The organism is Caenispirillum salinarum AK4 (assembly GCF_000315795.1).
In the GTDB taxonomy this organism is placed as follows: domain Bacteria; phylum Pseudomonadota; class Alphaproteobacteria; order Rhodospirillales; family Rhodospirillaceae; genus Caenispirillum; species Caenispirillum salinarum.
The window spans coordinates 111,594-156,249 of record NZ_ANHY01000021.1 but is presented as its reverse complement, the minus strand read 5'-3'; the positions used below and the strand labels follow the sequence as shown (position 1 = coordinate 156,249).

49 protein-coding genes, 1 pseudogene and 1 riboswitch (1 of these 51 running past the window's edge) are annotated in these 44,656 nt (G+C 68.4%); of the genes and pseudogenes, 21 read left to right on the top strand and 29 right to left on the bottom strand.

The window, feature by feature from the left end; translation table 11 throughout:
• Window positions 1-338: 338 nt before the first annotated feature.
• A complete protein-coding gene (locus tag C882_RS19770) occupies window positions 339-1,994 on the bottom strand; it encodes an acyl-CoA dehydrogenase family protein (protein WP_052000230.1) in 1,656 nt (551 codons plus the stop codon).
• Window positions 1,995-2,093: 99 nt separating this feature from the next.
• The gene (gene ccrA / locus C882_RS19765; RefSeq protein ID WP_009542457.1) at window positions 2,094-3,374 is read right to left on the bottom strand and encodes a crotonyl-CoA carboxylase/reductase; all 1,281 of its coding nucleotides are present in this window, start codon (window positions 3,372-3,374) and stop codon (window positions 2,094-2,096) included.
• 286 nt (window positions 3,375-3,660) lie between these two features.
• Between ccrA and C882_RS19760 the strand changes: the two genes are divergently transcribed.
• The 3 genes from C882_RS19760 to C882_RS19750 all read left to right on the top strand — a co-directional run bounded on the left by C882_RS19760 (window position 3,661) and on the right by C882_RS19750 (window position 6,546).
• Window positions 3,661-5,673 (top strand): protein meaA, encoded by a 2,013-nt coding sequence (locus C882_RS19760; RefSeq protein WP_009542456.1) that lies wholly within the window; start codon window positions 3,661-3,663, stop codon window positions 5,671-5,673.
• A 133-nt stretch (window positions 5,674-5,806) separates the two neighbouring features.
• Window positions 5,807-6,205: a HEPN domain-containing protein gene (locus tag C882_RS23570; protein ID WP_052000229.1), complete on the top strand. Its 399-nt coding sequence runs from the start codon at window positions 5,807-5,809 to the stop codon at window positions 6,203-6,205.
• Window positions 6,202-6,546, top strand: a complete 345-nt coding sequence (locus C882_RS19750; RefSeq protein WP_009542454.1) for a nucleotidyltransferase family protein — start codon at window positions 6,202-6,204, stop codon at window positions 6,544-6,546. Before C882_RS23570 ends, C882_RS19750 begins: the two co-directional genes overlap by 4 nt.
• Window positions 6,547-6,612: 66 nt before the next feature.
• Here the strand turns inward: C882_RS19750 and C882_RS24775 are convergent, their stop codons facing one another.
• The 7 genes from C882_RS24775 to C882_RS19715 form a co-directional block, all read right to left on the bottom strand.
• On the bottom strand, window positions 6,613-7,467 hold the full coding sequence (locus C882_RS24775; RefSeq protein WP_009542453.1) for a universal stress protein: 855 nt from the start codon (window positions 7,465-7,467) through the stop codon (window positions 6,613-6,615).
• Entirely contained in the window at window positions 7,457-9,229 is a 1,773-nt protein-coding gene (locus C882_RS19740) for a cation:proton antiporter (RefSeq protein ID WP_009542452.1), read from the bottom strand. Before C882_RS19740 ends, C882_RS24775 begins: the two co-directional genes overlap by 11 nt.
• A gap of 118 nt (window positions 9,230-9,347) precedes the next feature.
• On the bottom strand, window positions 9,348-9,776 hold the full coding sequence (locus C882_RS19735) for a PaaI family thioesterase (protein ID WP_009542451.1): 429 nt from the start codon (window positions 9,774-9,776) through the stop codon (window positions 9,348-9,350).
• A gap of 46 nt (window positions 9,777-9,822) precedes the next feature.
• Window positions 9,823-10,116 carry a Dabb family protein gene (locus C882_RS19730; protein WP_009542450.1) on the bottom strand — a complete coding sequence of 98 codons (294 nt, stop codon included), beginning with the start codon at window positions 10,114-10,116 and terminating at the stop codon, window positions 9,823-9,825.
• Between the two features lie 68 nt (window positions 10,117-10,184).
• Window positions 10,185-10,802 (bottom strand): carboxypeptidase-like regulatory domain-containing protein, encoded by a 618-nt coding sequence (locus C882_RS19725; RefSeq protein ID WP_009542449.1) that lies wholly within the window; start codon window positions 10,800-10,802, stop codon window positions 10,185-10,187.
• Entirely contained in the window at window positions 10,802-11,440 is a 639-nt protein-coding gene (gene cbiM / locus C882_RS19720) for a cobalt transporter CbiM (protein ID WP_009542448.1), read from the bottom strand. Before cbiM ends, C882_RS19725 begins: the two co-directional genes overlap by 1 nt.
• A 7-nt stretch (window positions 11,441-11,447) precedes the next feature.
• The gene (locus C882_RS19715) at window positions 11,448-12,239 is read right to left on the bottom strand and encodes a DUF4198 domain-containing protein (protein WP_009542447.1); all 792 of its coding nucleotides are present in this window, start codon (window positions 12,237-12,239) and stop codon (window positions 11,448-11,450) included.
• Window positions 12,240-12,348: 109 nt separating this feature from the next.
• Window positions 12,349-12,573: riboswitch (cobalamin riboswitch) on the bottom strand.
• Between the two features lie 140 nt (window positions 12,574-12,713).
• Between C882_RS19715 and C882_RS19710 the strand changes: the two genes are divergently transcribed.
• Both C882_RS19710 and C882_RS19705 read left to right on the top strand, forming a co-directional pair.
• Window positions 12,714-13,106, top strand: a complete 393-nt coding sequence (locus C882_RS19710; protein WP_009542446.1) for a hypothetical protein — start codon at window positions 12,714-12,716, stop codon at window positions 13,104-13,106.
• 25 nt (window positions 13,107-13,131) lie between these two features.
• The gene (locus C882_RS19705; protein WP_009542445.1) at window positions 13,132-13,539 is read left to right on the top strand and encodes a hypothetical protein; all 408 of its coding nucleotides are present in this window, start codon (window positions 13,132-13,134) and stop codon (window positions 13,537-13,539) included.
• Here C882_RS19705 and C882_RS19700 read toward each other — a convergent pair.
• Together C882_RS19700 and C882_RS19695 are read right to left on the bottom strand one after the other, a co-directional pair.
• On the bottom strand, window positions 13,526-13,996 hold the full coding sequence (locus C882_RS19700) for an Rrf2 family transcriptional regulator (RefSeq protein ID WP_009542444.1): 471 nt from the start codon (window positions 13,994-13,996) through the stop codon (window positions 13,526-13,528). The two genes, C882_RS19705 and C882_RS19700, sit on opposite strands and share 14 nt — an antisense overlap.
• Window positions 13,997-14,065: 69 nt before the next feature.
• Window positions 14,066-14,347, bottom strand: a complete 282-nt coding sequence (locus C882_RS19695) for a thioredoxin domain-containing protein (RefSeq protein WP_009542443.1) — start codon at window positions 14,345-14,347, stop codon at window positions 14,066-14,068.
• A gap of 405 nt (window positions 14,348-14,752) precedes the next feature.
• Between C882_RS19695 and soxX the strand changes: the two genes are divergently transcribed.
• The 5 genes from soxX (at window position 14,753) to soxB (ending at window position 19,054) form a co-directional block, all read left to right on the top strand.
• On the top strand, window positions 14,753-15,241 hold the full coding sequence (gene soxX / locus C882_RS19690) for a sulfur oxidation c-type cytochrome SoxX (protein ID WP_009542442.1): 489 nt from the start codon (window positions 14,753-14,755) through the stop codon (window positions 15,239-15,241).
• Between the two features lie 112 nt (window positions 15,242-15,353).
• Entirely contained in the window at window positions 15,354-15,821 is a 468-nt protein-coding gene (soxY, locus tag C882_RS19685) for a thiosulfate oxidation carrier protein SoxY (RefSeq protein WP_009542441.1), read from the top strand.
• A gap of 118 nt (window positions 15,822-15,939) precedes the next feature.
• Entirely contained in the window at window positions 15,940-16,266 is a 327-nt protein-coding gene (gene soxZ / locus C882_RS19680) for a thiosulfate oxidation carrier complex protein SoxZ (RefSeq protein WP_009542440.1), read from the top strand.
• 108 nt (window positions 16,267-16,374) lie between these two features.
• Window positions 16,375-17,199: a sulfur oxidation c-type cytochrome SoxA gene (gene soxA, locus C882_RS19675; RefSeq protein ID WP_009542439.1), complete on the top strand. Its 825-nt coding sequence runs from the start codon at window positions 16,375-16,377 to the stop codon at window positions 17,197-17,199.
• 157 nt (window positions 17,200-17,356) lie between these two features.
• Window positions 17,357-19,054, top strand: coding sequence for a thiosulfohydrolase SoxB (gene soxB / locus C882_RS19670; protein WP_009542438.1), 1,698 nt, complete (start codon window positions 17,357-17,359; stop codon window positions 19,052-19,054).
• A 170-nt stretch (window positions 19,055-19,224) separates the two neighbouring features.
• Here the strand turns inward: soxB and C882_RS19665 are convergent, their stop codons facing one another.
• Window positions 19,225-19,707, bottom strand: coding sequence for a DsrE family protein (locus C882_RS19665; RefSeq protein WP_160166799.1), 483 nt, complete (start codon window positions 19,705-19,707; stop codon window positions 19,225-19,227).
• Between the two features lie 221 nt (window positions 19,708-19,928).
• Between C882_RS19665 and soxC the strand changes: the two genes are divergently transcribed.
• The 5 genes from soxC (at window position 19,929) to ade (ending at window position 25,180) form a co-directional block, all read left to right on the top strand.
• Window positions 19,929-21,278 (top strand): sulfite dehydrogenase, encoded by a 1,350-nt coding sequence (soxC, locus tag C882_RS19660; RefSeq protein ID WP_236262719.1) that lies wholly within the window; start codon window positions 19,929-19,931, stop codon window positions 21,276-21,278.
• Window positions 21,262-21,927, top strand: a complete 666-nt coding sequence (locus C882_RS19655; RefSeq protein ID WP_009542435.1) for a c-type cytochrome — start codon at window positions 21,262-21,264, stop codon at window positions 21,925-21,927. The genes soxC and C882_RS19655 overlap by 17 nt, the downstream gene beginning before the upstream one ends.
• 172 nt (window positions 21,928-22,099) lie before the next feature.
• Window positions 22,100-22,906: a phytanoyl-CoA dioxygenase family protein gene (locus C882_RS19650; RefSeq protein ID WP_009542434.1), complete on the top strand. Its 807-nt coding sequence runs from the start codon at window positions 22,100-22,102 to the stop codon at window positions 22,904-22,906.
• Window positions 22,907-23,010: 104 nt separating this feature from the next.
• Window positions 23,011-23,253 carry a hypothetical protein gene (locus C882_RS19645; RefSeq protein ID WP_009542433.1) on the top strand — a complete coding sequence of 81 codons (243 nt, stop codon included), beginning with the start codon at window positions 23,011-23,013 and terminating at the stop codon, window positions 23,251-23,253.
• Window positions 23,254-23,449: 196 nt separating this feature from the next.
• Window positions 23,450-25,180 (top strand): adenine deaminase, encoded by a 1,731-nt coding sequence (ade, locus tag C882_RS19640; protein WP_009542432.1) that lies wholly within the window; start codon window positions 23,450-23,452, stop codon window positions 25,178-25,180.
• A gap of 238 nt (window positions 25,181-25,418) precedes the next feature.
• On the opposite strand, the gene C882_RS19635 is transcribed toward ade, so the two are convergent.
• The 16 genes and pseudogenes from C882_RS19635 to rfaD all read right to left on the bottom strand — a co-directional run bounded on the left by C882_RS19635 (window position 25,419) and on the right by rfaD (window position 38,537).
• Window positions 25,419-26,024, bottom strand: a complete 606-nt coding sequence (locus tag C882_RS19635) for an EF-hand domain-containing protein (RefSeq protein WP_009542431.1) — start codon at window positions 26,022-26,024, stop codon at window positions 25,419-25,421.
• Window positions 26,025-26,119: 95 nt separating this feature from the next.
• Complete coding sequence (locus C882_RS19630) at window positions 26,120-26,728, bottom strand: hypothetical protein (protein ID WP_009542430.1); 609 nt, start codon at window positions 26,726-26,728, stop codon at window positions 26,120-26,122.
• A 98-nt stretch (window positions 26,729-26,826) separates the two neighbouring features.
• Window positions 26,827-27,492 (bottom strand): hypothetical protein, encoded by a 666-nt coding sequence (locus tag C882_RS19625; protein WP_009542429.1) that lies wholly within the window; start codon window positions 27,490-27,492, stop codon window positions 26,827-26,829.
• Between the two features lie 212 nt (window positions 27,493-27,704).
• On the bottom strand, window positions 27,705-28,451 hold the full coding sequence (locus C882_RS19620; RefSeq protein WP_009542428.1) for a phosphatase PAP2 family protein: 747 nt from the start codon (window positions 28,449-28,451) through the stop codon (window positions 27,705-27,707).
• 72 nt (window positions 28,452-28,523) lie between these two features.
• Window positions 28,524-29,633 carry a redox-regulated ATPase YchF gene (ychF, locus tag C882_RS19615; protein WP_009542427.1) on the bottom strand — a complete coding sequence of 370 codons (1,110 nt, stop codon included), beginning with the start codon at window positions 29,631-29,633 and terminating at the stop codon, window positions 28,524-28,526.
• 5 nt (window positions 29,634-29,638) lie between these two features.
• On the bottom strand, window positions 29,639-30,406 hold the full coding sequence (gene pth, locus C882_RS19610; protein WP_009542426.1) for an aminoacyl-tRNA hydrolase: 768 nt from the start codon (window positions 30,404-30,406) through the stop codon (window positions 29,639-29,641).
• 23 nt (window positions 30,407-30,429) lie between these two features.
• The gene (locus C882_RS19605) at window positions 30,430-31,056 is read right to left on the bottom strand and encodes a 50S ribosomal protein L25/general stress protein Ctc (protein WP_043646615.1); all 627 of its coding nucleotides are present in this window, start codon (window positions 31,054-31,056) and stop codon (window positions 30,430-30,432) included.
• A gap of 145 nt (window positions 31,057-31,201) precedes the next feature.
• A pseudogene (locus C882_RS25845) lies at window positions 31,202-31,603 on the bottom strand (type II toxin-antitoxin system VapC family toxin).
• A complete protein-coding gene (locus tag C882_RS19600; protein WP_009542423.1) occupies window positions 31,585-31,785 on the bottom strand; it encodes a hypothetical protein in 201 nt (66 codons plus the stop codon). Before C882_RS19600 ends, C882_RS25845 begins: the two are co-directional and overlap by 19 nt.
• Before the next feature lie 118 nt (window positions 31,786-31,903).
• Window positions 31,904-32,524 (bottom strand): hypothetical protein, encoded by a 621-nt coding sequence (locus tag C882_RS19595; RefSeq protein WP_152415422.1) that lies wholly within the window; start codon window positions 32,522-32,524, stop codon window positions 31,904-31,906.
• 76 nt (window positions 32,525-32,600) lie between these two features.
• A complete protein-coding gene (locus C882_RS19590) occupies window positions 32,601-33,533 on the bottom strand; it encodes a ribose-phosphate pyrophosphokinase (RefSeq protein WP_009542421.1) in 933 nt (310 codons plus the stop codon).
• Window positions 33,534-33,710: 177 nt separating this feature from the next.
• Entirely contained in the window at window positions 33,711-34,697 is a 987-nt protein-coding gene (locus tag C882_RS19585; protein ID WP_009542420.1) for a hypothetical protein, read from the bottom strand.
• A gap of 64 nt (window positions 34,698-34,761) precedes the next feature.
• Window positions 34,762-35,532 carry a peptidoglycan editing factor PgeF gene (gene pgeF / locus C882_RS19580; RefSeq protein ID WP_009542419.1) on the bottom strand — a complete coding sequence of 257 codons (771 nt, stop codon included), beginning with the start codon at window positions 35,530-35,532 and terminating at the stop codon, window positions 34,762-34,764.
• Window positions 35,529-36,638 (bottom strand): class I SAM-dependent methyltransferase, encoded by a 1,110-nt coding sequence (locus tag C882_RS19575; protein ID WP_009542418.1) that lies wholly within the window; start codon window positions 36,636-36,638, stop codon window positions 35,529-35,531. The genes pgeF and C882_RS19575 overlap by 4 nt, the downstream gene beginning before the upstream one ends.
• On the bottom strand, window positions 36,635-37,480 hold the full coding sequence (gene lgt / locus C882_RS19570) for a prolipoprotein diacylglyceryl transferase (RefSeq protein ID WP_009542417.1): 846 nt from the start codon (window positions 37,478-37,480) through the stop codon (window positions 36,635-36,637). Before lgt ends, C882_RS19575 begins: the two co-directional genes overlap by 4 nt.
• 70 nt (window positions 37,481-37,550) lie before the next feature.
• Complete coding sequence (rfaD, locus tag C882_RS19565) at window positions 37,551-38,537, bottom strand: ADP-glyceromanno-heptose 6-epimerase (RefSeq protein WP_009542416.1); 987 nt, start codon at window positions 38,535-38,537, stop codon at window positions 37,551-37,553.
• A 190-nt stretch (window positions 38,538-38,727) separates the two neighbouring features.
• Between rfaD and C882_RS24435 the strand changes: the two genes are divergently transcribed.
• Window positions 38,728-39,153 (top strand): accessory factor UbiK family protein, encoded by a 426-nt coding sequence (locus C882_RS24435; protein ID WP_009542414.1) that lies wholly within the window; start codon window positions 38,728-38,730, stop codon window positions 39,151-39,153.
• Between the two features lie 112 nt (window positions 39,154-39,265).
• Here C882_RS24435 and C882_RS23560 read toward each other — a convergent pair whose 3' ends face one another.
• Complete coding sequence (locus tag C882_RS23560) at window positions 39,266-40,429, bottom strand: sensor histidine kinase (RefSeq protein WP_009542413.1); 1,164 nt, start codon at window positions 40,427-40,429, stop codon at window positions 39,266-39,268.
• A 389-nt stretch (window positions 40,430-40,818) separates the two neighbouring features.
• On the opposite strand from C882_RS23560, the gene C882_RS19550 reads away from it, so the two are divergent.
• The 5 genes from C882_RS19550 to C882_RS19530 form a co-directional block, all read left to right on the top strand.
• Complete coding sequence (locus C882_RS19550; protein WP_009542412.1) at window positions 40,819-41,316, top strand: type III secretion system chaperone family protein; 498 nt, start codon at window positions 40,819-40,821, stop codon at window positions 41,314-41,316.
• 187 nt (window positions 41,317-41,503) lie between these two features.
• Window positions 41,504-42,304: a pyrroline-5-carboxylate reductase gene (gene proC / locus C882_RS19545; RefSeq protein WP_009542411.1), complete on the top strand. Its 801-nt coding sequence runs from the start codon at window positions 41,504-41,506 to the stop codon at window positions 42,302-42,304.
• A 90-nt stretch (window positions 42,305-42,394) separates the two neighbouring features.
• Window positions 42,395-43,168, top strand: a complete 774-nt coding sequence (locus C882_RS19540; protein ID WP_009542410.1) for a hypothetical protein — start codon at window positions 42,395-42,397, stop codon at window positions 43,166-43,168.
• A 169-nt stretch (window positions 43,169-43,337) separates the two neighbouring features.
• Complete coding sequence (locus C882_RS19535; protein WP_009542409.1) at window positions 43,338-43,793, top strand: phasin family protein; 456 nt, start codon at window positions 43,338-43,340, stop codon at window positions 43,791-43,793.
• A 576-nt stretch (window positions 43,794-44,369) separates the two neighbouring features.
• Window positions 44,370-44,656 carry the 5' portion of a tRNA-binding protein gene (locus C882_RS19530; RefSeq protein WP_009542408.1) on the top strand. The gene runs 64 nt beyond the window's last position, so the window shows 287 of its 351 coding nt (coding positions 1-287); its start codon is at window positions 44,370-44,372; the stop codon falls past the right edge of the window.

The following is a 44,656-nucleotide window of genomic DNA, read 5'->3' as shown; positions in this document are numbered from 1 at the left end:
GCGGATCAGCCTCAGCTCCTACACCACTCGCTGGGACGGGACCCTTTACAGCCTGCGAACGCAGGGACCCGGGCGCGCCCCGTCAGCCGCCTTTGCGAAGCCGCCAGACGCGTTCAGGCGATATCGTCACGTCCTTGAAACCGGGGCCCGTCGGGTGCGGCTCATCCGGTCCCGCTCATGCCCCGGCAGCGCCTCCTCAGCGAGAGCGCGAGAGGCCGCGCCTCTCGCATACGCGGGGGGCGGCCGCCCAAGCGCGTCAGCGCCCGAACGAACGAAAACGGCGGCCGCCTTCACAGCGACCGCCGGTTTCTCTTGCTCTTGGACGTTGACCCGAACCCTTACCGCGTCAGCAGGCCGCGCGCCACGACGTGGGCCTGGATCTCGGCCGCGCCCTCGAAGATGTTCAGGATGCGGGCGTCGCAGAGGATGCGGCTGATCTGGTATTCCTCGGCGTAGCCGTTGCCGCCGTGGACCTGCAGGGCGTTGTCGGCGTTGGACCACGCCACGCGGGCGGCCAGCAGCTTGGCCATGCCGGCTTCGATGTCGCAGCGGCGATCCGAGTCCTTTTCCTCGCCGGCGAAGTAGGTGAGCTGGCGCGCCACCATGGTTTCCACCGCCATCCACGCCAGCTTGGTGAAGACGCGGGGGAATTCGTAGATGGGCTTGCCGAACTGGATGCGTTCGTTGGCGTAGCGCAGGCCGGTTTCCAGCGCGTTCTGGGCGACGCCGACGGCGCGGGCGGCGGTCTGGATGCGGGCGCTTTCGAAGGTCTCCATGAGCTGCTTGAAGCCCTGGCCTTCCTGGCCGCCCAGCAGGTTCTCGGCCGGCACCTTGAATCCATCGAAGGAGAGTTCGTATTCCTTCATGCCGCGGTAGCCGAGCACCTTGATCTCGCCGCCGTCCATGCCTTCGGCCGGGAACGGCTGGTCGTCGGTGCCGCGCGGCTTCTCGGCCAGCAGCATGGAGAGGCCGCGATAGCCCTTCTCGTCCGGGTTGGTGCGGGCGAGCAGGGTCATCAGGTCCGACCGGCTGGCGTGGGTGATCCAGGTCTTGTTGCCGGTCACCACGTATTCGTCACCCTGCTTCACCGCGCGGGTGCGAAGGCTGGCGAGGTCGGAGCCGGTGTTGGGCTCGGTGAAGACAGCCGTCGGCAGGATGTCGCCGGCGGCGATCTTGGGCAGGTACTTCTGTTTCTGCTCTTCCGTGCCGCCCAGGCGGATCAGCTCGGCGGCGATTTCCGAGCGGGTGCCGAGCGAGCCGACGCCGATGTAGGCGCGCGACAGTTCCTCGGTCACCACGCACATGGCGGTCTTGCCCATGCCGTGCCCGCCGTATTCCTCGGGGATGGTCAGGCCGAAGACGCCCAGTTCCGCCATCTGCGCGATGATCTCGATGGGGATCAGTTCGTCCTTCAGGTGCCAGTCGTGGGCGTGGGGGACGACCTGCTCCTCGCAGAACTTGCGGAAGGTGTCGCGCACCATGTCCAGGGTTTCGTCCTGGAGGCCCAGGTGGCCGAAGTGCTCGCCGTCCTGGATCAGCTCGGCGATGCGCTTCTTGCAGGCATTGGTGTAGCCGTGTTCGCGCAGCAGCGTGGTCTGCGGGCTTTGCAGCAGCTGGCGCTGGCGCACCTCGATGTCGAAGTCGGCCAGGCGGACCATTTCGCCCTGGCTCATGGGCAGGCCGCCGAAGATCTGGTGCAGGTATTCGGAGTAGGCGGCCTGGACCAGCAGCTGCTCAAGCTCGGTGAAGGAGCCCTGTTCCTCAAGGCGCTTGCCCCAGGCGAGCATCTGGGTCAGGGCGGCCTCGTAGGTGCAGTACCAGGCGTAGCCGTGGGCGGCGAACTGGTGCTGTTCCAGGGCGGCCGAGTCCACCTTGCCGTCGACCATCACCTTGGCGCTCAGGCGCTCCTTGATGACGTCCAGCAGGCCGCGAACGGTGTAGAGGGCCTTTTCGCAGGTGTGCAGCAGGTCGGGGATGATGAGCTTGGCGGGCATCTGCACGGATCTTCTCGCATGGCAGGGGAAGGGACGGTCGGCGCGCCCGCCCGGATGAGCGGCCGGGCGCGCCTTCTGCGGTGATGATGCGGCGGGCGATCAGCCCTCCAGCACGTCCTCGATGGTGCGGCGGCCGGGCACCTTGGCCTGGACCATCACGGCCATGTTACCGGGCTTGTGCTGGTTGTTCATCATCTTGGTGTGCGCCTTGGCGATGTCCTCCCACGAGAACACTTCCGACATGCAGGGGTCGATGCGGCGCTCGATCACTAGGCGGTTGGCCTGGCTGGCCTGCTTCAGGTGGGCGAAGTGGCTGCCCTGGATACGCTTCTGGCGCATCCACACGAAGCGGGCGTCGAAGGTTAGGTTGAAGCCCGTGGTGCCGGCGCAGAACACCACCATGCCGCCGCGCTTGACCACGTTGCAGCTGACGGGGAAGGTCATCTCGCCGGGGTGCTCGAACACGATGTCGACATCGTTGCCCTTGCCGGTGATCTCCCAGATCGCCTTGCCGAACTTGCGGGTCTCCTTCATGTACTCCTTGAAGCCCTCGCCGTTCACGGTCGGCAGCTGGCCCCAGCAGTTGAAGTCCTTGCGGTTCAGCACGGCCTTGGCACCCAGGCTCATGACGAAGTCGCGCTTGGATTCATCGGAAATCACGCCGATGGCGTTGGCGCCGGCGGTGGCGCACAGCTGGATCGCCATGGACCCCAGGCCGCCCGAGGCGCCCCAGATCAGCACGTTGTGGCCGGGACGCAGCACGTGCGGGCGGTGGCCGAACAGCATGCGGTAGGCGGTCGCCAGCGTCAGGGTGTAGCAGGCGCTCTCTTCCCAGGTCAGGTGCCTGGGGCGCGGCATCAGCTGCTGCGCCTGGACCGTGGTGAACTGGGCGAAGGAGCCGTCCGGCGTCTCGTAGCCCCAGATGCGCTGGGTGGGGGAGAGCAGCGGGTCGCCGCCATTGCATTCCTCGTCGTCGCCATCGTCCTGGTTGCAGTGGATGACGACCTCGTCGCCCACCTTCCAGTTCTTCACCTTCGACCCCACGGCCCACACGATGCCCGAGGCGTCGGAGCCCGCGATGTGGTAGTCGGCGCCATGCACGTCGAACGGGCTGATGGGCTTGCCGAGGCCGGCCCACACGCCGTTGTAATTGACGCCGGCGGCCATGACCATGACCAGCACCTCGTGGCTGTCGGGCTCGACGACATCCACGGTTTCAACCTGGAAAGACTCTTCCGGCTCGCCATGACGCTCGCGGCGGATGGCCCAGGCATACATCTTCTTGGGCACGTGGCCGAGCGGCGGGATTTCGCCGATCTCGTAGAGGTCCTTCTTTTCCTGACCGGCTTTAAGCTCGATCACTTCGGCCGTGCTGGTCATCTATACGCACTCCCCTTTGTCGTGTCCGGGCCGTCCAAGGGACATCGGCAGCGGCGCGGGCGTTGCGTCCCCATGTTGCGCTGCACCAGGAAGCCAATGGCCGCGGTGGGACGTTGGTTGCGGCGGACGGCGTTGACCCATCCTTAGCGTTTTGTCGCTTTCTTCGCAATGCACAAAATGATACTTTCTTGCACAACAGGCCATGACGGGCGAAACAAAATGACGCCACGGCCAAACCCAGGGTTGAAACTTTGGTGCGCTGTCACCGCTTTCGGAGGAGATCCGCATGACCGAGAAGCCCGCTTCCACCACCGCCGAGTCGGCGCCCAAGCGTGACAAGCCCTGGCTTTTCCGGACCTATTCGGGTCATTCGTCGGCCGTGGAGAGCAACAAGCTCTACCGAAAGAATCTTTCCCGCGGCCAGACGGGCCTCTCGGTGGCCTTCGACCTGCCGACCCAGACGGGCTACGACTCCGACCACCCGCTGGCGCGCGGCGAAGTGGGCAAGGTGGGCGTGCCGGTCTGCCACCTGGGCGACATGGAAACCCTGTTCGACGGCATTCCGCTCGGGCAGATGAACACCTCCATGACCATCAATGCCCCGGCGCCGTGGCTGCTGTCGCTCTACATCGCCGCCGCCGAGCGCCAGGGGGCGGAGCGCAAGAGCCTCCAGGGCACCACGCAGAACGACATCGTCAAGGAATACCTGTCGCGCGGCACCTACATCTTCCCGCCGCAGCCGAGCCTCAAGCTGACCAACGACGTAGTGGCCTTCACCTATAAGGAGGTTCCCAAGTGGAACCCCATGAACGTGTGCAGCTACCACCTGCAGGAAGCCGGCGCGACGCCCGAGCAGGAACTGGCCTTCGCGCTCGCCACCGCCCAGGCGGTGCTGGACACGGTGCGCGATTCCGGCCAGGTGCCGGCGGAGGACTTCCCCAAGGTGGTCGGCCGCATCAGCTTCTTCGTCAACGCCGGCATCCGCTTCATCACCGAGATGTGCAAGATGCGCGCCTTCGTGGACCTGTGGGATGAAATCTGCGTCAACCGCTATGGCGTGGAAGATCCGAAGTACCGCCGCTTCCGCTACGGCGTGCAGGTCAACAGCCTGGGCCTGACCGAGCAGCAGCCGGAAAACAACGTCTACCGCATCCTGGTGGAGATGCTGGCTGTCACGTTGTCGAAGAAGGCCCGCGCCCGCGCCGTGCAGCTTCCCGCCTGGAACGAGGCGCTGGGCCTGCCGCGCCCGTGGGATCAGCAGTGGTCGCTGCGCCTCCAGCAGATCGTCGCCTACGAGACCGACCTGCTGGAATACGGCGACCTGTTCGACGGCTCCGCCGTGGTCGACGCCAAGGTCGAGGCCCTGAAGGAACAGGCGCGCGAGGAACTGGCCCGCATCGACGCCATGGGCGGCGCCATCTCGGCCGTCGAGTCCAGCTACATGAAGCAGCGGCTGGTGGAATCCAACACGAGGCGCCTGAAGGCGATCGAGTCCGGCGACATGACGGTGGTGGGCGTCAACGCCTTCCAGGAAGCGGAGCCCAGCCCGCTCACCACCGGCGAAGGCTCCATCATGACCGTGGATGAAAGCTTCGAGAAGGCGCAGATCGATGCCCTGAACGGCTGGCGCTCCAACCGCGATCAGGCCGCCGCCGACAAGGCCCTGGCCGACCTCGCCGCCGCCGCGAAGGAAGACCGCAACATCATGGAGCCCTCCATCGCCTGCGCCCACGCCGGCGTCACCACCGGCGAATGGTCGCAGACGCTGCGCGAAATCTTCGGCGAATACCGGGCGCCGACCGGCGTCGGCCGGGCGGCGGGCGCGGCCAAGGAAGGCGGCATGGTCAAGGTGCGCGAACGCGTCGACCAGGTCTCCGACCGCCTGGGCCGCCGCGTGAAGATCCTCGTCGGCAAGCCGGGGCTGGACGGCCACTCCAACGGCGCCGAGCAGGTGGCCGTCCGCGCCCGCGACGCCGGCATGGAAGTGGTTTACGAAGGCATCCGCCTCACCCCGGCGCAGATCGTCAACGCCGCGCTGGAAGAAGGCGTGCACGTGGTCGGCCTGTCCATCCTGTCGGGCAGCCATGTGACGCTGGTCACCGACGTCATGGACCGCATGCGCGCGGCAGGGCTGGGGGATACTCCGGTCATCGTCGGCGGCATCATCCCGCACGAGGACGAACAGACCCTCAAGGCCGCCGGCGTGGCGCGCGTCTACACGCCCAAGGACTACGACCTGACCCAGATCGTCGGCGACATCATCGAACTGGTCGACAGCGAGACGCAGGAAGCCGCTTGATGTGGGAGGCGCTGCCGCGCCGGTGAGGGGCGCCGCCCCTCACACTCCCCGCCAGGACCCGGCGGGTCCTGGACCGGCTTGTGTGTTGGGCGGTGTTGGCCGACAATAGCCCCATGACGACGAAAGGCCGCATATGACGCCCGTGGCCGATGCTTGGCGCCGGCAGGCGGGGCGCGATCTGGCGCACTCTCGAAAGTCCTTCGAGATGGAGGACTTCGAGTGGGCGTGCAATGCTGCCCAGCAGTCGGTCGAGAAGCTGTTCAAGGCCGTGTTGATCGAGGCCGGGCAGACGCCGCCTCGCACCCATGACCTTGTGGGACTGGCTCGTGTCCTGGAGCAGGTTGGGCTTCTGACGCCGGAGGAGCGGCGCGATCTGGGCGCTTTGAATGAACTCAGCGACTTCGCGGTGACCGCACGCTACCCCATGGGCGATGCCCTGACGGCGCCGGGCGAGATGTTTGATGCGGACCGCGCAACGCGCGCTCTAACAGTGGCGGAAGCGGCGTGGAGCAAGTTCGGAGAGGGGGCATGACACTCCCCCTGGACATCGCCGCCCGCGCCAAGGCGTCCCGCGAACGCATCCGCGGTGAAATCCTGTCCTGCCTGCGCGAAATTCTCTCCGGCGCCGAGAAGGCGCCTCGTGTTGAGCGGATTGCCACCTTCGGCTCGGTCGCGCGCGGCGATTTTCACGGCCTGTCCGACGTGGACCTCGCGGTGATCGGCGAGGGCGTACGCCCAGGCGACTTGGACACCGCCGCACTTCTGCCGCTGGAGCGTCCGGTGGACGTCATCTACCTGGACCCGGCCCGGGACCCGCACATGATGGCGGAGATCGACCGCGACGGCGTCACCGTCTGGCACCGCTCCCCCTAACCGCAGGGGGTCCGGGGGAGGCGCGTCGCCTCCCCCGCCTTCCATCGGCGCAGCGCGCCGAAGCCCTCAAGCCACCGGCGGTACCACCAGCACGTCGCAGGGGGCTTCGTGGATGAGGTGGTCGGCGGTGCCTCCGAAGGCGGCGCGGAAGGGGGAGGTGTCGCCGATGGAGCCGATGGCGGCCAGGTCGGTGGCGAACCGTTTCAGCCGTGCCACCAGGGCGGGGCCGGCCTGGCCTTCCACGATTTCCAGGGGCAGGCGGTGGCCGGTGTCGTGGCGCAGGCGGTGGACCAGCGGATAGAGCGCGTTGACGGCGGTGTCGTGGGTGTCGGCGCTGTATTCGTCGCTGGCGGGCAGCAGGGCGGGAAGCGCCGGGTCGGTGACGTGCACTGCTTCGGTCGTCGCCTCGGGCCACCAGGCAAGCGCGTGCTCCAGGGCGCGGGCCGCGGCGGGGGAGGTGTCGACGGCCGCCATCACCTGCCGGTAGGCGCCCCGGAAGCCGGCCTTGACCACCAGCACGGGCACGCGGCTCAGGCGCATGACGCGGTTGGCGGTGGCGCCGAAGACGATGGAGCGGAAGCGCCCGGGCCGCGAGGCCCCCAGGACGATGACCCCGGCACCGGCGGCCTCTGCGTGGCGGATGATCTCTTCGATATCGATGCCTGCGGCGATGCGCACGTCCCATTGCACGGAGGTGTTCTCGGCCAGGGCGGCGACCTGTTCGCGAACGAGGCGTTCGGCCTGCAGGTGGTGGGCATCGCGCAGGGCCGGCGGCAGGTCCTGGTCGACCACGTGCAGCACCTCCAGCGCCGCGCCGGTCTCGCGCGCCATGTGGACGGCGCGGGTCAATGCGCGGTCGGCGCGGGCCGAGAGGTCGGTGGCCATGAGGATGGTGGCAGGCGGGGCGATATCAGGAGGCATCGGCGGCGGCTCCTCGGCGATAAGGTGTGACGGTGCTGGACGCCGTTTCGGCGGAGGAATCGGCGTCGGCGTCAGAGTCGGCGTCGGCATCGGCGATCACCTCCACCGCGCGGCGGGCGGCGTCGGCGTAGGGCAGCAGCACCACGTCGGCGCCGGCGCGCTTCAGCCGGGCGGCGTCGGCGGCGGAGTGCGCGGTGGCGGCGATGCGTCCAGTATAGCCGCCGGTGCGCAGGGCGCGCACGTTCGTCTCGCTGGGGTCGGAGGCGCCGGGCACGGGGCGCACGGCGGGGACGGCCAGGACCACCCAGCTGGCGGTGGACAGCGGCAGGGTCTCGGCGAAATCGGGGTCGCTGGCGTCGCCGTAGACCACCGACCATCCGGCCTCGCGCCGTTCGCGCACCACCTCGGGGTCGAAGTCGACGCCCAGGACCGCGACGTCCCGCCGCGCCAGGCCGCGCACGATGTTGCTGCCATAGCGCCCGAGGCCGAACAGGATGACGTCGGGGCGCGCTTCCACGACCTCCTCCTCGGCCCCCGCCTCGCGGTGGGCCACCTTGCGCTCGAACGGCCCGAGCACGGGCTCCAGCCAGCGGTAGAGGCGGTGGGAATAAAGGATCATGTAGGTGGACAGGCCGATGGTCACGATGCCCACCAGCGTCACCAGCCCCACGTCGGCGCCGGAGACGTGGCCCAGCGCCAGGCCCATGGCCATGAAGATGAGCGAGAATTCGCTGATCTGGGCCACCGTCAGCCCGGCCAGGAAGCCGGTGCGCTTGCGGTAGCCCATCACGCCCATGATGACCAGCACGATGAGCGGGTTGCCGATCAGCACGAAGGCCGACAGCACCAGGGCGGGCAGGATCTGGTCGCCGACCGTGGACACGTCCATGTGGCTGCCGAGCGAGATGAAGAAGAACAGCAGCATGAAGTCGCGCAAGGGGTTCAGGCGCGCCCCGATGACGTCGCGGTAGGGGGTGGAGGCCAGCGCCACGCCCGCCAGGAAGGCGCCCAGTTCCATGCTGAAGCCCAGCAGGTCGGCGCCCGAGGCAAACGCGACGGCCAGGCCCACGGCCAGCAGCACCATCAGTTCCTGCGAGCGGGCGATGCGGTCGAACATGGGCCGGGCGAGGTAGCGGATGAACAGTGCGACCGCGCCCACCATCAGCACGCCCTTGCCGACCACCTCGCCCACGCGCAGCGCGATGCCGGCGGCGCCGAGTTCCTCGCCGTTGGTCGTGCCGGTGCCGGCGGCCAGCGCCGAGACGACCACCATCACCAGCACCACCACGATGTCCTGCACGATCAGGAAGCCCAGCGCGACGCGGCCGTGCAGGGCGTCGATCTCGCCTTTATCCGACAGCAGCTTGACGATGATGATGGTCGACGAAAAGGTGATGGCGACGGCGATATACAGGCTCGCCAGCGGGTCGATGCCCAGCCACAGGCATATGAAAAAGCCGATGACGGAGGTGAACAACACCTGCCCCAGGCCCGTCGTCAGCGCCACGGCGCCCATGGTGCGGATCAAATGGAGGTCGAGCTTCAGGCCGACGACGAACAGCAGGATGGCGATGCCGAACTTCGCCAGCACGTCCAGGTGCTCCGACGCCGTGGCGATGTCCAGCACCGACGGTCCGGCCAGGATGCCGGCGGCGATGAACGACACCACAAGCGGCTGCTTCAGCACCAGGCCGATCGCGCCCACGGCCGCCGCGAACAGCAGCACGATCGAAAGTTCGTGAAAAACGTTATCCAGACCCATAACCGAGCCGTCCCCTCCTCCTCATAGCCCTTACCCACATTATGGGCGCCGGCCGGTCCGTTTCAATCGTCCGGCCGGTTAAAGGTAAGGGGCGTTCGGACCTAATGGAACCAATGGGTTACAATCGTGCCGGGGGGATGGAGTAGGTGCCGGTGCAGTTGGCGATGGGGCGGCCGTCGTCCTCGGCGGTGATGCGCACGCCGGCGACGACCAGGCGCTTGCCCGCCTTGAGCGTGCGGCCGTGGGCGACGACGCTGCTGGCGCCGGGCGTGTCGACCACGTCGACGGACATGCTGGTGGTCACGGCCAGGGCGACGGGACCGACATGGCTGAGCACGACCGCATACAGCGTCAGGTCGGCCAGCGCCATGAGCACGGGCTCGGCCATGCGGTCGCGGTTGGGGCCGCGCAGCAGGTCGTGCCGCTGGGCGATGCGCAGGGTCGCCTCGCCCGTGCCGATGGACACGGTCTCGATGCCGAAGACGGGCACGAAGGGCGCGTCGGCCTCGATGATCTTCTGGAACTCGGGAAGGGTGATGGCGCTCATGGACCCAGCCTAGCACCAGCCGCCGGCGCGGCACAGCCCCCGCGCGTCACCCCGCCGGCACCGTGTAGTCCACGGCCAGGCGCATGTCGCGCAGGGGGCGGACGCGGCGGATGCTTTCCAGGTAGAGCGGATGCGCCTTGTAGGCGGCCAGGGCCTCGGCGTCGTCGAACTCGCCGTAGACCACCACGTCCGGCTCGTCGGACAGGGCATCGTGGCGTTCGTTCACGGCCACTTCCAGAAGCCGGGCGTGCGGGATATCGCGCAGGATGGACAGGCCGTCGCGGATGGCGGGAATGTCGGCAGGGTCCTTGGCGGAAAACAGGACGATGTGACGCAGCATGGCGGACGGCGCGGCCTCTCGGAGTCAGGATCAGCCCGCATCCTGCCGCGCCGCAGCATGGAAGTCCATCATCCGCCGCCGCGCTTGCGCTCCCGCCGCGCCAGAAGGAAGAAGCCGATGCCCGTCACGCCCATGATCCAGCCGAGCCCGCCCAGGACGTCCTGAAGGCGCAGGCGGTCTTCCCGGGCGGCCATCTGCTCGCGCAGCGGGTTGACCTGGGCCGCCACCGCGCGGGCGACGACGGCCTCCAGGGCGGCTTCCGACATGGCCGGCGCCGCGGTGTCCTGCGCCGGCTGGGTTTCGGCCGCCGGGGCGGCCTTGGCGGAGGCGGGCGCCCCCTTTGGTCCAGGCAGGGTGGGCGGCAACTGGGCGGCGGTGACGCGGAAGGTGGCGCGGTGGCCGTCACCGGTATCGACCTCCAGCAGGTGGTCCACCCGGCGGGTGGCCTCCAGCGAGAAGCGGCCTTCGGCATCGGTGACGGCCGTTCCCAGCGCCGCGCCGTCCGGTCCGGCCGCCGTCACCTCTGCGCCCGAGACCCGCCCGCCGCCGGGAACGTAGACGGTGCCTGTGATGGTGGTGCCCTCCACCGTCGCGAACAGCTTGATCTTGTGCGCCCACGCGGACGGCGCGGCCGTCAGCGCCAGCAGCAGGATGGCCAGCGCCGTGATGAGCGGGAGCGTGCGCATCAGGCGTTGCTCCCCACGGCGGGCACGGGCTGCGGGGCGGGCCGCGTCCACAGGGCATCCGGCTTGACGCGGGCGAGCAGGGAGACGGCGGCGGCCGTCACCACGCCTTCGACGGCCATCACCGGCAGATGAGCCAGCACCACCAGCTTGGCCGCCGGCACGAACGCCGCGCCCGAAGCCGCCAGTGCTCCGGCGGCGCCCAGGGCCGACAGAGCGATGGCCAGCGCCCCGCAGGCGAAGCCCGCCGCCCAGGCGCTCCGGCCGCGGGTCACCAGGTCGCGGAACAGGTGGTGGACGATGATGGCGGGCAGGCCGATCAGCACCAGGTTGACGCCCAGCGTGGTGACGCCTCCGAAGCCGAAGAAGGCCGCCTGCAGCAGCAGCGCCACCGCCATGGCGGGCAGCGCGCTCCAGCCCAGAAGCAGGCCCATGAGGCCGTTCGCCAGCAGGTGGGCGCTCGACGGCCCGACGGGCACGTGGATCAGGGAGGCGACGAAGAACGCCGCCCCCACCACTGCCGCCTTGGGCATGTCGTCGGCCTTGAGCTTCGTCAGGCCGTAGCCCACCCCGGCGGCAGCCAGGGCGGTGCAGCCCGCGATGACGGGCGCGCTGACCACGCCCTCCACCATGTGCACCATGGTTCCGTTACTCCATGTCGCGGACGTTGACCCACATCAGCCCGCCTTCCTCCAGCGGCACCATGTCGCCGTCGGGGTTGGCCACCGGATCGTCGGCCTCCACCAGGGCGGCGAAGCCCCACCAGCCGGCGCGCGGCATGGCGTAGGAGAACACCCCGTCCGGCCCGGCCTTGATGACCTGGGTGATGAAGGCGTCCGCCGGCGCGGTGACAGACCCGTCGTTGCGCCATTCAACCTCCACCTCGGCGAAGGGCACCGGCTCGCCGTCCTTGCGCACGATGCCGCGGAAGACGTTGCCCGTCCACAGGCCGTAGGGCCGCACCAGCGGCTCGATCTCGACCGGCAGGCCGACGAGGGCGTCCCATCCTTCCTGGGCGTCGAAGGCATCGACGACGACCTTGGTGTGGTGGACGATCATCTTGCCTTCGGCGGGCTCCCAGTAGGGCGCCGGCGTGACGAAGTACACGTAATCGGTCGGCATCGCCACGGTGTGGGAGAGGGTGTAGGCCGTCCTGCCGTCGATCTCGCGCGGCTGGGCGGTGTCGGTCAGGTCGCTGACCGTGCCGTCGGCCAGGACGCCAATGCGCGTGGGCGGGGCCATGTCCATGAGCGGCCCCTGTTCCATCGGATGCGTGAAGCGGACGTCCAGGTCCACCGTCGGGCCCGTGTCCTGCGTCAGGATGTCGGCCGAGGGGATGATTTCCTGGAAGTGCGCGGCGGCCGGCGCGGCGGCGGCCGTCAGGGCAGCGGCGGCGAAAAGCGTGAACGTGGTCTGACGCATGGCGTCGGGTCCTTTCATGGCTCTTCCGTCCGGCGCGGAGATCCGGCCGGGGCGGTGGCGTGACGTTGGGTTCAGCGCGCCACCGCTGCGGATAGAACCGGACCAATGGCACACCCCGGCCATCGGAAAGGCGACGCTTGCGCCGGCAGGTCTCCTGGCTTGCGGGTCGTCGTCTCCATCCGCGGCCTTCCCGGCTGTGCCAGTGGCCATGGTTTCAGGTGGGGCGGAGACTCGCCGCGCACAGTTGCGGGGGCAGCCACGGCTCGGCGGGGCGGACGCGGTCGTCGCAAGCCCTGCCGTCCCGTGTTCCCTTTCAATCCCGTTTCCGGGAACCGGCACCGACGCAACCCTAGCAGAGCAGAAGGGGCACCTCAACGACAGGCTGCGAGGGCTTGCAATCGGGCGGCTGTCGAGGAACCTTCACCGCCGCCCGCGCGTAAGGCGAGAAGAGACACTCCCCCATACGGCCCAGGCCGGAAGGACCCGAATCCCATGATGTTGCGATCCATCGCCGCTGCCGCGCTCGCCGGCGCGCTGCTTGTTCCCGCCGCCCCGCCGGCCATCGCCCAGGTCGGCGGCGAATCGGCCCTGACCCACGAGACGGCGCCGCTCGACAATCCGTCGCACCTGGACCTGCAGAAGGCCCTGATCGCGTGGCTGCGCTGCACGGACGCGACGCCGGAAAAGGTCGACCTGGAGCGCATCCAGATGCGCCTGCTGCAAACCGTCGAGGTGCCCAAGAGCGAGTCCGAGGCCCTGGCCGAGCTGGAGGCGGCGGCCCGCGAAATGGGCGAGGTGGTGGCCGAGGACGGCTGCGACAGTCCCCGCGTCGAGCGCCACATCGCCCTGTTCGACACCTATCTGCGGCCGGCGCTGGAGCAGTAGCCGGCCCTCGCCGCGAGACGACGCCATGACCGCCGAGCTGCTTGACCGCCTGCACCTTGTTCCGGGCTCCGTTGCGCGCCTCATGGACGCGCCGGATGACTGGTCCCGACGGCTGCCTGCCATGGCGGCCGAAGGGGTGACGTGGGTCGGCGGGGGTCCGTGTTCCTGGCTGCTGGCCTTCGCGTCCGATCGGGCAGCGCTGCAGGCCCTGGTGCCGCGCGCCGTGCCTGTCCTGGCCGAGGATGCGGTGTTCTGGGTGGCCCATCCACGCGGGTCCCACAGTGACCTGACGCGGGAAAAGGGCTGGCAGCCCCTGATCGCCGAAGGCTTCGGCGCAACGGAATGCGTGCCGCTGGACGAGCGCTGGCAGGCCCTGCGGTTCACCCACCAGCACGACACACACCTGCGCCACGGCGGCGTCAGTCGGCCCTGACCTCGGGACTCAGGCCCAGCAGGGCCTCCAGCGCATCCGGGCGGCGCACCACGTCGGCCAGCGTGTGACGGTCGAGCACCGCCAGGAAGGCCTCCTGCGCCTGGCCCAGAAGGCCCTTGAGCCGGCAGGCGGGGGAAATGGCGCAGGCGTCGGAAGCCCGGTCGAAGCATTCCACCAGGTCGTCGCTGGCTTCCAGGGCGCGCACAACCGTCCCGATGCTGATCTCCTCGGCCGGGCGCGCCAGGCGCACGCCGCCGCCGCGTCCGCGCAAGCCTTCCACCACGCCCAGGCGCGTCAGTTCATTGGCGACCTTCATCAGGTGATGACGCGAGATGGTGTAGCGTTCGGCGACGTCGCGCACGGTCAGCGTCCGGCCGGCGCCGGGCGCGCGCCGCTCCACCACGGCCAGCGCGATGAGCAGCCGCAGGGCGAAGTCGGTGTGCTGGGTCAGGCGCATGGCGGCGGCTCCGGCGAAAAGATGCCGCCAGGATACCGCTTTATGCGGCAGTATGCACGCCCCGAGCGGTCAGTCCTCCAGGGCCTCCATGAGGTTGTCGAGCTGCCACCAGAACATCTCGTCGCCGGCATAGCCGGTGATCCGGCCGATTTCCTCGCCGCCGTCGTCCACCAGGACGAAGGTGGGCGTCATGCGCACCGGTTCCTTGGTCTTGATATCGGCGGGCAGCGGCTTCTGGGTCAGGTCGACGCGGCGCAGCGGCGCCCGCGCGGCTTCCTCCGTCTTCGGATAGATGGGCCCGATTTCCTTTGTCCAGGCCTCGCACCAGGCGCAGCGGGGCGCTTCGAACATAACCAGCTCGGCCGCGTGGGCCGCTGATGCACTCCCCAAAAGGGGTATAATGCTGAGCAAGTAAAACAAAATCCGTTTCATGGCGTTCCTTGTCCTCCCCATGCGCGACGACCCAAGTCACTGATTCGCAGCGGCTTTCAAGGCCTGCTTAATTTTGTGTCTTTTTTCCTCTTGCATCCTGGGTCGCATCAGGTCACGCTATTCCAGAAAACACTAATATACCCAGAGCCGCCGGGTCAAAGACTCAAAACAACACCGTGCTCTGAGTAGAATAAGAAAATGTGGGGAGGCGGAAGGTCCAAAGCCCCGCCTAGAACAAGTTGACGCAATGCTGGCCGCGCCTTTGCGAGCATCGGACGAGCTTTGCCTTGTGTCAAATAAACCGGGGAAGAAAGGGAGGCGTTCGTGCAGCGCAAGACATCTGCGATTTCCGCGATGGTGGCGACGGCTGCCGTGGCCGGTCTGGCTTTGACCGCACCGGCGCAGGCGGCTGATCTGGTCGACTACAAGGTGGTCGACGACTGGACCATTCCCGAGAGTCTGACGGGCCAGCCGGGCGATCCGGTCAACGGCAAGGTGGTCGCCATCGATCGCAAGCTCGGCAACTGCCTGAGCTGTCACAAGATGCCCATTCCCGAGGAGCAGTTCCACGGCGAGACCGGGCCGTCGCTCTGGGGCGTCGGCAACCGATACGAGCCCGAACACCTGCGGCTGCGCATTGTGGATTCGAAGGTCATCAACCCCGAGACCATGATGCCGGCGTTCTACAGGGTCGAGGGACTGCACATGGTCAAGGACGGTTTTGAAGATCAGCCGATCCTGACGGCGCAGCAGGTGGAAGACGTCGTCGCCTACCTGATGACGCTGACGGAAGAAGAACCGCAGACGAACTGAGGACGACCCTACCGTGTCGCGAGACGCGAGCACCGGGCCCGCACTGAAGGCGGGTCGCGAACCCTCGCGCTCGTCCGGGGAGACTTGGAAGAAAGGTCAAGGAAAGATGAAGATGATGTCCAAGGCGATGAGCCGCCGACAGGTGTTTTTCTCCATCGGTGGCGTGGCCGCCGCCGGGGTCGGCATGACCCTGATGCCCGGCCTGGCGAAGGCCAGCCCGGAAGAGGTGCAGAAGGCGATCAAGGAAATGATCGGCGACACCACGCCGCAGGAAGGCAAGGTGTCCCTGGACCTGCCGGAAATCGCCGAGAACGGCAACACCGTACCCGTCGGCGTGTCGGTCGACAGCCCGATGACGCAGGACAGCTACGTCAAGGCCGTGCACCTGATGGCCGACGGCAATCCCTCCCCCGAGGTGATCACCTTCAAGTTCACCCCGCAGTCGGGCCGCGCCGAGGCCTCGACCCGGATGCGCCTGGCGCAGACGCAGAACGTGGTCGCCTTCGCCGAAATGAGCGACGGCTCCGTCTATCGCGCGGCCCAGCCCGTGAAGGTGACCATCGGCGGCTGCGGCGGCTGATCGGGCAGGGCCGGCCGGCCTGACCGCCGGGTCCGGCGACAGACATCATGGCGGCCGTTCCGCCTGAACACGCAGAGGCGTGAGGCGGCCGCGACAGGACAAGTTCGGAGGTTTTACAATGGCCAGCAAGCCCCGCGTGCGCGCGCCCAAGTCCGCTTCCAAGGGCGAGGTCGTCGAGATCAAGACGCTGATTTCCCACAAGATGGAAAGCGGCCAGCGCAAGGACAGCGACGGCAACGTCATCCCGCGCCAGATCATCAACCACTTCGAGGCACGCTTTAACGGCGAGCCCTTCTTCATCGCCGAGATCGAGCCGGCGGTGTCGGCCAACCCCTATATTTCCTTCTACCACCAGCCCCAGGAAAGCGGGGAGTACGAGTTCGTCTGGAACGACGACGACGGCTCCACCTACTCCAAGAAGAGCAAGCTGACGGTCGAAGGCTGATCCCGCTCGCGGGGCGGGGCCGCCGCGCAACACGGCGCGCCCCCGGCCCGTCCACCACCGGCCGAGCAACGGTCGGGGCGAAAGAAAGAACGACCGGGGAGGTTAACCATGAATACCACTTTCAAGGCCATGGCCGCCGCCATCGCGCTCGGCCTTCCGGCCCTGGCGCTGACCACGGGACCGGCGTTCGCCGATGAGATGGCGGAAGGCAAGTGGGGCGAATACCAGGTGGGCGACAAGCGGTCCGGCTACACCTATGCCGGACCGGAAACCCGCGCCATGCAGGACGACGAGTTCCAGAACCCCGCCATGCTCTGGCTCGACACGGGCATGAGCGAGTGGGAAAACGCGGCCGGTGACGCCGGCAAGGCCTGCGCCGACTGCCACGGCGACGCCGAGGAAAGCATGGCGGGTGTGGCGACGAAGTATCCGGTCTATTCCGAAGAGACCGGCAAGATGATGAACCTGGAGCAGCGCATCAACTTCTGCCGCACCGAGAACATGCAGGCCGAGCCCTACAAGTGGGAAAGCGACGAGCTGCTGGGCATGACGGCCTACGTCAAGAACCAGTCCAAGGGCATGCCCGTCGACGTGTCCATCGACGGTCCGGCCAAGGAGTTCTGGGAAAAGGGCAAGGAGTTCTACGAGACCCGCCGCGGCCAGCTGGACCTGGCCTGCACCCACTGCCACGTGGACAACGCCGGTAACCTGATCCGCGCCGAGACGCTGAGCCAGGGCCAGGGCAACGGCTTCCCGCTGTATCGCCTGAAGTGGCAGAAGGTGGGCTCGCTGCACCGCCGGTTCCGCGGCTGCAACAACAACATCCGCGCCGAGAAGCTGCCCTACGGCTCCGACGAGTACACGAACCTGGAGCTGTACGTGACCTGGCGCGGCAACGGCCTGCCCATCGAGACGCCGGCCGTGCGCAAGTGACGCAAGGCATCGCCTGACCAAGGCGGGCGGGGCGGGATGCCTTCACGTCCCGCCCCGCCAACGGCAGGCGACGCCGACCGATCTTCAACCATAGACCGAGACGACATGAGCCCGGGCCGCGAACGCGCGCGCCCGAACCGGGGAGGCTTGTCCAGAAATGCTGTTTACCCGACGCGATTTCCTTCGCGCCACCGCCGCCACCGCCATCCTCACTGGCGCCGGCACCGTGAGCCTGGGGCGCACCGCCTATGGTCAGTCCAAGATGATGACCCAGGACGACCTGCTGCGCTTCACGCCCAAGGGCCAGGTGACGCTGCTGCACGTGACCGACATGCACGCGCAGCTCAAGCCCGTCTACTTCCGCGAGCCGTCCGTGAACCTGGGCGTCGGTGAAGTCGCCGGCAAGCCGCCCCACGTGGTCGGGCCGGAATTCCTCAAGATGTTCGACATCGCCCGCGGCACGCCCGAGTGCCACGCGCTGACCTACGTCGACTTCGTGGACCTGGCCCGCCAGTACGGCAAGCTGGGCGGCGTCGACCGGCTGGCGACGCTGATCAAGGCCATCCGCGCCGAACGCCCGGACAACACCCTGTTCCTGGACGGCGGCGACACCTGGCAGGGCAGCTACACCTCGTACCACACCAAGGGCGAGGACATGGTCAAGGTGATGAACGCGCTGACCACCGATGCCATGACGGCGCACTGGGAATTCACCTACGGCCAGGACCGCGTGCAGGAGCTGATCGACCAGATGGACTTCCCCTTCCTGGCGGGCAACGTCATCGACGCCACCTGGGAAGAGGCCGTCTTCGACAGCACCAAGATGTTCGAGCGCGGCGGCGTGAAGATCGCCGTCATCGGCCAGGCCTTCCCCTATACGCCCATCGCCAACCCCGGCTACATGATCCCGGACTGGTCGTTCGGCATCCGACCGGAAATGGTGCAGGAGCACATCGACAACGCCCGCGCCAACGGGGCGGAAGTGGTGGTGCTGCTGTCGCACAACGGGTTTGACGTGGACCGCAAGCTGGCGGGCATGGTCGACGGGCTGGACGTGCTGCTGACCGGCCACACCCACGACGCCTTGCCGCGCGCCATCGACGTCGACGGCACGCTGCTTATCGCGTCCGGCTCGCACGGCAAGTTCCTGTCGCGCCTGGACCTGGACGTGAAGAACGGCAAGGTCGCCGACTACACCTATCGCCTGATCCCCGTGTTCTCCGACGTCATCACGCCGGACCCGGACATGGCGAAACTGGTGGAAGAGGTGCGCGCGCCCTTCGCGGCCGAGATCGACCGGGTGGTCGGCACGACGGACTCGCTGCTCTACCGCCGGGGCAACTTCAACGGCACGTTCGACGACCTGATCTGCCAGGCGCTGCTGGAGGAACGCGACGCCGAGATCGCGCTGTCGCCGGGCTTCCGCTGGGGTGCGACGCTGCTGCCGGGGCAGGAGATCACGGTGGACGACATCCACTCCATGACGTCGATCACCTACCCGGAAGCTTATCGTTCGCAGATGAAGGGCGAGATGCTGAAGACGATCCTGGAGGACGTCGCCGACAACATCTTCAACCCAGACCCGTTCTACCAGCAGGGCGGCGACATGGTCCGCGTCGGCGGCATGGGCTACACGATCGACGTGGACAAGCCCATGGGCAGCCGCATCAGCAACATGACCATGCTGAAGACGGGCGAGCCCGTCGACCCGTCCAGGGAATACACGGTCGCCGGCTGGGCCTCTGTCAACGAGGGCACGGAGGGGCCGCCCATCTGGGACGTGGTCACCAACTACATCGAAAAGCACAAGACCGTCGAACTGGCGCCCAACGACAGCATTCAGGTGCGCAGCTAAGGAACCGCACCGGCGCGGCCGCCGACCGAGCGCGGACGGCGGCCGCCTTGAAAGCACGTGATACCGGGGAGACATCGGCCATGACTGGCCTGGACGATATCGACACGCGCGCCCCGGCGCCGGGGCGTGGCGGACCCAATGCGGCCCGCCCACGCGCCCGCGCGGCCCTGTCAGGGGGCGATGTAGACCCAGCCGTCCAACTGGCGTTCCACGATGGCGGCGATGCCGGCCTGCACCCATTCGACGCCCTCGATCAGGTCGTCGGGTGCGCGGTCGGTGGTGTCCATGGTGTTCTTGCAGCCGATGTATTCGATGTTGAACTTCAGCTGGTTCTCGATTCGCTCGGCGACGGGGCTGTCCTTGTACAGCGCCTTCATGCCGTCGCCATAGGCGACGATGGCGAGCTGGACGTTATCGAACCCGTAGAATTTCTGCAGGTTGATGGCGTTCCACAGCACGTTGTTGACCGTCTTCTCGTCGTCGCTGGTCAGTTGCAGCATGATCTTGCGCGGGGTGTCGAACCCCGGCGGCGGATCGGCGAACTCCAGCTCGGCCGCCTGGGCCGGGGCGAGGGGAACGGGCGCCGCCAGCATCAGCGCGGCGACCGCCACAAGGCCGCCCGTAACGCGGCGGCGAGCGATTTTCTTCGTCATGTCAAGCACCTGCGGGCCTCCCTGGATGGCGGCCCGGAGGATTGTCCGCCGCCGCTGCCGCGCTCGACGATCGAATGCGCGGCATGGCGGCGCGGGCGGGCCGCTGAGCGACATGGTGGCCCAAAGCGCGACGCACTTCCAGCCCGACAATCGGACATACGACACAAGCCAGATCACATTCCAGCGAGCCCCGCTCGCCACAGTTCAGGATCAGGGAGGACATGAGCATGAAAAGGGACGCGACGCCCGTCGGGCGGACCCAGACGCCGGCGCCCGAGGCGCCCGTCGCCGACACCGGCCGACGCAACTTCCTGCGCCGCAGCGCGGCCGCCGTGGGTGCCGTGGGCGCCGCCGGGCTGGTCGGCGGCAAGGCGTTCCCCGCCGGCGCGGCGACCATGGCCGAGGCGAACCCGGAGAACCTGCCGCCCAACGTGCCGGAGTGGAACAAGTACCTGGGCTATTCCGTGGACTGGCAGCCCTACGGCCTGCCGTCGGAGTACGAGAAGGACGTGGTGCGCCGGTCGGTGGAGTGGCTGACGGCGACCCGCGAGGCGTCCATCAACTTCACGCCCATCCAGGACATGCACGGCTTCGTCACCCCCAACGGTGTCTGCTTCGAGCGTCACCACGGCGGCGCGGCCATCGTGAACCCGGTGGACTTCCGGCTGATGATCAACGGCCTGGTGGACAAGCCGCTGGTCTTCACGCTGCAGGACCTGATGCGGATGCCGTCGGTCAGCCGCTTCTACTTCCTGGAGTGCGCGGCCAACAGCGGCATGGAGTGGCGCGGCGCCCAGCTAAACGGCGTGCAGTTCACCCACGGCATGATCCACAACGTCCAGTACACCGGCGTGCCGCTGCGCACCGTGCTGGAGGAGGCCGGGGTCAAGCCGAACGGCAAGTGGATCATGGCCGAGGGCGGTGACTCGGCAGGCATGAACCGCTCCATCCCCATGGAAAAGGCGCTGGACGACTGCATGCTCGCCTGGGCCATGAACGGCGAGGCGCTGCGGCCCGGCAACGGCTACCCGCTGCGCCTGGTGGTGCCGGGCTGGGAAGGCAACATGTGGGTGAAGTGGATCCGCCGCATCGAGGTGGGCGACAAGCCCTGGTTCGCCCGCGAGGAAACCAGCAAGTACACCGACCTGATGCCCAACGGCAAGGCGCGGCTGTTCACCTGGGAGATGGACCCCAAGTCGGTCATCACCTCTCCGTCGCCGGAAAAGCCGGTCCTGCACAAGGGCCTGAACCAGTTGCGCGGCCTGGCGTGGTCGGGGCGCGGCAAGGTCAAGCGCGTCGACGTCTCGCTGGACGGCGGCCGCAACTGGCAGGAAGCCCAGCTCGACCAGCCGGTGCTGGACAAGTCCATGGTCATGTTCCGCATGCCGTTCGAATACACCGGCCAGGAACTGCTGATGCAGTCGCGCTGCATCGACGAGCACGGCGTGGTGCAGCCCACCATGCAGGCGCTGCAGAAGGTGCGCGGCACCCATTCCGTCTACCACAACAACTCCATCCAGACCTGGCTGGTGAACAAGAACGGGGAGGTTGAAAATGTCCGTCTCGGTTAAGACGCGCCTCATCGCGGCCACGGCCGGCGCTGTCGTCGGCCTGGGTCTCGCCACGGCCGCCTGGGCCGGTGACGGCCTGAAGCTCGGCCTCGGCACCGAAGCCACGCCCGAACAGGTGAAGGGCTGGAACATCGACGTCCGGCCCGACGGCAAGGACGCGCCGGTGGGCCAGGGCGACGCCATGGAAGGCGAGGAGGTCTACCTGGAGCAGTGCGCCCACTGTCATGGCGAGTTCGCGGAAGGCGCGGGCCGCTACCCCGTGCTCATGGGCGGCGAGGGATCGCTGGCCGGTCCCAACCCGGTGAAGACGCCGGGCAGCTACTGGCCGCACGCCTCCACGCTCTACGACTACATCTACCGCGCCATGCCGTTCGGCAACGCGCAGTCGCTGACGCCGGACCAGACTTATGCCCTGACCGCCTTCATCCTGTGGGTGAACAACGTGGTCGAGGATGATTTCGTCGTCAGCAACGAAACCATCGGCAGCATCGAGATGCCCAACGCCGACGGCTTCATCGAGGACCCGCGTCCCGATGCCCAGCCCGAGGTGGTGTGCATGAAGGACTGCGACGTCCCGACGGAAATCGTCGGCCGCGCGGCGCAGATCGATGTGACGCCGGAGGATGGCGGCGGCGTGGCCGTGGACTGACACGGCCGACCGACGTCACTTGAGCCCGTCGGATTTCCCCGGGTCCGGCGGGCTCTTGCCGTGCGCGCGCAGGATGCATTCCCCTGGCTTCCCTGGCGTTGTTGTGCGCCGCGAGGACAGGTGATGCTTGAAGGAATAACGAACACCCCCAGGCCGCCGGGAGATGCCTGCCATGCGACTGTCCGAAGATCAGGTCGCGCGTTTCCGTGACGAAGGCTACCTGTTCCTGCCCGACACGTTCTCCGCCGACGAAACCGCCGTCCTGCGGGACGAGGCCGCCCACGTCTTCACGCTCGATCGGGAAGAGGTCTGGCGGGAGACCAGCGGCGTCGCCCGCACGGCCTTCGCCGCCCACACCTATTCCGAACCGTTCCGCCGCCTGGGCCGACACCCGCGCCTGATCGAGCCGGTGATGCAGTTGCTCGACGGGCAGGTCTACATGCACCAGTACAAGATCAACGCCAAGGCGCCGTTCGACGGCGAGGTCTGGCAGTGGCACCAGGACTACGGCACCTGGAAGAACGACGACGACATGCCCGAGGCGCGCGCCATGAACATCGCCGTGTTCCTGGACGACGTGACGGTGGCGAACGGGCCGCTCATGGTCATCCCCGGCAGCCACAAGGCGGGCGTGCAGGAGGCCGGGCACGACCTGGAGACCACCAGCTATCCGCTGTGGACGCTCGACCGCGCCAAGGTGGCCGAACTGGCGGAAGCCGGCGGCATCGTCGCGCCCATGGGCAAGGCGGGGTCGGTGTTGATGTTCCACTCCAACCTGGTGCACGCCAGCCCGCCCAACATCAGCCCCTTCGGCCGGACCATCGTCTATCTGAGCCTGTGCGAGGTGGAAAACCACATCCGCCGCTTCAAACGCAAGGAATGGATCGCCCACCGCGACTTCACGCCCATCGAGCCCCTGGACGATGATTGCCTGGCCGAGCTGGTGGCGGCACGGCGGCGGGGAACGGCGGCGGAGTAGGCGGCGTCGCGCGCCGCTGCCGCGCCGCATGATGAAACTTCGCCACCCGAGGCGGTGTCCCTGCGTTTTTCATGCAGGTTCACCCAGAAACGGGAGGTATTCCCATGGCTGATCGTCCGACCGACGAGCCCCGCCCGAAGACGGACACGGACAAGGCCGTTCCGCACGAGAGCCCGCCGAACCAGCCGCGCCCGTCCACCTCCACCGGGGCCGCGACGGAAACCACCAGCGCGCGCAAGGGCCTGGGCGCCGAAGGCGAGCCGCCCAAGAGCAAGACCCTGCGCACCACCCTGATCGTGCTGGGCGTGGTGATCGCGGTGGTCATCATCGTGGGGCTGTTCGCGTGATTTCAGAGCGGTTTCCGGCCACGCCTGTGGACGGAGACCGCGAACAGGGTCCCGGAGCCGAAGGCGTGTGCGGAGTACACAGCGTCGGTTTTGGCGCCTGCGCCGAAACCGAAAAGCATCATAAGGGGTTCCGAACCGGGGCGAGACGCACGATCTTGTGGGAAAGCGCACCGACGCCACCCATAGGAGACCACCCATGGCGCCCCGGCCCGCCCCCGATCACAAGAACCCGGCCTTTCTCGGCCGTTGTGTCGACCAGGCGATGGCGCGCAGCCGCGCCGACCTGGTCATCAAGAACACCCGCTTCCTGAACGTCGTCACCGGCGAGGTCGCCGAGGGCGACATTGCGGTCTGCGGCGACCGCATCGTCGGCACCTATGAGTCCTACGACGGCGCCGAGGAAATCGACGGCCGCGACCTGGTCTGCGTGCCGGGCTTCATCGACACGCACGTGCACTGCGAGTCCACCCTGGTCTCGCCGATGGAGTTCGACCGCTGCGTCCTGCCGCGCGGCACCACCACCGCCATCTGCGACCCGCACGAGATGTGCAACGTGCTGGGCGGGACCGGGCTCGACTACTTCACCCGTGCCGCCGAGGGCACGGCGCTGGATCTGCGGGTGCAGATGTCCTCCTGCGTGCCGGCGACTCATCTGGAAACCTCGGCCGCCACGCTGTCGGCAGCCGACCTTCTGGCCTTCCACGGCCATCCCAAGGCGCTGGGGCTGGCGGAGTTCATGAACGTTCCGGGGGTGCTGAACAAGGACCCCGGCGTCATGGAAAAGCTGGCGGCCTTCCAGGACGGCGTCATCGACGGCCATTCGCCGCTGGTCAGCGGGCGCGACCTCAACGCCTACCTGTCGTGCGGCATTCGCAACTGCCACGAGACGACCACGCTGCCCGAGGCCATGGAGAAGCTGCGCAAGGGGATGCAGCTGCTCATCCGCGAGGGCACGGTGTCCAAGGACGTGGACGCTTTGACGCCGGCCCTGACGGCGGAAACCTCGGCCTTCTGCGGGTTCTGCACCGACGACCGCAATCCGCTGGACATCCACGAGGAAGGCCACCTGGACCACGTCATCCGCCGCGCCATCGCGGGCGGCGCGCCGCTGGCCCACGTCTACCGCGCGGCGACGTGGTCGGCGGCGCAGGGCTTCGGGCTGGCGGACCGGGGGCTGATCGCGCCGGGCCGGCGGGCGGACATCGTGCTGCTCAACGACCTGGCGACCTGCGACGTCCACTCGGTGATTTCCGCCGGCCGCCGGGTGACGCCGGAGCTGTTCGAGGACCGGCCGGCGGTGGCGCCCGTGGGGCTGGACAGCATGAAGCTGCCGCCCGTGCGGGCTGAGGATTTCGCCGTTCCCGCCAATGGCCCGTCGGGGCCGGTGATCGGGGTCGGGGCGGGGAAGATCGTCACCGAGCACCTGACCATGGACCTGCCCTACAAGGCCGGCCTGCGCCACCCCGACGTGGCGCGCGACGTGCTGAAGGTCTGCGTCCTGGCGCGCCACGGCATCAACCGCAACATCGGCCGCGGTTTCGTGAAGGGCTTCGGCCTGCGCGAGGGCGCGCTGGCGTCCTCGGTGGGGCATGACAGCCACAACGTCTGCGTGGTCGGCGCCTCCGACGATGACATGGCGGTCGCGGTCAACCGCCTGCGGCAGCTGGGCGGCGGCTTCGTCGCGGCGCGCGACGGCAAGGTGCTGGGGGAACTGGCCCTGCCCATGGCGGGGCTCATGAGCCTCAAGCGGTTCGAGGACGTGCGCGAGGACCTGATCGCCCTGCGTGACGTCGTCCGCGCCATGGGCTGCGGCCTGCCGGAGCCGTTCCTGCAACTGGCCTTCCTGCCCCTGCCGGTGATCCCTCATTTGAAGATCACCGATATGGGACTGGTCGACGTGGACAGGTTCGAGCTGATCGCGGCGTGAACAGTGTTGCCCAGCTTCCAGGCGGGCAGGAAAAGCGAAGAGCATCTCGGAAGGGAGCGTGCCAGTGCGGGCCACGCCGGCGGTGGGCCCCTGCTCTCGCAGGGGCGACGGTTTTTTTTCAAGATGTTGTTCTAAAAGACAAAAATAACCGTTATTCCTGCGAAGGCAGGAATCCACGTACGGTGCTACCCGTCCTGCCGAGTTCTCATCGGGGACGGTTTACCGAGGCCGCTCCCGCTTATTCGGCCGCCTCGGGCGTCTCGGCCGTGCCCGTGCGCGCCTCCCGCATGATCGCCCGCATGCCATCGCGGGCCTCGGCCACCGTCACGGCGCCGTCGTCGTTGGTGTCCAGCTCCTTGAAGCGGGCCAGAAGTTCCTCCTGGCTGACGGCGCCCGAGCCGTCGGTGTCCATCACCTCCAGCAGCCGCTGCAGCCTGGCAGTGCCGCCGCCGTGCATGTCCTTCATGCCGTGATGGCCGCCATGTTTGCCGTAGTTGCCATGCATGCCTCCATGCATGCCGGAATGACCACCCTGCATGCCGCCATGCCGGCCCATGCCGCCGCGCTGGTCCATCATTTCGGCGCGCATCTCGGCGCGGGCGGCCTGCATCTCCTGCACAGTGATCGTGCCGTCGCCGTCGGCGTCGGCCTTCTGGAAGCGCTCGGCGTGCATGGCGTCGGCCTCGGCGCGACTGACGGCCCCATCGTTGTCGGTATCGGCGGCGGCGAAGCGCGGCGGCACGCCGTCGGGCCCGCTTCCCACGCCCTGGGCCAGGGCCGGCGCGGCGGCGGCCAGGGTGGCGGCGGTGGTGGCGATCATCAGGGTCTTGCCGAAGGTCTTCATGGAAACGTCCTCTTTCGATGTGGGTCGATGAGGGGACTGTGCCGGTTCTACGTAACGCCCGTGCGTCCGCGCCTGTATCAGAGGGTAACAGCCGGTCACAGCGGCGACCGCAGCGCCTCCACGATCCGGCCCGAATAGGGCGCGACCACCGCGACGTCGGCTTCCGGCGCGTTGGCGAACAGGCTGAGGGCCATCAACAGCCCTTTCAGCTTCATGCGGTCCTCGGCGGTGATCTGGGGGTTGGTCTCGATCTCCCGCTGCGCTTCGGCGAGGGCGTTGTCGGCCTGGTCGGTGCGGCTGGCGAGCACGCCCAGCGCCTTGGTGACCCGGTTGGCGACGCCTGCCCAGGCTTCGGGCGTGTCGAACCCGTGGCGGCCCACCGTGGCACCCATGGCGGTGTAGGCGTCGGAGCCGCGCAATTCCTCGACCACCAGGGCGAAGGGATTGCCCGACAGGGCAGAGGGCTTGAGCACCTTCGGCGCCACGGCGCGGGTGGCCTCGTCATGCTGTTCCGTCCAGGCGCGCATGGCGGGGATGGAGGCGACGAAGGCTTCCATGGTGCGGTCGGTCAGGGCCGCGCGTTCCTCCTGCGCGGCCTGGGCGGCCGTGGGCGCGAGGACCGACGCGCCGGGAAGGCTGGCGGCGACGCCCGCCACGAGTGCTGCGGACAAGGCGAGGGCGGTCAGGCGGCGGCAAAGGCGCATGGGCGCGGTCTCCAATCTGCGGTCGGGTCCGGTCCGGGTGGGGCGGGTCGGCGTCCACCCTGCCACGCGACCGTGGCGATCGGAAGGCGGGCCGCCGATTATTCCTCCTGCGATCCCAACGCTTCGGCTAGCTGCTCGGCGTAGGGAGTGACGGCCTCAAGGTCGCCCTCGGGCACGTTTCGCATGGCTGTCGCCATCCCCACCGAGGCCAGGATCTGTTCCTTCTCCGCCGCCGAGAGGTTGGGGTTGTTGAGCACCTGCCGGCGTGTCTGGTCCAGTTGGTCGGGGGTCGGGCCGCTTTCCTCCATCTGCAGGGCGGCCAGGGCACGGATGACACGGTCTGCGGTCACAGCCCACTGCTCGGGCTCGGTGAAGCCGTGGGCGCGGATGGTGTCGGTCAGCTCGTCGTAGGCCTGGCTGCCCTGGATGCGCTGGAGCCCGACGCTGAAAGGCTCGGCGGCAAGGGTTTCGGCGTCGAAGCGGCGCTCCGTCAGGGCGCGCGTCTCCTCGTCCTGGCGCATGGCCCAGATCTGCACGTCGGGGATGGAGGCCATGAACGCCTCGATGTCCGAGCCCGTCAGCGGCACGACCTCCTTCACCGCCTTGCCGCCGTTGCCGTTGCCGTTCCCGTTGGCGGCGGCGGCCGCTGCTCCCGCTCCCGGAGCGGCCTCCTGGGCGGCGATGGCGGCGGGCGGGCCGGCCAGCGCAAGCGCCGCCGTCCCGGCGATCAGGGCGGCGGCGGCGATGGAACGGGTCTGCGGCATGAACTCCTCCCAAGCCTGGGTCACGAGTCGGGGCGGCGTGCTCCCCAGATAGGGCGCCGGCTGCGGTCGCACAGCCCGCCGGGGGTGGTACGACGACGCCTGAAGCCTTTCCCGATCGGTCAAAAGCGCGAAAGGTGAACGGGGTCGCCGAGCCGAGGGCGTGTGCGACACAGGGCGACCACGCGCCGAACCGCGTCAGAGCGTAAACCGGTCTAGGACGGGGTCGGCGCCTGCCGCTCGCCCCGCATCTTGCGGCGGCGCATGAGGCCTTCGGCCACCGCGCGGCACAGCAACGCCCAGGCGGCGCCGACGCTCCAGCCGGCCAGCACGTCCGTCGGCCAGTGCACGCCGAGATAAACGCGCGACACGCCCACCAGGACCGCCAGGGTCAAGGCGACGCCGATGACGTAGGCCTTTACCCGACGCCCCGGTTGCACGGCGGCGATCAGGGCGCCCAGGGTCAGATAGGTGACGGCGGACAGGGTGGAATGGCCGCTGGGGAAGGACAGGGTATGGACGTCCACCAGGTGCGGCACCAGGTCGGGGCGGGCGCGGTCGAACAGGGCCTTGAGCCCCTGGCTGATGACCATGCCGCCGCCGACGGCCGCCACCACCAGGGCCGCGGCGCCGCCGCGCCGGATCAGCAGCAGGTATCCCACGGTAATCAGGGTGAACAGTGTCAGGACCGGATAGCCGCCCAGGGCGGTGATGTCGTTGGCGCTCTGCTCCACCCAGCCGGGGCCGATGGGGTCGGACAGGTCACCCTGCGCGCGGAAGAAGTGCAGCACCTGGACGTCGAAGGTGCGCGTCTCGTTCTCCGCCACCTCGTCGGCGATCATGCCGAACGCCCAGATGGCGGCGAAGCCCAGCATGAGGGTGACAAGCCACCTGGCCTCGCGCCGCAGCAGGATGGCGGCGTCGGGGACGCGGGCGATAATGTGGCGAAGGGCCGTGTTCATGCTCCCGAAACGCGCACTGGGCGGCGGGAGATGCGGGGCGGCCGGATTTCCGGCGCCCCGCCCGATGCGTTGTCAGACGTTGAACAGGAAGTGCATGACGTCGCCGTCCTGCACGACGTATTCCTTGCCCTCGGCGCGCATCTTGCCGGCTTCCTTGGCGCCGACCTCGCCGTTGCAGGCCACGAAGTCGTCGTAGGCGATGGTCTCCGCGCGGATGAAGCCGCGCTCGAAGTCAGTGTGGATTTCGCCGGCGGCCTGCGGCGCGCGGCTGCCCTTGCGGACCGTCCAGGCGCGGGCTTCCTTGGGGCCGACGGTGAAAAAGCTGATGAGGTTCAGAAGGTCGAAGCCTGCCCGGATGACGCGCGACAGGCCCGTTTCCTCCAGCCCCATGTCGGCCAGGAAGGCCTGCTTTTCCTCGGCGTCCTCAAGCTGCGCGACCTCTGCCTCGATGGCGGCCGAGATGACCACGCTGGCTGCGCCCTGCGCCTTCGCCATTTCCGCGACCTTGGCCGACAGGGTGTTGCCCTCGGCCGCCGACTCCTCGTCGACGTTGCAGACATACAGGATCGGCTTGGCCGTCAGCAGCTGAAGCTGGCGGAAGATCTTCAGCGCGTCCATTTCCTTGTCATCGGGACGGAACAGGCGCGCCGGCCTGCCGTCGCGCAGGCCGTCCAGGATGGGTTCCATGACGGCGACCCACTCCTTGGCCTCCTTCTCGCCGGACTTGGCCTTTTTCAGCAGCGGCTGGATGCGGCGCTCCAGGCTGTCCAGGTCGGCGAGCATCAGCTCCGTCTCGATGGTCTCGGCGTCCCGCAGCGGGTCGATGGAGCCGTCGACGTGGGTGATGTTCTCGTCCTCGAAACAGCGCAGCACCTGCACCACGGCGTCCGTCTCGCGGATGTTGGCGAGGAACTGGTTGCCCAGGCCCTCGCCCTTCGACGCGCCGCGCACCAGGCCGGCGATGTCGACGAATTCCAGTTGCGTGGGGATCACCTGCTTGGACTTGGCGATCTCGGCCAGCTTGTCCAGGCGCTCGTCGGGCACGGCCACGCGGCCCACGTTCGGCTCGATGGTGCAGAAGGGGAAGTTGGCGGCCTGGGCGGCGGCCGTCGACGTCAGGGCGTTGAAGAGGGTCGACTTGCCGACGTTGGGCAGGCCGACGATGCCGCAGTTGAAACCCATGGTTCTCAGGACTCCGTGTCGGGACCGCCGGACGAACCGGTCAGCTTCGCCTTCGCCTTCGCCAGTGCCTGGGCCAGCGCGCCCTGGGGCTCGGGGGTCTTGTCGGGCGTGGCGGCAGCGGCGGGAGCGGCGTTCGGTCCGGTCTCTGTGTTCTGTTTGGTCTCCGCCGTCACCGGGGCGGGGCGGGGCGGTTTCTCGGGCTTGGGCGGCTGGGTCTCGACGGTGACCTTGTTCATGAAGCGGCCTTCGTCGCCCTTGACCATCAGCGGCATGTGCGTCGCCACCGACTCCAGCAGCGGCGTCAGCCACGCTTCCTCCGCCTTGGAGAAGTCGTGCAGGACGTACTTCGCCACCTGCTCCTTCCCCGGCGGACGGCCGACGCCCAGGCGCACGCGCCAGTAGTCCTTGCCGATGTGCTGATCGATGGAGCGCAGGCCGTTGTGGCCGGCGTGGCCGCCGCCCTGCTTGACGCGGATCTTGCCGGGGGCCAGCTCGATCTCGTCATACAGCACGATGACGTCGCGTGGCAGGATCTTGAAGAAGCGGCAGGCGTCTCCGACCGACTGGCCGGACAGGTTCATGTAGGTCATGGGTTTGAGCACCATCACCTTTTCGCCGCCGATCATGCCGTCGGCGTAGTCCGCCTGGAACTTGCTCTTCCACGCGGAAAAGCCATGGCGGCGGACGATCTCGTCCGCCGCCATGAACCCGATGTTGTGGCGGTTCTTGGCGTATCCCGCGCCGGGATTGCCCAGTCCGACCACCAGTCTCATCGGTCTCTCCCGTCGTTCGGGGCTTACTCTTCGCCTTCGCCTTCGCCTTCCGCGGCGGCCTCGGCCTCGGCGGCCTTCAGGCCGGACGGCGCGGCGATGGTGGCGATGGTGAAGTCACGGTCGGTGATGGTCGGCGTCACGCCGGCCGGCAGCTTGACGGCGCTGATGTGCAGGCTGTCGTTGACGTCCAGGCCGGTCAGGTCGCACTCGATGGTCTCCGGCAGGCCGGTGGCCTTGCCCTTCACCTCGACCTCGTGGCGCACGACGTTCAGCACGCCGCCGCGCTTGATGCCCGGGGACTTCTCCTCGTTAACGAAGCTGGTGGGAACGCTCACCACCACTTCCTTGTCGGCGGAGACGCGCAGGAAGTCGACGGCCTGCGGATCGTCGGTCACCGGGTTGAACTGCACGTCGTGAACCATGACGGTCTCGGAGTTGCCGCCCTCGACGTTCAGGGTGAAGACCCGGGTGTTGAAGCCGGACTTGTGCAGTTCCGCGATCAGCGGGCGCGGGTCCATGGCGACCAGTTCGGTGGGCTGCTTGTTACCGTAGACCACGCCGGGCACGAGGCCGGCTCGACGGGTCGCACGGGCTGCCCCCTTACCGGCCCGATCGCGTCGAGAGACGTTCAGGGTGTTTTCGTTGGCCATTGTTCGAAAGCTCCTTTAGGGCCTGACAACGTCATGGGCCTCCAGGGGTGCCCAAGACGCCGAGCCCCGCACGGCGACCGGCGGGGCATCGAAAGCAGCGTATCTATACCGGATGGGCCGACATGGCAACCGCCAATGGGCGGATTCACCAGAGGCGGGTGACGCCGAAGGCATCCAGCGCGGTGTCACGCGAAACCAGGACCATATTCTCCAGCAGCGCCTGCGCCGCAATCATGCGGTCGAATGGGTCACGGTGAGCGCCGTCCATACGTCCCGCGTGTTCGGCATGGGGGAAGGTGACTGGCAGAGTCGTGAAGCGGGCGTCTGCGACGGCCTGGACAACGTCGAACGTTCAATGCGGGCTCTTTTCCAGTTTTCCCAATCGGATCAGCGTTGCAATTTCCCATGCCGTGGCTGCGCTGACGAAAGTTGTGTCAGTTGATGCTTCGATTTCTGCCACGGCAGCGGGCGAAAGGCGTCGACTGCCCTCCAGCCACCAGATGAAAGCGTGGGTGTCGAGCAGGAGCCTTACGAGCGCCCTTCCCACAGACGCAGCTCTTCCTCCGGCAGCGGGTCAAGAATGCTGTCATCGCTATGGATCAGCCCCTTGTAGATGCCGAAGGTGCTGCGCCGCCCACCTTCGGGCTTGGGCCCGCACGGCGTGACCGACGCGACCTCTTCGTCGCCGTCCTTCAGCACGACCTCGTTGCCCTCCCGCACGCTTGCCATGAGGTTTCGACGTCAAGGTCCTTGGCCTGCAGAAACACCTTGCCCATTGCCGGGCCTCCCTGGAGTCGCCTTTACGCCTAATATGGGGCGCTTCCCGATCCGCCGTCAAACGGCGGCCTTACTGCAACTGCTCGCGCACCGCCGCCGCGCGGGCGCGTTCTTCCCGCAGCGCGCGGGCAGTGGCAGGGATGGCCGAGAGCGTCCCGCCAAGCTTCAGGGCATCGCGCGGCGCGACGTAGAGATCCATCCGGCCCGACGGATACTGGTAGCCGGTGATCCGCACCGCGCACCCGGCATTGCGGACACCGTGGACGGCCAGCGACAGGCCCTCCCACTTGCCGCTGGCGCCGATGGCGGTGTAGTGGCCGACATGCTTCTCGACGGTCACGTTCTCGGTCTCGATGGTGCGGCACCAGTCGAACGCCTTGCGCGCGCCCTCGGTGAAGGCCGCCCACTTGGCGCCGGGCAGGTCGATGCCGTTGCTCATGGTGAACCAGCGTGACCGGAAGGTGGCAGCGCCCGCCAGGGTGGTCTCGACACCGATCTCGGTGTTGAACAGGCGGCTTGTCGCGCTGTTCATCATTGAAATCTGGAGATCGGGGTTGGGCGGCTGGGTCGCGGCCGGCACTGTCGCCAGCACCGTCACGCCATCGCGCACCGGCGCAGCCCAGGCGCTGCCCGGAATGGCCAGAACCGCCGCCAGAAGAACCGCCCGCCACGACATCGTCCACCCCGCCAAGGAAAACGCCCCACACTGCTTGCCAGCAGTATGGGGCGTTCAGCCGTTGCGGGTCAAACCCGTTGTCGCTCGCGCGTCAGTCGAACAGGCTGGAGACCGAGCGTTCGTCGCTGATTCGGTCCACCGCCTCGGCCAGCAGGGGGGCGACGGTGATCTGGCGGATGTTGTCGGCGAGGCGCACGGCCTCGGTCGCCTGGATGGAGTCGGTGACCACCAGTTCCTTGAGCGGGCTGGAGGTCACGCGGGCCACGGCACCGCCCGACAGCACGCCGTGGGTGACGTAGGCCGAAACGCTGGTGGCGCCGGCGTTCATCAGGGCGACGGCGGCGTTGCACAGCGTGCCGGCCGAATCGACGATGTCGTCGACCAGGATGCAGTTGCGGCCCTTCACGTCACCGATGATGTTCATCACCTCGGAGACGCCGGCGCGCTCGCGGCGCTTGTCGATGATGGCCAGGTCGGCCTCGATGCGCTTTGCGATGCCGCGCGCGCGGACCACGCCGCCGACGTCCGGGGAGACGACCATCAGGTTCTCGCCCTCGTAGCGGTCCTTGATGTCCTGGGTGAACACCGGGGCCGAGTACAGGTTGTCGAGCGGAATGTCGAAGAAGCCCTGGATCTGGCCGGAGTGCAGGTCCATGGTCACCACGCGGTTGGCGCCGGCCTGGGTGATCAGGTTGGCGACCAGCTTGGAGGTGATCGGCGTGCGCGGGCCGGTCTTGCGGTCCTGGCGGGCGTAGCCGAAGTAGGGGATGACGGCCGTGATGCGGCGGGCCGAACCGCGGCGCAGCGCGTCCAGGCACACCAGCAGTTCCATCAGGTTGTCGTTCGCCGGATAGCTGGTCGGCTGGACGACGAAGACGTCCTCGCCGCGCACGTTCTCCTGGATCTCGACGAAAACCTCCATGTCGGAGAAGCGGCGGATGCTCGCGTGCGTCAGTTCCAGGTGCAGATAAGCCGCGATGGCTTCGGCGAGAGGACGGTTGGCGTTACAGGCGAGGACTTTCATGGGATGGCGGTTCCCGGGGCGCTGGACAGGGGGGCGAAGCGAAAAGCCCGGGGGCGGGGGCTCCCAGGCGCGCGGACTTTAACAACCGCCCCCCCGGGTGTAAAGCCGTGTTCACCGGCGTGTCATGGTGCCCTGGCAAGGGTTTCCGGCGGCACGCAGTCCCGCCGACGCCGGGCGTCAGTCGGGCCCCTCGTCCTTTTGCCCATGAACGCGCCGCAGAAGCGGCACGATCCCGTCCACCGCATTGCCGGCGATCAGGAAGGCCAAATCCGGCCAGTCGCGCAGGGCGTAACCGCGGGGCAGCACGTTTTCCTGCTTGACCGTGCCGATTTCGGCGCCGTCAGGCGTCATGACGCTCCACACGATGCGGATGCGTTCCCGCTGCTCGATCTCTGGCGTGATGGAGACGAGGGCGGCCAGCGCCGCGTCGGCCGTTCCGGCATCGGCGGCGATGGGGGCGCCGACCTGCCGCAGGACCGACGCCGCCGCGCGGGCCATCACCTCGTTGTTGCTGCCGCCGCCCGGCGCGCCGGTGACGGGCAGGATTTCCACCCGCGGCAGACCGGCGACGCCCGGCGTCGTGGTGCCGCCCGGGCCGGGCAGGGGCTCGATGCCGTCCAGAAGGCCCAGCGGCTGCCCGTCCGGCACGGGCACCCGCGCCTGTTCGGCGGCGGCGAGCGCGGGAATGGCGGCGGCGACCACGGCGTCGGCGGCGGCGGCCAGGGCCTCGGCCTCGTCCGGTCCGGCGGGCGCGGCCGTCCACAGGGCGCCGGGCACGCGGCCTCGCGCCTGGGTGATCATCAGCGGCCGGCCCGACCCGTCCCGCAACTCCAGCCCGAGGATAACCGTCAGCGTGTCGGAGCCGTCATCGGCAGCCAGGTCCAGGAGGGAGGAGATGACGCGGTGCTCGCCGTCGCGCGGAGCATCCACGTCGGCGGGCACCTCGGCGGCGGCCAGCCCGCGCGCCACGGCGGCGGCCAGGGCCCGGGCGACGGCGGCGGGGGCGCCGTCCGTCGGGGGTACGGCCACGACCGATCCCGTCACCGGCCGAGCGAGCCGCGCATCAGGCGGCGCGGCGTCGCGGGCGAAGGGGCGGGGCGGATCGGCGCAGGCGGTCAGGCCGAGCGTCAGCGTCAGCGTCAGCGCCAGAAGCGCGCCGGCCATGATCCTCTGGACGGCGGGCCGGAGTCGCGCGTGTCGGCGGAGCATGGCGACGGCGCGCGCCCGGTCAGCGTTCCAGCGCGATGGCAGACAGCTGGCGGCCGTACTGCGCCTCGCCGCGCAGGGTGTTGCGGCGGTAGCTGAAGAAGCGGCCTTCCTCGCGGAAGGTGTCGCAGGGGGTGGGCATGACCATGGTGATGCCGATCAGCGCCAGCCGGCGGGCGACGTAGCCCGGCAGGTCGAAGCGGTAGTGGCCCTCGCGCCCCGACGGGCTGAAGTAGTGCTCGTTGTTGGAGTCGTGCTCGATGAAGCGCGGCGGGAACTCGGGCCCCACCTCGTAGGAGCGCTGGCCGATGCACGGGCCGATGCCGGCGATGATGCGGTCGAGCTTCGCGCCCTGTTCGACCATCACCTCGACGGTGCGGTCCAGGATGCCCTCCAGCGCGCCCTTCCATCCGGCATGGGCGGCGGCGACGACGCCCGCCTGGCCGTCGGCCAGCAGGACCGGCGCACAGTCGGCGGTCAGCACGCCGACCGCCAGCCGCGGCACGGTTGTGACCAGGGCGTCGGCCACCGGGGCATTCTCGCTGTCCCAGGTGCCCTTCTCGACCACCAGGACCTCGGTCGTGTGCTGTTGGGCGGCGGTGGCGAGGGCCTCGGGCGGCAGCTCCATCCGTTCCATGGCGATGGCGCGGTTCTTGCGCACGTTGGCCGGATCGTCGCCGGAGCCGAAGCCGCAGTTCAGGCTCTGGAAGGGGCCCGTTGAAACACCGTGATTGCGCGTGAAATAGGCGTGGCGAACGTTCGAAAGCGCGTTGAGCGCGGAGACGGTAATCATGTGGAGCCTGATCCCTCAAATCCCGGAAGGGGCGGCAGGGCCGGATCGGCCAGAGCCAAGACCTTGAATAAGGTGCCCATTTCCGTGGGATCAATCAAGCGATGTAAGGCCTTTCGCACGTCGGCTGCTTGCTGCGGTGCGGCATTCTGAGCCAGCACGTCGGCCCGCTGCACGATGCCCAGAGCCTTGAGGAACGCGCCCTGATCCACCGGGCCGGAGGCCGTCGCACCGCCCGCCTCGCCGGCCTCGGCCAGGGCCTGGAAGTCGACGTGGGCGGTGATGTCTGCGCAGCCCGGGTCCACCAGCACCGGATGGAACTTGTGACGCTTGAGGGCCTGCACGCTGTCGCCGGCGGCGGACTGCGCATAGCCGTAGTCGACGGCCAGCATCACGCCGCCCTGCTCGGCCAGCCGCGCGCCCAGGTCGCGGGCGATGGCGCCGGCGGCGGGGCACAGTTCGACGATGGAGCCGGGGCCGGCGGCGCGGGCATGGTCCGGCAGGTCCGCCGCGTCCACCTCGGGTCCGGGCGTGAAGGCGTAGGCTCCTTCCTCGTTCACCGTCACGTGGCGCTCGTGCCAGCCGTGGATGGCGCGCTGGCACTGGCGCACGGGCAGGGCATCGAAGAACTCGTTGGCGATGACGATCAGCGGCACGTCGCGCGGCAGTTCGGCGATGTCGTCGTGCCACCGGGGCGCCACACCGGACTCCGCCAGGGTTCGCGCCTGGATGGCGCGCAGCGGGCGGGAGCGTTCAACCAGGTGCACCGAGGCCGATTGGCGGAAGGGCGGCAGCAGGCGGGCGGCGCGCAGCACGTCGGACATCAAGGTGCCGCGCCCCGGGCCCAGCTCCACCAGGGCGACGCGCCCCGGCCCGTCCATCAACTGCCACGCCACGGCGCACCACAGGCCCAGGATCTCGCCGAACATCTGGCTGATTTCAGGGGCGGTGGTGAAGTCGCCGGCCAGGCCGAAGACGTCGCCGCGGCCGTAGTAGGCGGCCACGGCCTCGGCCATGTAGGCGTCGAAGGGGATGGAGCCTTCGGCGTCGATGCGCGCGCGCAGCACGCTGTCGGGATAGGGGTCGGTGTCGCGTCGGACGCCGGTCATGCCTCACGCTCTTTGTCGTTGGCGGGTGCGGATTCGGGCGCCGCCCGGAAGCGGCCGGAGGCCGCCATGACGGCGATGCCCAGCAGGATCATGGGCAGGGACAGGAATTGTCCCATGCTCAGCCCCGCCGCAAGGGTGCCCAGGAACGGATCGGGCTCGCGGAAGAACTCCACGGCGAACCGGGCGAGGCCATAGCCGGCCAGGAACGCCCCGGCGATGAAGCCCTTGCGGGCGCGGATGGCCGGGATGCGCCACAGGATGTAGAGCACAGCGAACAGCACCAGCCCTTCCAGGACCGCCTCGTAGAGCTGGCTGGGGTGTCGTGGCACGTCGCCGGCGCCGGGAAAGACCATGGCCCACGGCACGTCGGGCGCCGGGCGGCCCCACAGCTCGTTGTTGATGAAGTTGGCGATGCGGCCGAAGAACAGGCCGATGGGCGCCGCGGCGCACACCAGGTCCGCCACGCGCAGAAACGACAGCTTGTGCCGCCGCGAGAACAGCCAGATGGCCGCCAGCACGCCCAGAACGCCGCCGTGAAAGGCCATGCCACCCTGCCAGACCTGCACGATTTCCAGCGGGTTCGCCAGGTAGTACCCCGGCTTGTAGAACAGCACGTATCCCAGGCGCCCGCCCAGCACCACGCCCAGGGTCGCCCACACCAGGAAATCGTCCACCTGTTCGCCGGTGGGCGAGTCCGAGGTGCGCTTGGCCAGGGCGCGCACGTACCACCAGCCCAGCAGCAGGCCGGTCAGGTAGGCCAGCGCGTACCAGCGGATGGCCAGCGGGCCGATCTGGATCGCGATGGGGTCGATGACCGGGTAGGTCAGGGCAAGGGTTTCCACGGTGCGGTCTCTTCCGGCGGCAGAAATGAACAGGGACGGGGCGGAGGCGGAGCGCGCCGGCGCCGCCCCTTTACTTGTAGCGGTCGGCGGCGTGCAGGAACCCCTGCACGTAATCGGTCACGCCGTCTTCCAGCGACGTGAAGGGCTTGTCGTAGCCGGCGTCGCGCAGCCGGGTCACGTCGGCTTGCGTGAAGTACTGGTACTTGCCGCGCAGCTCCACCGGCATGTCCTTGTAGCGGATGTTGGGCTCTTTCCCCAACGCGCGGTAGACGGCCGATGCCAGATCAGCGAAGGAGCGCGCCTTGCCGGTGCCCACGTTGAACAGCCCGTTGACCTGCGGATTGTCCAGCAGCCACATCATGACGTCCACGGCGTCGCGCACGTAGACGAAGTCGCGCAACTGCCCGCCGTGGGGATAGTCGGGGTTGTGGCTCTTGAACAGGTCGAAGTGCGCGTCGGCCGCGGCGTGCGGGTAGACCTGGCTGACAACGCTGGACTGCGGACCCTTGTGGTATTCGTTGGGGCCGTAGACGTTGAAGAACTTGAGGCCCGCCCACTGCGGCGGCGCCTCGCGCTTTTCCATGACGCGCCGGGCGATGCGGCGGTCGAACAGGTGCTTGGACCAGCCGTAGGCGTTCAGCGGGCGCAAGGACGCCAGATGCGCCGGCGTCATGGCGTCGTCGAACCCCTGCGACCCGTCGCCGTAGGTGGCGGCCGAACTGGCGTAGATCAGCCGCACGCGGTTGACCGTGCACCAGCGCCACAGCGCGATGGACAGGTTGAAGTTGTTGTCGACGATGCGGTCGGCGTCGCGCTCCGTGGTCGAGGAGATGGCGCCCATGTGGAACACCGCCTCGATGCGGGTGCGGTGGCCGTCCAGGAAGTCGAACAGCGCGTCCGGGTGGACGATGTCGGTCAGTTCCCGCTTGGCGACGTTGCGCCACTTGTCGGTGTCGCGCAGGCGGTCGACGACCACAAGGTCGCGGGCCCCGCGCGCCTCCAGGGCGGCGAGAATGTTGGAGCCGATGAAGCCGGCGCCGCCGGTCACCACGTACATGCGGACCCTCCCAAACTTGCGCGGGCCCGGCGTGGCGCGATCGTCGCGTCCGGCCGGGCCGTCCGGTTATAGGCCGCGCGGGGTCGGGCCGCAAGGCGTGGGCGGTTGCGAAGGCCGCGCGGCGTCTCCATACTCTGGCTCAGGATTCGGCGGCGGCCCGGGCTGCCGCGCTTGACGGAGATCGAAGCACATGCAGACGCAGAACCGCCTGTTCGACGATGTCGCCCGCGTCGCCGGGGGCGCGCTGGGCGCGCTGACCGGCGTGCGCGACGAGATCGAGGGCATCATCCGCCACCGCCTGGAGCGCACGCTCTCGGAGATGGACCTGGTCACCCGCGACGAGTTCGAGGCGGTCAAGGCCATGGCCGCCGAGGCCCGCGCCGAGAACGAGCACCTGGCCGCCCGCATCGAGGAACTGGAAGAGGCGCTCAAGCGCCGCGCCTCGGGCGCTTCAGCCTCCAGCGCGACCCAGGGCCGCCGGCAGTCCACCCAGACGACCCGCCGCGCCGGCGCCCCGGCCGGCACCGGCACCGCCGCCCGCAAGGCCGGCGTCGACCCGGAAGGGGAGATCGACGAAACCGGGCCCGAGGACGAGGGCGGCGACGACAAGGCCTGAACGCTCAACCCGAGACACCGGCGGGTCGGCCGGGCGGCGAGCGGCGGCCCGCCATGCGAGAAACGGATGAGCGCAGCGGCGGCCCACCGGCCCGCGCCGCGCAATCCGCCGCCTATCTCTCCGGCAGCTTTTCGCCGAGATTGACCTCCAGCCGCAGTTCCGTACCGTCCTGGCTGGACGACCAGTGGGGCTCCGCGCCGATCTGGCGCGCCAGGCCGTCGATCAGCCGCATGCCCGAGCCGCTGCCCCCGCGCCCCTCCTGCGCGCCTTCCGGCAGGCCCTTGCCGTTGTCGGACAGGTGCAGCGTGACGTGGCCCGGGTCGGCCACCACGGTCTTCACGCCGAGACGCCCCGGCGTCTGGTTGAAGGCGTGCTTGATGCTGTTGGTGATGAACTCGTTGACCACGAGGCCGATGGGGACCGCGACCTCGGGCGTGATGTCGATGTCCTCCACCTCGAACATCGGTTCCAGGTCGGCGGCGGCGCAGTCGTGCGCGCGGCACAGGTTTTCCACCAGGGGCACGATGTAAGTCCTGAGGGACAGCGATTCCGTCATCTCCGCCTGATGCAGCTGATCGTGCACGAGGCGCAGGGTCTCGATGCGCTCCTCCACCGCCTTCAGTTCCGCCCGGGCGTCGTCCGACGCCGCATTGCGGGCCCGCATGCCCACAAGTCCCGTGATGATGGCCAGGTGGTTCTTGACCCGGTGCTGCAGTTCCTTGAGCAGGCGCTGGTTCTTCTCCAACGCGAGCTTCAGGCTGTGGGCCTTGTGCAGGCGGTCGATCACCGGGCCCAGAATGGCGGTGTAGGTGCGCAGGAACGCGATGTCCTCGTCGCCGAACTCGCGCGGCGACCTGGCATCCACCTGCAGCAGACCGTAGTGCCGGCCGCCGGGCAGAAGGATCGGCACGTTGACCATGGCCCGCACGCCCTCGTCCTTGAGGAACTGCGGAAACTCGAAGCGCTGCTCGGCCTGGATGTCCTGCACGATCACCGGTTCCCCCAGGGCGGCGGAATAGGTCTCCGAGGACTTGTCCGCCATGGGAAGGCGCAGCTGGTTGACCACCCCGGTCTGCCAGCCGAAACCGGCCCGCACCAGCAGGCTTTCGCCGTCCTGGTCGATTTCCATGACCTTCGCGAATTCAGTGTCCAGGGCCTCGCCGACCAGCCGGCAGGCCTCGAGGAGAACGTCGTCCAGGTCCTCGCATCGCAGGGCCAGTTCGCCGAAATCCCCGAGCACCTTCTGGCGCCTGATCAAGAGGTCGGCTTTCGTCATCGGATTTCTCCGTTGTTTCTGGGCGTCTGGCGAGCCGACATGTCAAGAAACGCGGCAGCATCGGGGCACGCTCCGACAGAGTGTCACTGCCGGCAGCTGTCAGTCCACAGGTCTTGCCGCGACGCTTCTTTCCTTTTTTCTCTGCAAGGCCGTCGCGGGGTCCGAAGGACCGTCGCGGCCGATGAAATTTCGATGACCCGTCCGATATCCGCCGTTTTTTCGTTTTGCGGGCGCAACAGGACGCTTGCCAGGGACTCCCGCCTCTGTCAGGCTACCTCTTGTGGCCCGGGCCGTGCGCGGCAACAAGATTTACTCCCGCCGCGTCCATCCGTGCCGCCCTTTCGCGGATGCGAAACACCGCGTCCGCCTTGCGCCAGGGAGGTGACCGCATGTATTCGGCCCCGCTCGACGCCGCGTCGCTCGACGCCAACCCCATCGACCTCGTCGAAACCGTCGCGCTGTCCCGGGACTGGCCCGTCGATCGGCCCAGCGCCCAGGAAGCCGCCTTGGACGTGCCCGGCCACTGGTGCGAGTACGGCCTGTTCTTCGCGTGGTCGCAGGATCTGGAAAGCCTGCACTTCACCTGCGCCTTCGACATGCGCATTCCCAAGGACCGCTGGCCCGACGCCTACGAGCTGCTCGCCCACCTGAACGAGCGCATGTGGCTGGGCCACTTCGCCCTTTGGCATGACGACGGCATCCCCATGTTCCGCCACACCGCCATGCTGCGCCACGGGCTGAACGAAGAGACGCTGGAGGAACTGATGGACCTGGCGGTGGAGGAGTGCGAGCGCTTCCATCCCGCCTTCCAGTTCCTCATCGACGGCGGCATGACGGCCCGGCAGGCCATCGACGCCGCCATGCTCGATACCGTCGGCGAGGCCTGACCCCTCTCGCCGGCCGTACTGGCCCCCGGAGCGCGCCACCTCCATCCCAAGTCCGCGCTTCGGGGGCCGCTTTTCCCGTCCGCCTCGCCCGGGCCCGCACCTCGGGGCTTGATGCGGTGGGCCTCCTTCGCGTTTCATGCCGAAGCTTCGGCATTCTCACACGCCCCACGCAAGGAGACGGTCCCCCATGAGCATTTCCATCCTCCTCGTCGGCTGCGGCAAGATGGGCGGCGCCATGCTGTCCGGCTGGCTGGAGCATTCCGTGTCGCCCGAGGCCGTGGTGGTGGTCGAGCCCAACGGCGTCGAGGAGACCACGGCCAAGGTCGTCGCCTCGGCCGACGCGGTGCCCGACGGGTTCCGCCCCGACGTGGTCGTGCTGGCCGTCAAGCCGCAGATGATGGACGACGTGGCGCCGGCCTTCGCCCGGTTCGCGTCGGACAAGACCGTCTTCCTGTCCATCGCCGCCGGCCGGACGCTCGCCTCCCTGCGCCGCGCCGTGGGCGCCGACGAGGCCGTGATCGTGCGCGCCATGCCCAACACGCCGTCGGCCGTCGGACGCGGCATGACGGTCTGCTGCCCCGGCGAGGGCGTGACCGACGCCATGCGCGACACCTGCACCATGCTGCTGGAGGCCGTCGGCCAGGTGGCCTGGGTGGACGACGAGGCGCAGATGGATGCCGTCACCGCCGTATCCGGCTCGGGCCCGGCCTACGTCTTCGCGCTGACCGAGGCCATGGCGGCCGCCGGCGAGAAGGCCGGGCTGCCGGCGAACCTGGCCGCCATGCTCGCCCGCGCAACCGTGTGCGGTGCCGGGGAGTTGATGTACCGCGCCAGCGAGGACCCCGCCCAGTTGCGCGAGAACGTCACCAGCCCCGGCGGCACCACGGCGGCGGCCCTGGACGTTCTGCGGGGCGAGGACGGGTTTCCCGCGCTGCTGGAAAAGGCGGTGGCCGCCGCCGCCCGGCGGTCGAAGGAACTCGCGGGATGATGTAGGGTTTCTAGCAGTAACACCTGGACGGCGTCGTGACCCTGGTGACGCGCCGTCCGGCCATGCACTCGCGTTTCGTCAGGAGGGTTCATGACCGCTTCCGATGCCCCGACCGACTTCGACGCCATCGGCGCCGCCGTCTTCGCCGTCGCCACGGCCAAGGGGTGGTCCAAGGTGACCCCGGCCGAGGTCGCCTTCCACGCGGGCCTGGACCCGCGCGACGTCTCGCGCACCCATCCGGGCCACGAGGCCCTGGTGGACGAAGCCTTCCGCATGATCGACCGCCATGCCCTGGAGGGGCGCACCGAGCCCGACCCCGGCGAACCGGTGCGCGAGCGTCTGTTCGACGTGCTCATGGCCCGGTTCGAGGCCCTCAAGCCCCACCGCGAGGCCGTCGACCGATACGTCCGCGGCCTGCCGCTGCACCCCATGACCGGCATGATCTCGGCGCTGCGGCTGGGGCGCTCCATGGCGCTGTCGCTGGAGGCGGCCGGCATCTCCGCCTCGGGCGTGCGCGGGTACGTGCGCATCAAGGGCCTGGCCTATACCTACCTGTGGGTGCTGCGCGTCTTCCTGAACGACGACACCGAGGACATGGCCCGCACCATGGCGGCCCTGGACAAGGCGCTGAAGAACGTCGACGACATCGTGGCCATGGTTCCGGGCCTGGGCTCCGGCGGCTTCCGCAATCCGTTCGCCGGTCCCGGCGCGGCGGCGGCGGAGACCGGCTCGGGGATGGAGCCGGCGCCCGGCGAGGGGGTCGGCCCCGACGAACCGGTCATGAAGGCGCCCGGCACCGATGCCAGGCCGGCCCGCACGACTCCCACCGGCGACGAGCCCGAGATCGAGCCCGGCGACGACTGACCGGCGCCGGAACGGGACGAGACGGGACGGGACGCGCGCCGCCCGGTGTGAATTTTCTGTGGTACGGCATGACCGTTGTGCGGCGCAGCATATTTCGACTTGACTTGTGCGGTTGCGAAAACTAGCGTCTTTCCACGGAGATTTAACCCAATTGGAGGGAGGTGACCCGATGGCCGCCAAGACCGACATGCCGTTCGATTTCGACATGAGCAAGTACCTGACCGAGATGAAGGTTCCGGGTGTGGACATGGATGCCATGGTCGCCACCCAGCAGAAGAACCTGGAGGCCCTGACCGCCGCCAACCGCTTGGCGTTCGAGGGCATGCAGGCCATCATGAAGCGCCAGACCGAGATCATGCGTCAGGCCGTGGAAGAGTCCGCCGCCGCCGCCACCGGCGTCGCCGGCGCGCAGACCCCGACCGACAAGATGGTCAAGCAGACCGAGGTCACCAAGGAGACCTTCGAGCGCACCATCTCCAACATGCGCGAGCTGTCGGAGCTGGTCGCCAAGTCCAACACCGAGGTGCTGGACCTGCTGAACAAGCGCTTTGCCGAGGTCCTGGACGAGGTGAAGACCACCGTCGCCAAGTCCGGCCAGCAGATCCCGGGCGCGGCGAAGAAGTAATCTTCGCCGCCACGGCATCCGCCGAGCGTTGCACCGGCCGCCCCGCATCCCGCAGGGCGGCCGGTTTGCGTTGAAGCGGTCGCACTGGACTGCGGCCACGCCCCGATTCGCTGCCGAAAGCAACGGAAGGCGTTGCAAGAAGCCGTTGTGAGGCATCGCGTTGTGGCGAGGACTTGCAGGGGGCCCCGGGGGCCGCTACCTTTGAAGACGGAGTGGGTGAGGCGCGGCCACGCCCCACCCGTTTCCTTACGAGTCGAAGTGGACCCGGAGGCTGAAGGTCAAGGCGCTCTGGGTCTTGTCGTTCCTAAGGGTGATACGAAGCCTGGATAACCAGTTCATCGCATCCTCCTCCGTCGGTCGGCGGGGCCTCCGCCACGGCCGGGGAAGCCCATCCCCCCGATCGCGCCGCCTGACCCCGGCGCTGCTGCTTTCGCCGACCTTCGCCATCCAAGCCGGATTCGATGCCTGCCGCAACGGATGATGCAACTTGCGGTGGGTCGGCCGCCCTGGCCTTGTCCTCGCTGATCCGCTCCGGCTACGCTCGCCGCTCCTCTCGACGGCAAGGAGCGCGCGGCCATGGCCCAGGATGACGGCACCATCACCTTCGACGACTTCCTGAAGGTCGACATCCGCGTCGGCACGATCACCCGCGCCGAGCCCTACCCGGAGGCCCGCAAGCCGGCCATCAAGATGTGGATCGACTTCGGGCCCGACATCGGCGAACGGCGCACCTCCGCCCAGGTCACCGCGAACTACACGCCCGAAAGCCTGGAGGGCCGGCAGGTGGCAGCGGTGGTCAACTTCCCGCCCAAGCAGATCGGCAAGTTCATGTCCGAATGCCTGGTCCTGGGATTCGCCGACCC

Excerpts from the sequence above, each read along its gene's own strand:
- C882_RS19760 (WP_009542456.1), top strand. The coding sequence starts at position 3,661 with ATGACCGAGAAGCCCGCTTCCACCACCGCCGAGTCGGCGCCCAAGCGT.
- C882_RS19725 (WP_009542449.1), bottom strand. The coding sequence starts at position 10,802 with ATGCGCACGCTCCCGCTCATCACGGCGCTGGCCATCCTGCTGCTGGCG.
- C882_RS19650 (WP_009542434.1), top strand. The coding sequence starts at position 22,100 with ATGCGACTGTCCGAAGATCAGGTCGCGCGTTTCCGTGACGAAGGCTAC.
- C882_RS19630 (WP_009542430.1), bottom strand. The coding sequence starts at position 26,728 with ATGCGCCTTTGCCGCCGCCTGACCGCCCTCGCCTTGTCCGCAGCACTC.
- C882_RS19645 (WP_009542433.1), top strand. The coding sequence starts at position 23,011 with ATGGCTGATCGTCCGACCGACGAGCCCCGCCCGAAGACGGACACGGAC.
- C882_RS19620 (WP_009542428.1), bottom strand. The coding sequence starts at position 28,451 with ATGAACACGGCCCTTCGCCACATTATCGCCCGCGTCCCCGACGCCGCC.
- ade (WP_009542432.1), top strand. The coding sequence starts at position 23,450 with ATGGCGCCCCGGCCCGCCCCCGATCACAAGAACCCGGCCTTTCTCGGC.
- C882_RS19575 (WP_009542418.1), bottom strand. The coding sequence starts at position 36,638 with ATGACCGGCGTCCGACGCGACACCGACCCCTATCCCGACAGCGTGCTG.
- C882_RS19605 (WP_043646615.1), bottom strand. The coding sequence starts at position 31,056 with ATGGCCAACGAAAACACCCTGAACGTCTCTCGACGCGATCGGGCCGGT.
- C882_RS19535 (WP_009542409.1), top strand. The coding sequence starts at position 43,338 with ATGGCCGCCAAGACCGACATGCCGTTCGATTTCGACATGAGCAAGTAC.
- C882_RS19665 (WP_160166799.1), bottom strand. The coding sequence starts at position 19,707 with ATGACGAAGAAAATCGCTCGCCGCCGCGTTACGGGCGGCCTTGTGGCG.
- C882_RS19655 (WP_009542435.1), top strand. The coding sequence starts at position 21,262 with ATGTCCGTCTCGGTTAAGACGCGCCTCATCGCGGCCACGGCCGGCGCT.
- C882_RS19600 (WP_009542423.1), bottom strand. The coding sequence starts at position 31,785 with ATGGCAAGCGTGCGGGAGGGCAACGAGGTCGTGCTGAAGGACGGCGAC.
- C882_RS19695 (WP_009542443.1), bottom strand. The coding sequence starts at position 14,347 with ATGTTCGAAGCGCCCCGCTGCGCCTGGTGCGAGGCCTGGACAAAGGAA.
- ccrA (WP_009542457.1), bottom strand. The coding sequence starts at position 3,374 with ATGACCAGCACGGCCGAAGTGATCGAGCTTAAAGCCGGTCAGGAAAAG.
- soxC (WP_236262719.1), top strand. The coding sequence starts at position 19,929 with ATGAGCATGAAAAGGGACGCGACGCCCGTCGGGCGGACCCAGACGCCG.
- soxY (WP_009542441.1), top strand. The coding sequence starts at position 15,354 with ATGATGTCCAAGGCGATGAGCCGCCGACAGGTGTTTTTCTCCATCGGT.
- pth (WP_009542426.1), bottom strand. The coding sequence starts at position 30,406 with ATGAGACTGGTGGTCGGACTGGGCAATCCCGGCGCGGGATACGCCAAG.
- rfaD (WP_009542416.1), bottom strand. The coding sequence starts at position 38,537 with ATGTACGTGGTGACCGGCGGCGCCGGCTTCATCGGCTCCAACATTCTC.
- soxA (WP_009542439.1), top strand. The coding sequence starts at position 16,375 with ATGAATACCACTTTCAAGGCCATGGCCGCCGCCATCGCGCTCGGCCTT.
- C882_RS19710 (WP_009542446.1), top strand. The coding sequence starts at position 12,714 with ATGATGTTGCGATCCATCGCCGCTGCCGCGCTCGCCGGCGCGCTGCTT.
- soxB (WP_009542438.1), top strand. The coding sequence starts at position 17,357 with ATGCTGTTTACCCGACGCGATTTCCTTCGCGCCACCGCCGCCACCGCC.
- C882_RS19550 (WP_009542412.1), top strand. The coding sequence starts at position 40,819 with ATGTATTCGGCCCCGCTCGACGCCGCGTCGCTCGACGCCAACCCCATC.
- C882_RS19705 (WP_009542445.1), top strand. The coding sequence starts at position 13,132 with ATGACCGCCGAGCTGCTTGACCGCCTGCACCTTGTTCCGGGCTCCGTT.
- C882_RS19735 (WP_009542451.1), bottom strand. The coding sequence starts at position 9,776 with ATGAGCGCCATCACCCTTCCCGAGTTCCAGAAGATCATCGAGGCCGAC.
- C882_RS24775 (WP_009542453.1), bottom strand. The coding sequence starts at position 7,467 with ATGCCTCCTGATATCGCCCCGCCTGCCACCATCCTCATGGCCACCGAC.
- C882_RS19635 (WP_009542431.1), bottom strand. The coding sequence starts at position 26,024 with ATGAAGACCTTCGGCAAGACCCTGATGATCGCCACCACCGCCGCCACC.
- C882_RS19750 (WP_009542454.1), top strand. The coding sequence starts at position 6,202 with ATGACACTCCCCCTGGACATCGCCGCCCGCGCCAAGGCGTCCCGCGAA.
- soxZ (WP_009542440.1), top strand. The coding sequence starts at position 15,940 with ATGGCCAGCAAGCCCCGCGTGCGCGCGCCCAAGTCCGCTTCCAAGGGC.
- C882_RS19700 (WP_009542444.1), bottom strand. The coding sequence starts at position 13,996 with ATGCGCCTGACCCAGCACACCGACTTCGCCCTGCGGCTGCTCATCGCG.
- C882_RS19590 (WP_009542421.1), bottom strand. The coding sequence starts at position 33,533 with ATGAAAGTCCTCGCCTGTAACGCCAACCGTCCTCTCGCCGAAGCCATC.
- proC (WP_009542411.1), top strand. The coding sequence starts at position 41,504 with ATGAGCATTTCCATCCTCCTCGTCGGCTGCGGCAAGATGGGCGGCGCC.
- C882_RS19770 (WP_052000230.1), bottom strand. The coding sequence starts at position 1,994 with ATGCCCGCCAAGCTCATCATCCCCGACCTGCTGCACACCTGCGAAAAG.
- C882_RS19540 (WP_009542410.1), top strand. The coding sequence starts at position 42,395 with ATGACCGCTTCCGATGCCCCGACCGACTTCGACGCCATCGGCGCCGCC.
- C882_RS23560 (WP_009542413.1), bottom strand. The coding sequence starts at position 40,429 with ATGACGAAAGCCGACCTCTTGATCAGGCGCCAGAAGGTGCTCGGGGAT.
- cbiM (WP_009542448.1), bottom strand. The coding sequence starts at position 11,440 with ATGGTGCACATGGTGGAGGGCGTGGTCAGCGCGCCCGTCATCGCGGGC.
- pgeF (WP_009542419.1), bottom strand. The coding sequence starts at position 35,532 with ATGATTACCGTCTCCGCGCTCAACGCGCTTTCGAACGTTCGCCACGCC.
- C882_RS23570 (WP_052000229.1), top strand. The coding sequence starts at position 5,807 with ATGACGCCCGTGGCCGATGCTTGGCGCCGGCAGGCGGGGCGCGATCTG.
- C882_RS19625 (WP_009542429.1), bottom strand. The coding sequence starts at position 27,492 with ATGCCGCAGACCCGTTCCATCGCCGCCGCCGCCCTGATCGCCGGGACG.
- ychF (WP_009542427.1), bottom strand. The coding sequence starts at position 29,633 with ATGGGTTTCAACTGCGGCATCGTCGGCCTGCCCAACGTCGGCAAGTCG.
- C882_RS19585 (WP_009542420.1), bottom strand. The coding sequence starts at position 34,697 with ATGGCCGGCGCGCTTCTGGCGCTGACGCTGACGCTGACGCTCGGCCTG.
- C882_RS24435 (WP_009542414.1), top strand. The coding sequence starts at position 38,728 with ATGCAGACGCAGAACCGCCTGTTCGACGATGTCGCCCGCGTCGCCGGG.
- C882_RS19730 (WP_009542450.1), bottom strand. The coding sequence starts at position 10,116 with ATGCTGCGTCACATCGTCCTGTTTTCCGCCAAGGACCCTGCCGACATT.
- C882_RS19715 (WP_009542447.1), bottom strand. The coding sequence starts at position 12,239 with ATGAAAGGACCCGACGCCATGCGTCAGACCACGTTCACGCTTTTCGCC.
- C882_RS19740 (WP_009542452.1), bottom strand. The coding sequence starts at position 9,229 with ATGGGTCTGGATAACGTTTTTCACGAACTTTCGATCGTGCTGCTGTTC.